49 protein-coding genes and 1 pseudogene (1 of these 50 running past the window's edge) are annotated in these 57,671 nt (G+C 45.9%); 25 read left to right on the forward strand and 25 right to left on the reverse strand.

Features of this window, described 5'->3' with window-relative positions:
- Positions 1-288 precede the first annotated feature (288 nt).
- From H9625_RS06005 to H9625_RS18030, 3 genes and pseudogenes are all read left to right on the forward strand, one after another.
- Positions 289-3,303, forward strand: coding sequence for a SusC/RagA family TonB-linked outer membrane protein (locus H9625_RS06005; RefSeq protein ID WP_191763439.1), 3,015 nt, complete (start codon positions 289-291; stop codon positions 3,301-3,303).
- 20 nt (positions 3,304-3,323) lie between these two features.
- Positions 3,324-4,988 carry a RagB/SusD family nutrient uptake outer membrane protein gene (locus tag H9625_RS06010; protein WP_191763441.1) on the forward strand — a complete coding sequence of 555 codons (1,665 nt, stop codon included), beginning with the start codon at positions 3,324-3,326 and terminating at the stop codon, positions 4,986-4,988.
- Between the two features lie 188 nt (positions 4,989-5,176).
- A pseudogene (locus tag H9625_RS18030) lies at positions 5,177-6,093 on the forward strand (PD-(D/E)XK nuclease family transposase).
- Positions 6,094-6,568: 475 nt separating this feature from the next.
- On the opposite strand, the gene H9625_RS06020 reads toward H9625_RS18030, so the two are convergent.
- On the reverse strand, positions 6,569-7,471 hold the full coding sequence (locus tag H9625_RS06020) for a cation diffusion facilitator family transporter (RefSeq protein WP_191763443.1): 903 nt from the start codon (positions 7,469-7,471) through the stop codon (positions 6,569-6,571).
- A 219-nt stretch (positions 7,472-7,690) separates the two neighbouring features.
- On the opposite strand from H9625_RS06020, the gene H9625_RS06025 reads away from it, so the two are divergent.
- The 5 genes from H9625_RS06025 (at position 7,691) to H9625_RS06045 (ending at position 15,152) form a co-directional block, all read left to right on the forward strand.
- Positions 7,691-7,867 (forward strand): hypothetical protein, encoded by a 177-nt coding sequence (locus H9625_RS06025; protein WP_022041188.1) that lies wholly within the window; start codon positions 7,691-7,693, stop codon positions 7,865-7,867.
- A 58-nt stretch (positions 7,868-7,925) separates the two neighbouring features.
- Positions 7,926-12,383: a DUF5113 domain-containing protein gene (locus H9625_RS06030; RefSeq protein ID WP_225226297.1), complete on the forward strand. Its 4,458-nt coding sequence runs from the start codon at positions 7,926-7,928 to the stop codon at positions 12,381-12,383.
- Positions 12,384-12,442: 59 nt separating this feature from the next.
- A complete protein-coding gene (locus tag H9625_RS06035) occupies positions 12,443-13,165 on the forward strand; it encodes a DUF5932 domain-containing protein (RefSeq protein WP_022041190.1) in 723 nt (240 codons plus the stop codon).
- The gene (locus H9625_RS06040; RefSeq protein ID WP_191763445.1) at positions 13,155-13,877 is read left to right on the forward strand and encodes an AbgT family transporter; all 723 of its coding nucleotides are present in this window, start codon (positions 13,155-13,157) and stop codon (positions 13,875-13,877) included. Before H9625_RS06035 ends, H9625_RS06040 begins: the two co-directional genes overlap by 11 nt.
- Before the next feature lie 180 nt (positions 13,878-14,057).
- A complete protein-coding gene (locus H9625_RS06045) occupies positions 14,058-15,152 on the forward strand; it encodes a TlpA disulfide reductase family protein (RefSeq protein WP_087211158.1) in 1,095 nt (364 codons plus the stop codon).
- Positions 15,153-15,233: 81 nt separating this feature from the next.
- Here H9625_RS06045 and hisB read toward each other — a convergent pair whose 3' ends face one another.
- From hisB to H9625_RS06095, 10 genes are all read right to left on the reverse strand, one after another.
- Positions 15,234-16,358: a bifunctional histidinol-phosphatase/imidazoleglycerol-phosphate dehydratase HisB gene (gene hisB, locus H9625_RS06050; protein ID WP_087211155.1), complete on the reverse strand. Its 1,125-nt coding sequence runs from the start codon at positions 16,356-16,358 to the stop codon at positions 15,234-15,236.
- Positions 16,355-17,407 (reverse strand): histidinol-phosphate transaminase, encoded by a 1,053-nt coding sequence (gene hisC, locus H9625_RS06055; RefSeq protein ID WP_022041194.1) that lies wholly within the window; start codon positions 17,405-17,407, stop codon positions 16,355-16,357. Before hisC ends, hisB begins: the two co-directional genes overlap by 4 nt.
- 35 nt (positions 17,408-17,442) lie before the next feature.
- Positions 17,443-18,717, reverse strand: a complete 1,275-nt coding sequence (hisD, locus tag H9625_RS06060; protein WP_087211152.1) for a histidinol dehydrogenase — start codon at positions 18,715-18,717, stop codon at positions 17,443-17,445.
- A gap of 451 nt (positions 18,718-19,168) precedes the next feature.
- Positions 19,169-20,020, reverse strand: a complete 852-nt coding sequence (gene hisG / locus H9625_RS06065; RefSeq protein WP_087211149.1) for an ATP phosphoribosyltransferase — start codon at positions 20,018-20,020, stop codon at positions 19,169-19,171.
- A 274-nt stretch (positions 20,021-20,294) separates the two neighbouring features.
- Positions 20,295-21,758 (reverse strand): tetratricopeptide repeat protein, encoded by a 1,464-nt coding sequence (locus tag H9625_RS06070; protein WP_022041198.1) that lies wholly within the window; start codon positions 21,756-21,758, stop codon positions 20,295-20,297.
- 133 nt (positions 21,759-21,891) lie between these two features.
- The gene (locus H9625_RS06075; RefSeq protein ID WP_191763447.1) at positions 21,892-23,634 is read right to left on the reverse strand and encodes a glutamine--tRNA ligase/YqeY domain fusion protein; all 1,743 of its coding nucleotides are present in this window, start codon (positions 23,632-23,634) and stop codon (positions 21,892-21,894) included.
- Between the two features lie 125 nt (positions 23,635-23,759).
- On the reverse strand, positions 23,760-24,383 hold the full coding sequence (locus H9625_RS06080; RefSeq protein WP_225226300.1) for an HU family DNA-binding protein: 624 nt from the start codon (positions 24,381-24,383) through the stop codon (positions 23,760-23,762).
- A 218-nt stretch (positions 24,384-24,601) separates the two neighbouring features.
- Positions 24,602-25,996 (reverse strand): DNA cytosine methyltransferase, encoded by a 1,395-nt coding sequence (locus H9625_RS06085; RefSeq protein ID WP_191763449.1) that lies wholly within the window; start codon positions 25,994-25,996, stop codon positions 24,602-24,604.
- Between the two features lie 14 nt (positions 25,997-26,010).
- Positions 26,011-27,021 carry a DNA cytosine methyltransferase gene (locus H9625_RS06090; protein WP_191763473.1) on the reverse strand — a complete coding sequence of 337 codons (1,011 nt, stop codon included), beginning with the start codon at positions 27,019-27,021 and terminating at the stop codon, positions 26,011-26,013.
- A gap of 5 nt (positions 27,022-27,026) precedes the next feature.
- Positions 27,027-27,980, reverse strand: a complete 954-nt coding sequence (locus H9625_RS06095; protein ID WP_022041203.1) for a HaeIII family restriction endonuclease — start codon at positions 27,978-27,980, stop codon at positions 27,027-27,029.
- Positions 27,981-28,100: 120 nt separating this feature from the next.
- Between H9625_RS06095 and H9625_RS06100 the strand changes: the two genes are divergently transcribed.
- The 7 genes from H9625_RS06100 to serS all read left to right on the forward strand — a co-directional run bounded on the left by H9625_RS06100 (position 28,101) and on the right by serS (position 34,813).
- Entirely contained in the window at positions 28,101-28,598 is a 498-nt protein-coding gene (locus H9625_RS06100; protein WP_087398021.1) for a very short patch repair endonuclease, read from the forward strand.
- A 500-nt stretch (positions 28,599-29,098) separates the two neighbouring features.
- A complete protein-coding gene (locus tag H9625_RS06105; protein ID WP_022041205.1) occupies positions 29,099-29,983 on the forward strand; it encodes a YitT family protein in 885 nt (294 codons plus the stop codon).
- Positions 29,984-30,007: 24 nt separating this feature from the next.
- Positions 30,008-30,598: a Crp/Fnr family transcriptional regulator gene (locus tag H9625_RS06110; RefSeq protein WP_087249343.1), complete on the forward strand. Its 591-nt coding sequence runs from the start codon at positions 30,008-30,010 to the stop codon at positions 30,596-30,598.
- Positions 30,599-30,645: 47 nt separating this feature from the next.
- Positions 30,646-31,578, forward strand: a complete 933-nt coding sequence (miaA, locus tag H9625_RS06115) for a tRNA (adenosine(37)-N6)-dimethylallyltransferase MiaA (RefSeq protein ID WP_191763451.1) — start codon at positions 30,646-30,648, stop codon at positions 31,576-31,578.
- A gap of 65 nt (positions 31,579-31,643) precedes the next feature.
- Positions 31,644-32,576, forward strand: a complete 933-nt coding sequence (locus H9625_RS06120; protein WP_022041208.1) for a diacylglycerol/lipid kinase family protein — start codon at positions 31,644-31,646, stop codon at positions 32,574-32,576.
- A 76-nt stretch (positions 32,577-32,652) separates the two neighbouring features.
- Positions 32,653-33,459: a 3-deoxy-8-phosphooctulonate synthase gene (gene kdsA / locus H9625_RS06125; RefSeq protein WP_087211879.1), complete on the forward strand. Its 807-nt coding sequence runs from the start codon at positions 32,653-32,655 to the stop codon at positions 33,457-33,459.
- Between the two features lie 79 nt (positions 33,460-33,538).
- Positions 33,539-34,813 carry a serine--tRNA ligase gene (gene serS, locus H9625_RS06130; protein WP_191763453.1) on the forward strand — a complete coding sequence of 425 codons (1,275 nt, stop codon included), beginning with the start codon at positions 33,539-33,541 and terminating at the stop codon, positions 34,811-34,813.
- A 121-nt stretch (positions 34,814-34,934) separates the two neighbouring features.
- Here serS and H9625_RS06135 read toward each other — a convergent pair whose 3' ends face one another.
- The 9 genes from H9625_RS06135 to H9625_RS06175 form a co-directional block, all read right to left on the reverse strand.
- Positions 34,935-35,921: a Gfo/Idh/MocA family protein gene (locus H9625_RS06135; protein WP_022041211.1), complete on the reverse strand. Its 987-nt coding sequence runs from the start codon at positions 35,919-35,921 to the stop codon at positions 34,935-34,937.
- Between the two features lie 121 nt (positions 35,922-36,042).
- Positions 36,043-36,864 (reverse strand): transporter substrate-binding domain-containing protein, encoded by an 822-nt coding sequence (locus H9625_RS06140; RefSeq protein ID WP_022041212.1) that lies wholly within the window; start codon positions 36,862-36,864, stop codon positions 36,043-36,045.
- Positions 36,865-36,878: 14 nt separating this feature from the next.
- Entirely contained in the window at positions 36,879-39,002 is a 2,124-nt protein-coding gene (locus H9625_RS06145; RefSeq protein WP_087211888.1) for a putative porin, read from the reverse strand.
- A gap of 278 nt (positions 39,003-39,280) precedes the next feature.
- Positions 39,281-39,826 carry a 2-oxoacid:acceptor oxidoreductase family protein gene (locus H9625_RS06150; protein ID WP_022041214.1) on the reverse strand — a complete coding sequence of 182 codons (546 nt, stop codon included), beginning with the start codon at positions 39,824-39,826 and terminating at the stop codon, positions 39,281-39,283.
- Positions 39,827-39,958: 132 nt separating this feature from the next.
- Complete coding sequence (locus H9625_RS06155) at positions 39,959-40,726, reverse strand: thiamine pyrophosphate-dependent enzyme (RefSeq protein WP_022041215.1); 768 nt, start codon at positions 40,724-40,726, stop codon at positions 39,959-39,961.
- Positions 40,723-40,917, reverse strand: a complete 195-nt coding sequence (locus H9625_RS06160; RefSeq protein WP_022041216.1) for a hypothetical protein — start codon at positions 40,915-40,917, stop codon at positions 40,723-40,725. Before H9625_RS06160 ends, H9625_RS06155 begins: the two co-directional genes overlap by 4 nt.
- 6 nt (positions 40,918-40,923) lie before the next feature.
- A complete protein-coding gene (locus tag H9625_RS06165) occupies positions 40,924-42,009 on the reverse strand; it encodes a 3-methyl-2-oxobutanoate dehydrogenase subunit VorB (protein WP_022041217.1) in 1,086 nt (361 codons plus the stop codon).
- Positions 42,010-42,136: 127 nt separating this feature from the next.
- Positions 42,137-42,364, reverse strand: a complete 228-nt coding sequence (locus H9625_RS06170; RefSeq protein WP_022041218.1) for a 4Fe-4S binding protein — start codon at positions 42,362-42,364, stop codon at positions 42,137-42,139.
- Positions 42,365-42,382: 18 nt separating this feature from the next.
- Positions 42,383-42,661, reverse strand: coding sequence for a tetratricopeptide repeat protein (locus H9625_RS06175; protein WP_087211873.1), 279 nt, complete (start codon positions 42,659-42,661; stop codon positions 42,383-42,385).
- Positions 42,662-42,989: 328 nt separating this feature from the next.
- Here H9625_RS06175 and H9625_RS06180 point away from each other — a divergent pair, with 328 nt between their 5' ends.
- The 4 genes from H9625_RS06180 (at position 42,990) to H9625_RS06195 (ending at position 46,035) form a co-directional block, all read left to right on the forward strand.
- On the forward strand, positions 42,990-43,649 hold the full coding sequence (locus tag H9625_RS06180) for a LysE family translocator (RefSeq protein WP_087211866.1): 660 nt from the start codon (positions 42,990-42,992) through the stop codon (positions 43,647-43,649).
- Between the two features lie 16 nt (positions 43,650-43,665).
- A complete protein-coding gene (locus H9625_RS06185) occupies positions 43,666-44,214 on the forward strand; it encodes a DUF4924 family protein (RefSeq protein ID WP_022041221.1) in 549 nt (182 codons plus the stop codon).
- A 21-nt stretch (positions 44,215-44,235) separates the two neighbouring features.
- Positions 44,236-45,807: a peptide chain release factor 3 gene (locus tag H9625_RS06190; protein WP_022041222.1), complete on the forward strand. Its 1,572-nt coding sequence runs from the start codon at positions 44,236-44,238 to the stop codon at positions 45,805-45,807.
- Between the two features lie 75 nt (positions 45,808-45,882).
- Positions 45,883-46,035 (forward strand): hypothetical protein, encoded by a 153-nt coding sequence (locus H9625_RS06195; protein ID WP_158098054.1) that lies wholly within the window; start codon positions 45,883-45,885, stop codon positions 46,033-46,035.
- Positions 46,036-46,070: 35 nt separating this feature from the next.
- Here the strand turns inward: H9625_RS06195 and H9625_RS06200 are convergent, their stop codons facing one another.
- Complete coding sequence (locus tag H9625_RS06200) at positions 46,071-46,961, reverse strand: hypothetical protein (protein ID WP_087249338.1); 891 nt, start codon at positions 46,959-46,961, stop codon at positions 46,071-46,073.
- A gap of 205 nt (positions 46,962-47,166) precedes the next feature.
- Between H9625_RS06200 and H9625_RS06205 the strand changes: the two genes are divergently transcribed.
- From H9625_RS06205 to H9625_RS06225, 5 genes are all read left to right on the forward strand, one after another.
- Positions 47,167-48,477 (forward strand): DUF5690 family protein, encoded by a 1,311-nt coding sequence (locus H9625_RS06205; RefSeq protein WP_087212815.1) that lies wholly within the window; start codon positions 47,167-47,169, stop codon positions 48,475-48,477.
- Positions 48,478-48,494: 17 nt separating this feature from the next.
- Positions 48,495-49,721 (forward strand): NAD(P)/FAD-dependent oxidoreductase, encoded by a 1,227-nt coding sequence (locus tag H9625_RS06210; protein ID WP_191763455.1) that lies wholly within the window; start codon positions 48,495-48,497, stop codon positions 49,719-49,721.
- Positions 49,722-49,858: 137 nt separating this feature from the next.
- On the forward strand, positions 49,859-50,617 hold the full coding sequence (locus tag H9625_RS06215) for an electron transfer flavoprotein subunit beta/FixA family protein (protein ID WP_191763457.1): 759 nt from the start codon (positions 49,859-49,861) through the stop codon (positions 50,615-50,617).
- 249 nt (positions 50,618-50,866) lie between these two features.
- Positions 50,867-52,072 (forward strand): electron transfer flavoprotein subunit alpha, encoded by a 1,206-nt coding sequence (locus H9625_RS06220; RefSeq protein WP_191763459.1) that lies wholly within the window; start codon positions 50,867-50,869, stop codon positions 52,070-52,072.
- Entirely contained in the window at positions 52,069-53,199 is a 1,131-nt protein-coding gene (locus tag H9625_RS06225; RefSeq protein ID WP_191763461.1) for a porin, read from the forward strand. The genes H9625_RS06220 and H9625_RS06225 overlap by 4 nt, the downstream gene beginning before the upstream one ends.
- A gap of 71 nt (positions 53,200-53,270) precedes the next feature.
- Here H9625_RS06225 and H9625_RS06230 read toward each other — a convergent pair whose 3' ends face one another.
- From H9625_RS06230 to H9625_RS06240, 3 genes are all read right to left on the reverse strand, one after another.
- Positions 53,271-54,494: a clostripain-related cysteine peptidase gene (locus H9625_RS06230; RefSeq protein WP_191763475.1), complete on the reverse strand. Its 1,224-nt coding sequence runs from the start codon at positions 54,492-54,494 to the stop codon at positions 53,271-53,273.
- Between the two features lie 2 nt (positions 54,495-54,496).
- Positions 54,497-54,904, reverse strand: a complete 408-nt coding sequence (locus H9625_RS06235) for a hypothetical protein (RefSeq protein WP_022041230.1) — start codon at positions 54,902-54,904, stop codon at positions 54,497-54,499.
- Between the two features lie 224 nt (positions 54,905-55,128).
- A complete protein-coding gene (locus H9625_RS06240) occupies positions 55,129-55,989 on the reverse strand; it encodes a sigma-70 family RNA polymerase sigma factor (protein ID WP_022041231.1) in 861 nt (286 codons plus the stop codon).
- A gap of 208 nt (positions 55,990-56,197) precedes the next feature.
- Between H9625_RS06240 and H9625_RS06245 the strand changes: the two genes are divergently transcribed.
- Entirely contained in the window at positions 56,198-56,380 is a 183-nt protein-coding gene (locus H9625_RS06245; protein WP_191763463.1) for a hypothetical protein, read from the forward strand.
- 89 nt (positions 56,381-56,469) lie between these two features.
- Here H9625_RS06245 and H9625_RS06250 read toward each other — a convergent pair whose 3' ends face one another.
- Positions 56,470-57,671: the 3' portion of a sodium-translocating pyrophosphatase gene (locus H9625_RS06250; RefSeq protein ID WP_022041232.1), read on the reverse strand. It continues 1,003 nt past the right edge of the window; 1,202 of the gene's 2,205 nt are visible here — the last part of the coding sequence; the start codon falls outside the window, past its right edge; it ends in the stop codon at positions 56,470-56,472.

A 57,671-nucleotide genomic window follows, 5' to 3' on the forward strand; every position in this document is an offset into this window, starting at 1 on the left:
GTTTTCAATTGGAGAACGTACGGTTTTGATATGGAAACCATAAAAGGATGATGCCTGGATTGATAATATAATCCAATCCAATCAGGAATACCAATTATTTTAATGGCTTTTGGAATTTGATTATGATGCCCATAACATTATTCTTGGATTAATTCAACACCTTTCCATCCTCCCGGTTTAACAAGTTTGTAACAAGTTTAACGCACAAATGAAATATCGGTGAAATGCCCCTGCAAAACCGCTATTTGACTTTTGCAACGAATTTAAACCCTAATAAACAAACAACTTATGCAAAGCAAACTTATTACAAACAAACATGCGCTGAGGAAACTCTTCTCCTTGGCTGTTTTCTTATTGGTAAGTACGTATGCATTTGCCCAAAGTGCAGTAACCGGAACAGTTACCGATAAATCCGGTATGCCGCTGATTGGGGTAAGTGTAGTAGAAAAAGGTACTACAAATGGCAATGTTACCGACATTGATGGTAAATATTCAGTTAAAGTAGAAAAAGGAAAGACACTGGTATTCTCTTACATCGGATATCAGACACAAGAAGTGAAAGTAGAATCAAGCGTCATCAATGTTACGATGAACGAAGACAGCCAGTTGCTGGACGAAGTGGTAGTCATCGGTTACGGTTCAATGGAACGCAAAGACGTGACCAGCTCTATCACTACCGTAAAGGCGGAAGACCTGAATACTGGCGTAGTCACTACTCCTGCCCAATTGCTGCAAGGCAAAGTGCCGGGCTTAACCGTAGCTAACACCAGTGACCCGAACGGTTCGGCTTCGATCTCTTTGCGTGGTGCTTCTTCACTTCGTACGGGCGAGGCAATGGAACCCTATTATGTTATAGGCGGTGTGCCCGGTGTAAGCCTTTCATTGGTAGCTCCAGAAGACATTGAAAGCATTGATGTCTTGCGTGACGCTTCGGCTACCGCCATCTATGGTTCGAAAGCTGCCAACGGCGTAATCATCGTCACCACCAAGAAAGGCAATAAGGATGGACGTACCAACGTAAGTTACAGCGGATATGTAGCATGGGACAAGACGATGAAAACCGTAGATATGATGGATGCCAACGAACTGCTGACATATGCCAATGCAAACGACATAGATATTTCGGCTTATTATGATGCAAGTAACCCAGCCAATACCAACTGGCAAGATGAAGTGCTTCGTACCGGATTCAGCCACAACCATAATGTGTCTATCAACGGGGGTAATGAAAAAACCAGTTATAATGCTTCTCTCAACTTTCTCGAACGCCAAGGCGTAGTAAGAGGTACTAACATGGACCGCCTGACCGCACGTTCTTTCCTGCAAACCAAAGCATTCAACAACCGGTTGGACATCTCGCTGAGTCTGAATGCCAGCATCCGTAACAGTTCTACCGGTCCTACCGGCTCACAAGGACAAAGTGTTCTGGATGCCATGTATTATTACAGCCCATTGGTTCCTGTTAAGAATGCCGATGACTCTTGGTACAGTAATACATCCATTTCACAAAACTACAACCCGATGTCGATGGTCAATGAAGACCGTTACGATACTAAAGAAAAATTGCTGCAAGGTGTGGCCAAAGCCACTTTCCATATCATAGACGGTCTGGACTGGAATTTAAATCTCTCTTATCAAAACCAACAGTATATCTACAGCAATTACAACAGCAGCAAGACTCAATTGCCCAGCGTAGCAGCCCGAAACGGACAAGCAGACCGTAGCACGGTAGAAAACATCCGCAAACAGATGGAAACTTATCTGAACTGGAACCATACATTCAACGACGCACACAAGGTGGGCGTAATGTTAGGATACTCATGGGAACAGTCTGACAACAACGATGGTTTCGGACTGAGAGTATATAACTTCTACAGTGATGACCTGGGTTATTACAACATGGGTATGGCAAACAACATTGACATCAACGATGTTATCAGCAACAATCTTGCCACCCTGCGTATGATTTCATTCTACGGACGTGCCAACTACAGTTATAAAAGCAAATACTTGCTGCAAGCTACTGTACGCCGAGACGGTTCTTCGGCTTTCGGTGTTAACAATCGTTGGGGTACGTTTCCTTCGGTATCTGCCGCATGGCGCATCATAGAAGAAGACTTCATGAAAGACCAAGACATATTCGATGACTTGAAATTCCGTATCGGTTATGGTGTGAGCGGTAACTCATTAGGTTTCGATGCCTTCTATGCCCGTCAGGTATACGGACACACCGGATGGTTTACTTATGTAGATGCCAACGGTACTGAATCCGATTACCGCATCTTAGGGGCAACCCGTAACTCGAACCCAGATTTGAAATGGGAAAGCACCGGTATGTTTAATGTAGGTCTGGACTTTGGTTTTTTCAACAACCGCCTGACCGGTACCATCGAGTACTACAGCAAGAAAACCAGTGACTTGATTTACGACTATCCGGTTTCTACCAACCGCTATTCATACGGTGTAATGACTGCCAATGTAGGCGATATCAGCAACAAAGGTATTGAAATAACCTTGAATGCAGTACCGGTACAAACTAAAGACTTTACATGGAGTACTACCCTCAACCTTTCGCACAACAAGAACGTAGTAGAAAAGCTTTCTAACGAAACCTACTCGGTGAACTACATTGACCAAGCGAATCCGGACGTAGGTGGTTATTCCAGCACCAATGTACAACGCATCATGGAGGGTGCACCTATCGGACAATTCTACTTGTGGGAATGGGCAGGATATGATGAAAACGGTGGTTCTATATTTAATGACTATGACGAAAACGGAAATCTGGTAGGTGTAACAGATGCACCTGATGATAGCGATCGTCGTATGGCTGGTTCGGCACAACCTAAAATCACCTACGGATGGAACAATGACTTGACATGGAAAAACTGGACACTGACCGCATTTTTCCAGGGGGTAGCAGGGAACAAGATTTTCAATTCTACCCGTTGCTATTACAGCCAAGTGGGTCTGGTGGCTGCTGGGAAAAATGTACTGGCAGAAGTCGCAACCGAACAAAATCCACATGATTCACGGGCACAAGCTCCTTCTGATCGTTATTTGGAAAACGGTTCGTACCTCCGCTTGTCTACATTGACACTGGGTTACAACTTCGGCAAGATTGGCAACTGGGTGAACAACCTGCGTCTGTATGCTACGTGCAACAACGTCTTTACTATCACCGGTTATAGCGGTGTCGACCCAGAAGTAAACCTTGGCGGATTGACTCCCGGCATGGACTGGAGAAATACCAACTATCCGCGTACCCGCACGTTCCTTGTAGGAATAAACGTAAATTTCTAAATTAACAAAAAAAGACTTTTATGAAAACAAGACATATATTTTTTTCGGGTGCCTTATTGGCACTGACAAGCGTTGGGTGTACCGACCTTGACGTAGACATCAAATCCCAATATACAGAACTGCCTGACTCGGAGATTGCCATAGAAGCCACTATGAACAATGCTTTCTATGCATTTCGTGCAGCTATCGGACGCCGTTATGATGAAGGCGTATCCTGTAATTCGGATGAATACACCGCGGTCAGTTTCGATAGTGACTACTTGAACGGTCGTGACATGGCAAACTTCTCGTTACATATGATTGACCCGACTAATTCGGCAAACCAATTGAATGTGTACAACGATTTGCAGACGGGTATCACCAATTGCAACCGGGTCATTTTTGATTTGGGAGGCGAGGATGTCCCTGAAGTAGCTCCTGTACGTGCAGCCCGTGCTTTTTACACATTTATGATGATGGAGCACTGGGGAGACACGCCTATTCTCGACCATCTGCTGGCAGATGATGAACGCATAGACCGTTCTCCGCGTGCTGATGTAGCCCGTTGGATTGAATCGGAACTGCTTGCCGTACGTGACAATTGTTATGAAAACGTCGATGCTTCTACCTACGGTAAACCTACTCGCTGGATGGTAGATGCATTACTTGCCAAATTATATATCAACTGGAATGTTTATACACAGGACGTAACCAGTTCAAGCTGGGATCCAAACGCCACTAATGAAAAGTTAAACGATTGTATTGCTGCCTGCGACCGTATCATCGCTTCCGGATACTTTGATTTAAGCGATGACTACAAAACCAAGTTTATGTATAATAACGGCTATCAGATAAAAGATTTCATTTATGTGATGCCGTTCGATGCCTCTACAGCACAAGGAATGACATACGCCCGTTTCCGCACATGGCGCCGTGGACAAAGTGAAAACGGATTCTATAGCATTCCTCTAACTAATTCATTAGGAGGTAATATGACGTTGACACCGGAATTTGTAGAACTATTCAACCTTCCAGGTGACCGCCGTAACGATGTCATAGCCGGTAATGTAGGTGAGAACATTGATATGGAAACTTTTGATGTTTACCAATACAACAATGCTACCGGCGAACCGACTGATGTTCGCAATACATATGGAGGAGTGGATGTGACTTTCACCAAATCCATTACCTTAAAGTCTGACCCAACAGCTGATCCTCCTATCGTCCCGGATGGAGATCTCAATGTGGGTAACGACATGACCGGATGGACACAAGGATATCGCTCCATCAAGTTCTTCCCGAATGCTACAGATTATAACACCTATAGCCGTAACCAAAGCAACGACGTACCTGTATTCCGTTATGCGGATGTGCTGCTGATGAAATGCGAAGCCATCGTACGTGGCGGGACAGCGACCAACGGTGATACACCGATGAGCTTGTTTAATCAAATCCGTGCGTATGTCAATGCTCCTCAAATCGTTGGTGACCCCAGCCTGCAAGACATCCTGGACGAACGTGGTCGCGAATTTCTGGATGAACACTGGCGCCGTAATGACCTAATCCGCTTTGGTGATTTCGAACGCGACTGGGGGTTCAAAAACGACTTTAATCCGAACGCCAATGATCCAAGATACCGCTTATGGCCGTTGAGTCTTGATGTGCTTAATGCCAACACCAACTGGACACAAAACCCAGGATACTAAATGGACATTCATTTTTAATATTTCTAATAAGTCAAAACCTTGCATTGCAACCTGTCGTCGGGAGGACGATAGGGCAATACAAGGTTTTTTTATTCTTCATGCGGTCTCTCCCAAGCAGAAAATCCAAACTGTTTTTGTCCTAAATAAAATTAATTCCTATCTTTGCATCAAGCCATAAACATTTGAATATGAAAGATAATTTTATACGTTTCGACTGGGCGATGAAAAGGTTATTGCGCGACAAAAGCAATTATGTCGTGCTTGAAGGATTCTTGTCAACTTTATTGGAAGAAGATTTGCGCATCTCCCGCTTTTTGGAAAGTGAATCAAACCAAACAGATGAAACAGACAAATTCAACCGCGCAGATATCTTGGTAGAAGACAGCAAAGGGAGGCTGCTTGTCATTAAAATCCAAAACTATCGCGAACTATATTATTATCACCAAATGCTTTATGGGGCTTCTGACATCCTATCGCGATACACTGATGAGGAAACAGACTATAACAAGATATGCAAAATCTATTCCATCAATATTGTTTATTTCAGCATGATTAAAAGCAAGGACTATGCATATCATGGGGAAATAATCTTCCGTGGTTTACACGATTCAGACAACTTTCTAAAATTATCCGCCCGGCAGCAAGAAATTTTTACAGGCAAAGATGCAAAGATATCTTTCCTGAATATTATGTGTTGCGCGTAAATGATTTCGATAAAGTAGCAAAGACTCCTCTTGATGAATGGATTAAATTTCTCAAAACCGGAGAAATAGATAAAGAAGCTACTGCAAAAGGACTCCCGGAAGCAAGAGAACGGCTTCGTATCGACACGCTACCCGATGCAGAAAAGCGTGCCTATTACCGAGATATGGAAGCCCTGCGCTACCAACGCAGTGTTATTAAGACAGGCTGGGACGAAGGACATACAGAAGGATTCAAAGAAGGAAAAGCTAAAGGAAAAGCTAAAGGAAGAGCTGAAGGAAGAGCTGAAGGAGAGAAAATGAAAGCAAAAGAAGTTGCTAAAAGGATGAAAGAAATGGGACTTTCCGTAAAAAACATAATCCAATGTACGGGGCTTACACATGAAGAAATAGAAGAATTATAATCCTACATCATTTTACCACAGAGGATACGGAAACTTTCACTGCAAAATGAGATTTACCTGTAATACTCTGTGGTGAATTTTCATTATATAAATGCCAATTAGGAGTTAAAAGGGAGTTATAGGAAGTTATTGCCCACTTGGCGGGCTGGGAGTCAGATGCCACTACCTTTTTGCGCCGGTTTCAGAAGCAAGGCTATTGGCCTTTAACTCCTGAACGAAGTGATAACTCCTGTGAAGTATAACTACGTTTAACTCCTGATTCGCATTATATAAACTAATCATAATACTTCGTTAAATTTATTTGAATTCCGCAAACATCCCATGTAGGGGCGTATTGCATACGCCCGAATGCGCCAACTAATCCACGTGGATGTTTTCAGGGCGTATGCGATACGCCCCTACAATACGGATCAGTACTATTCATTATAAATAGTGGGTAATCCCTAAGAGAATTATCATCAGTCATAATGTATGTTTACCGGCAGCAGCACGAATCGTTGCAATGGCTTCCGGGAGATTCGCATTCTACGGTGCTGTGCTGAATGCCATGTTCGCACAGTTCTTCTTTTACAGCATGTTTTACGGTTTCCATTTGGGTCAGGTCTTTTAACACGATGTGGATGGTGGCTGCATTTTCGGTAGTGCTCATCGCCCATACGTGGAAATGGTGGAAGCTTTCCACGCCAGGTACTTCGGCGATGTGTTTCCTCACTTCTTGCAGGTTAATGCTTTCGGGTACGGCGTCTAAGGAAAGGAAAAGACTTTCTTTCAATAATTTCCAGGTAGAAACCAGTATCAAGAGGGCGATGGCTAAACTGATGAAGGTATCAATGAGTACAAATCCGGTCAACATGATGATGATGCCGGATATGACCACGCCTACTGAAACCAAGGTGTCCATTGCCATGTGAAGGAAAGCTCCCCGCACATTTAGGTCGTGCTTCTGGTTTTTCATCAGGAGCCAAGCTGTTACGCCGTTTACAATGATGCCGATGCCTGCCGTCCATGATACAGCTGCGCCTGATACGTGTTCGGGAGTTTTCAGCTTGTAAATGCTTTCGATAATAATGGCGCCTACGGCAATCAGCAGGATGATGGCGTTGAGCAGTGATACTAGCACTGTACTTTTTTTGTACCCATAAGTAAAATGTTCGGTGCTGCGGTGTTTTGACATGCGGAAAGCAAAAAGTGACAGCAGCAGGCTGAACACATCGCTCAGGTTGTGTCCGGCATCGGACAGCAGTCCCAGTGAATTGAAGATGAAGCCTGCACCGGCTTCGATGACGACAAAGAGCAGATTGATGACGATGCATACGATGAATATCGAGTTGAGCGATGTCAGCGTATGGTTGTGTTCGTGTACGTGTTGATGTGACATGATTCTTGTTATTTTATGTTGCTGCAAAGGTAAACGTAATCTTTAGGTTAGCCAATACTTGAAAGTCCGGATTTTGTATTCAATTTGTGTTTTTGCAACTTGGTTGCAATAGAATGGAACCGGAAATACTAAATAATGTAAAAAAGAAGGAGCGAACTGCTATACATTGGGTTATTTATATTTACTTTGAAAATGTTTAAGGTCAAAATAGAAAAAGCTATGAACGAATTAATTGCAAAAATCAAAGAATTGAATGAAGTTTTGATTGCAGATGCCGAATTGCAGGCTTCAAAAGGAAATAAGGCTGCAGGTACGCGTGCTCGCAAAGCTTCGTTGGAATTGGAAAAGGCATTGAAAGAATTTAGAAAAGTATCTTTAGAGGAATCTAAAAAATAACAATTCTTTCGACTGGAGCTAAGAGGTTGTACCATTTGGTTTTTATGTACCTGATGGTATGACCTCTTTTTTCATTGTCATGCAGGGAGGGATTATGCGGACATTACACGGTGCGGTTTGGTTATGGATGGTGTTTTTAGGGGTATGCCTGTCATGTGGCAGGCACACGGGACGAACGGATGCTTATTTGCGGGCGGATTCGCTGAACCGGACGGCTTATGCCATGCGTTACCGCGACCTGGATGCATCGGCGCAGGCTGCACGGGAAGCGTTTCGGCTGGCGGCTGGCAACTCTGACCTGCGTGCCGAGGCATTGAATAGTGAGGCTTTCTGTGCTTTTATGCGGATGGATTTCGAACATGCTTCCCGGCTGTACCGTCAGGCGCTTGGAGAAGGTGATAATGAAATCGAGTTCCTGATAGCTGATGTGGGAATGATGAAGATTTGCCAGCGCACGGCTATGAATAAAGAGTTTTATGATTACCGGAGCAGTGCACTTCGCAGGATGAAACGCATCCGTGAAGACGAGAAGCAGATTACCGACGCACATACCAGGCTTCGTCTGAACTATGCCATATCCGAGTTTTATATCGTTTCAGGTATTTACTTTTATTACCTTCAGCAGCAAGAGGCATCTTTGCAGGCTATAGATGCTATAGATGTGGATGCTATCCGGAAAGATACGGCGCAATGGTTGTATTATGTTTATATGCGGGGGTCAGGCGGTATGTATGAAGCTCCTACACGCGAGAAGTTGCTTGCGGGAGAGTTGGGGTATTTGGTCAATTGTTTGATGACTAGCCGAGCGAGAGGTTATGTTTATTTTGAGGCAAACGCGTTGCAGGCATTGGCCGAATTGTTGAATTTCCGGCGGAACCGTGAGATATTGTCCCGCAACAGCCGGGATATGTTACGTCTGGTAAACGACCGCGACCTGCCTCTTGACAGCCTTCCGCTTGCGTATGCGCGTCAGGCTTTGGATTTGTTCAAGCAATACGGTGACTGGTATCAGATTTCGGGGACTTACCGCACTTTGGCTACCTATTATAATTATATGGGTTGTCCTGAGAAAGCTTTGCCCAATCTGGATACAGCTTTGCAATATGTTAACTTGCATCATGAAAGGTTTTATCATTGTACCGATACCTTTGACCGCCTCCGCACGTATATTCCAGGCAGTGGACGTCCCATTGAATTGAAATGGATAGCTGATGAGGGCATTAAGACCGTTCCGGAGTGGATTCTGCGTCTGCGCGAACAGCTGAGCCGTACGTATTCGGCAATGGGGATGAAGCAGCAATCAGACTATAACCGGAATATTTACCTGGACTTGCTGGACTATACCCGGCAGGATAAGTTACTGGAAAGCCGTTATGCTGCTTTAGAGCGTGAAGAGAAACAGCTCAATGCATTGCTCTTTCTGGTATTGCTTGGACTGGGAATGCTGATAGGTCTGTTTGTCATGTTGAACCGGCGTTGGAAAAAACGGAACCGGCTGTATCTGTCTGTCTTGAAACAGGTGTTTGAATTGTGCCGGAAAATCATATCGGCTGTACCGGCTTCGGCAGAAGACATGAAAGAGGTAGTCGATGCGGTTCAACAGACTGTACGGGAAGATTTCCTCCATATATTCGGTGCCGTGGACATACAGATTTGCCTGAAGGATGAAGATACGGGGGTATTGTCCGATACATTGCCGTTTCTGTTGCCAGAGGGAACAACAGGTTTTCGTTTCGATTTGATTTCTTCCGAAGACGAAAAAGTTATCGGATGTGTCTGGATGGCTTTGAAGCATCCTTTGCATAAGGAAGGAAAAGCCTTGTTGCAATTGGTTTCGCCTTACCTGGCATGGACATTGGTCAATGGGGCTAATCTGGTTTCGCTTGATGACGAGCGCCGCAAGGTGGAGAAAGAGCAATATATCCACCAGCAACATCTGACAGAAAACAAGAAGGAAAATGTGGTGAAGAAAGCTTGTCTGGCTATCGTGACCGGCATTTTACCTTATATCGACCGTGTGGCCAATGAAGTGCGTAAGTTGAGGCTGGCTCCCTATGCCCGTCAGGAGGCAGTAAAGAGGGGGAAATATGTTTATATTGATGAATTGATAACTCGTATCAACGAGTACAATGATATTCTTGCCCTTTGGATTAAGATGCGCCAAGGGATAGTCAGCTTGAACATCGAGAATTTCTCCTTGAATGAATTGTTCGAAATGATAGGGAAGGGCAGGCGGTCGTTTGAAATGAAACGGCAGACCCTGGATATTTGTTCTACCAGTGCCGTGGTAAAGGCTGATCGTGCCCTGACTCTGTTCATGATTAATACGCTGGCCGAAAATGCGCGTAAATATACGCCTGAAGGAGGGCATGTGGAACTGAGGGCGGATGAAACTGATGCGTATGTGGAAATATCGGTTTCGGACAACGGACCTGGATTGACGGCAGAAGATGTGAACTGTATTTTGGGTGAGAAGGTTTACGATTCGGGTCATATCGGACTGGCTACGGCGGGTGATGTGCAATCATTGCGCAGCCAGAAAGGGCACGGATTCGGATTGATGAATTGTAAAGGCATTATTGAAAAATACCGGAAGACCAATGCCTTGTTTAGCGTGTGCTGTTTTGCCATCGAAAGCACACCGGGCAAGGGAAGCCGCTTTTATTTTCGTTTGCCCAAAGGGGTGAAACGGGCATTGTGTCTCATAGGGATCGTATTGGTGGCATGTGCCGGAACCAGTTGCGGCAGGCATGTTTCTGATGAGGTCCAGGCTCCTGGCCGGGTGGCTTCGTACGATAGTCTGCTGGCAATAGCAAATGATTATGCCAATCAGGTTTACGAGTGTAATGTGGAAGGTTGTTATGCCGATGCATTGGTTTATGCGGACAGTGTGCTCCGTTACCTCAATATGCATTATTTGTGCTATTCGGGATGCGATGCTCCGTTGTTGCAGCTGTATCGCAATGATAACGTGCTGGCAGAGCAAAGCTGGCTGGAGAAGGATTTTGATACCGATTATTACATTTTGCTGGATGTGCGCAACGAGTCAGTTGTAGCCGCTTTGGCTGTGAAAGATTTTCCTACTTATTATTATAATAACCTGGCTTATACTTCGCTATACAAGCAAATCAGCAAAGACCGTTCGCTGGAGCAGTATTGTGTGCAGATGCGTCAGTCTGCCAATAATAAAATCATTGCTTTGGTATTGTTGGTATTGCTTGTTGTCGCTTGTCTGGTGGGGTATTATTTGCTGTACTGGCGGAAGAGGGTGCATTACCGTTACAATATGGAGCAAGTGTTTGTCATAAACCAGGGGATTGTTTCATCGGTCCGGCTTAATGGAGACGGTGAAATTATGTCTGAGGTATTGTTTTCCAGGCTGATTGATGAGTTGAATGAACTTTTCCCTGTTTCAGCTTTGGGACTGGCGCTTTTCGATGAAGAAACGGCTGCATTGCGTTGGTATTTCTCTTTTCATACCGATGCTGATGAGGTACGCACATTGATGCAGCGGTGTTTCGACAAGCAGGCTGTGGTGTATGGTGAAGCATCGGGATGGATGACTTTGCCGCTTCGGGTAGAAGTGGGTGGTGAAATCCATCATATGGGAGTGTTTGCGCTGCAGGTCATGCAGCAAAGGCTGAACGAGGAAGATGTGTTGTTGGTAGAGCTGGTGGTAGATTATCTGGCGGCCGTATTGTATAATGCAGTGGTGCGGGTGCGCGAAAAATATACCGACATTGAGTTGGCTCAGGATGATGCCCGCAGGGTGTTTCACGAGGAAAATATGCTTCACGTACAGAATATGGTGCTCGACAACTGCTTGTCTACTATCAAGCACGAGACTATTTATTATCCCAACCGCATCAAGCAGATAATCGACCGGTTGAATGAAAAGGATGTGCTTCCGGAAACGGAAGAACAAGAGCAGTTGCAGACTGTGGATGAGCTGGTAAATTATTATAAGGATATTTTTACCTTGCTCAGTTCGTGTGCTGCCCGCCAATTGGATGAGGTGACTTTTCGTCGTGCTGAAGTCCGTGTAGAATACTTGAATGAAAGACTGGACCGCTATTTCCGGAAGGTTACCCGTAAATTGCCTTTCCAGCTTATGCTGGAAACTCAGATGCCTGAAGGACTGGCGGTCTCGGGCGACAGTGTCCTGTTGGAGTTTCTGTTCGAGAATCTGGTAAATGAAGTATTGCGTTATCCGGAATCTGGTACGATTACGGTATCAGCACAATTGGATAATGGATTTGTCCGGTTTTGTTTTACCGACAGGCGTCGCACGTTTACGCAAGAAGAATTGAATGGTTTGTTTTATCCCTCACTTTCGAGGATGTATGCCGGAAGTGGTAATAAACTGGTCGGAACCGAATTTCTGGTGTGCAAGCAGATTATACGTGACCACGATGAGTTTGCGGGCAGGCGGGGCTGTCGTATCAATGCATGTCCCGAAGAGGGAGGAGGATATACGGTATGGTTTACCATTCCGCAAAAAACAAATAAGGTATAACACAGAAAATCTATTGATATTAACCCATTAGCACATTATCAAATTATCACATTATAATTATGGAAAAGTTTAAAGTCATTATTGTTGAGGATGTGAAATTAGAATTGAAAGGTACGGAAGAAATCTTCCGTCATGAGATACCGAATGCTGAAGTGATTGGAACTGCAATGACTGAGGCTGAGTTTTGGGATTTACTTGATCAACAGACGCCGGATTTGGTTTTGCTTGACTTGGGTCTGGGAGGTTCCACCACTATCGGTGTATCTATCTGTGCCCGTCTGCATAAGGAGCGTCCAGGACTGAAGGTTCTGATATTCACTGGAGAGGTGCTGAACGAAAGGTTATGGGTAGATGCCTTGAACGCTGGTGCCGACGGCATCATATTGAAGACCGGTGAATTACTGACCGCTACTGATGTAGACGCAGTTATGGCAGGTAAGAAATTGGTTTTCAATTATCCTATTTTGGAGAAGATTGTGGAACGTTTCAAACAATCGGTGCTTGTCGAACAACGCAGGCAGGAAGCTTTGATTGATTATGATATTGACGAGTATGACGAACGTTTGCTCCGTCACTTGGCATTGGGGTATACTAAAGAAATGATAACGAATCTGAAAGGGATGCCTTTCGGGGTAAAATCCATTGAGAAACGTCAGAATGACTTGATAAGCCGTCTCTTCCGTCCTGACGAGCGTACCGGCGTCAATGCCTGCCGACTGGTGACCCGTGCTTTCGAATTACGTATTTTGGATATTGATAACCTGGAGCCTGATGACGAATAGGTATTTTTTGCATCCGGCTACTGTGTTCTTCTTGCTTACGTTGCTGGCAGCGTTTTTATCGTGGGTAGGAAGCATTTACGGCTGGGAAGGCATACAGAGCCTGCTCAGCGCCGAAGGTTTCCGCTGGCAATTACGTAATAGTGTGCCTGGGTTTCTGCATGCTCCTTTGCTGGGACATTTGCTGGTGCTGGCATTCGGTGCAGGGTTGTGGATGCATTCAGGATTGGGGGCACTTGGATTACGCTTGTTGCAGAAACGTGGAAAGTGTACCCGTAAAGAAAAGCGGGCATTGGGATGGAGTATCGTAGCGGGAGTCATATGTTTGTTTATCGGTATTGTATTGGCATGGGGACCGTGGGGTGTTGTGCGAAGTATAACAGGTGGGTTAAGAAACTCTCCATTGGCCGAGGGATTTACCAGTTTATTGTCGGTAATGGTAGGGATGATAGCTATGGTGTATGGCTTTGCAATCGATATGTACCGTACCGACCGTGATTTGGTACGAGGTCTGTCGTATGGCTTTGTTTATTTTTCGGGCTATTTTATTACATTGTTTTTCGTAGTGCAGTTTTTTGCCTCTTTACACTATACAGGGCTTGATGCCTTGTTAGGGATAAGTCCTGTAGCATTTCGCATCTGTTATACCGTATGTGCATTGGGCATGTTGTTTTTTTCGGGGAATAAGCCTGCAAGAGACAGGGACAACAGATGATGTGGTTTCTGGCTTTTTACAACAAAAGCGGGCAAAAAGAAAGAATCTGATAAGATTGAAAAGAGAAGTGTGATGATATTTGAGAAATTAAAAAATGTAAAAAAAAGAGGCGTGTCTCGTTTTGTCAAAGAAAAAGCGTATATTTGCTCAGCGAAAAAAAATTTATAATAATCATAAGATATGAAAACATTTTTGTGGATGGCAACCGCCGGTATGTTGGCGTTTGCTTCTTGTCAGAACAAGCCGGGTTACACAATTAACGGTACTATTGCCGATGTAGCTGATGGTGAGATGGTGTATTTGCAGAATTTTGTGGATGGACAGATGATTAACCTCGATTCTGCAGTAGTTAAAGGTGGGGCTTTCCAGTTCAAGGGAGATGCTGATACGATTGCTGCAAGCCGTATCGTATCCTATGCTCCGAAAGGTATGAGTTCCCCGGTATTCCTCGAAGCAGGAACTATTACGATGGAATTGAATAATGAACTGTCGAAGGTATCAGGTACTGTATGTAACGATGCTTACCAGAAGTTCATTGAAGAGTTTTATGCAATCAATAAAGAAATGCGTGCGTTGTATGAGCAGACTCAAAATGATTCATTGAGTGAAGAACAACGTAAGGAAGCCGAAGAACAGCTTAATGTGAAAGATAGCTTAAGCCGTGAAATTATTTATAATACAATTTCTTCGAATATCACCAATGTGGCAGGTGTACAGCTGTTGACTCGTTTTTCAAGCTCGTTCCCGTCAGAACGTATCCAGCCGTTGGTAGATCAGATTCCTGCTTCTATTGCTGCCAATAACGAAGGTGTCGCTCAGCTGAAAGAGCACTTGGCTACTTTGGCTAAGACTGCTGTAGGTCAGAAGTTTGTAGATTTCACCATGAATACTCCGGAAGGAGAAAGTGTAAAATTGTCTGACTTCATTGGCAAGAATAAATATACACTGATTGATTTTTGGGCAAGCTGGTGTGGTCCTTGTCGTGCTGAAATGCCGAATGTCGTAGCTGCTTATAAAAAGTACAGTGCCAAAGGTTTTGGTATCGTAGGTGTATCTCTTGACCGTGATGCAGAAGCATGGAAGAAAGCGATTAAAGATTTGAATATTACATGGCCGCAGATGTCTGACCTGAAAGCTTGGGAATGCGAGGGTGCCAAATTGTATGGTGTACGTGCTATCCCTGCTACAGTATTGGTAGATCAGGAAGGAAATATCATTGCGCGTGACTTGCGTGGTGAAGACATTGCTGCCAAGCTGGCTGAATTATTGAAATAATATAATTTATCTGATATAAAATAAACACCCGAGGGTGCATCTGTTTTAGATGTACCCTCGGCGTGTTTTATGGGGGATTATTTACAATGTTCCTTTGCTTGATGGTATTTCGAAGTGATAGATATCCCGGCGGATAGCCATTTTCAGGCTTCGGGCAAAAGCTTTGAAGATACCTTCTATCTTATGGTGTTCATTTTCACCTTCAGCACAGATGTTCAGGTTCATCCGGGCGGCATCGCTTAACGACTTGAAAAAATGCAAGAACATTTCGGTAGGCATATCGCCTATCTTTTCCCGGTGGAACGAGGCATTCCATACTAGCCAGGAGCGTCCTCCGAAATCGAGTGCTACCCGGCACAGACAATCGTCCATCGGTAGGCAATAGCCGTATCGTTCGATACCACGTTTGTTCCCCAAGGCTTGGTTTAAGCATTCGCCCAATGCTATTGCCGTATCTTCGATGGTGTGATGCTCATCTACCTCCAAATCTCCTTTTACATCAATGTCCAAGTCGATTCCTCCGTGTTTGGCTATCTGTTCCAGCATGTGATTGAAGAAGCCTAATCCGGTTTGTATGTGGCATGTACCATTCCCGTCCAGATTCATGCAGATGTGGATATCTGTTTCCTTGGTAGTGCGACGCACTTCTGCAGTACGTTCTCCGGCAAAAAGAAATTCTGCAATTTTGTTCCAATCGGTAGTGGCAAGGACACAGGTCTTTTTCAGGTCAGCCTCTTTTATCATTGACATATCCGGTTGTAATAAGATAGCCCGGCATCCTAGGTTTTTTGCCAGTTCTACATCCGTAACACGGTCGCCTATTACAAAACTGCCGGCAAGGTCGTATGTGTCATTGTCCAGAAAATCGGTCAGCATACCCGTACGGGGCTTTCGGGTAGGGGCATTCTCTTCAGGGAAAGAGCGGTCGATACAGATGCGGTCGAAGGTAATGCCTTCATTGGCAAAAGTTTTCAGTATGAGGTTATGTACGGGCCAGAAGGTTTCTTCGGGAAAGGAACTTGTCCCCAATCCGTCTTGATTAGTTACCATGACAAACTCAAAATCCAGTCTTGTCCGGATGAAATGCAGGTTGCGGAACACATAAGGATAAAATTCCAGCTTTTCGAAAGCGTCGAGCTGGTAATCGACAGGTGGTTCGATAACGAGTGTTCCGTCACGGTCTATAAAAAGGACTTTCTTTTTCATTTCGTATCAGATGTGCTATAGTTTCGTAATGCTTCCAGTAACTTGTCGTTTTCCGGGCGTGTGCCGATGGTAATGCGCAGGCAATCTTCGCAAAGTGTAACATTCGAACGGTTCCGTACGATGATGCCTTGTCCTACCAGATAGTCGTAAATGGCTTTGGCATGGGTTACACGTGTCAGGAAGAAGTTGGCATCAGTCGGGAATATACGTTTGCAGCACGGCAGTTGTGCAAATGCTTTCATTAATCGTGTGCGTTCTTCCAATACCGAATTTACCCACCGTTGTACCTCATAATGACGTTGCATCATGCTGATGGCCTCCTGCTGGGTAAGTCGGTTGATGTTGTAAGGGTATTTTATTTTCGTAAAGATGCCGATGATTTCCGGTGAGGCGAATGCCATTCCCAACCGGATGGCAGCGCACCCCCATGCTTTCGAGAAAGTCTGCAGGATAATCAGATTGGGATATTCGTCAAGGATACCTGTGAATGACGGCTGGTCGGAAAAGTCGGCGTATGCCTCGTCTACGATGACAATGCCTTGGAATTCATTGAGCAAGGTAATGATTTCCTTGGAGTCGAGGTTGTTTCCGGTCGGATTATTGGGCGAGCAGAGGAATATCAGCTTGGTATTGTTGTCTGAAGCGTTGAGCAAGTCTGCTGCTTTGAACTGGAACTTCTCATCCAGCAGTACTTTCCGGTATTCTACATCATTGATGTCTGCACATACCTGGTACATGCCATACGTAGGGTGTATGGCAACTACATTGTCTATGCCCGGTCTGCAGAAGGCACGGAATGCCAAATCAATAGCTTCATCGCTTCCATTGCCCAGGAAGATTTGTTCGGGAGCTACTTTTTTCACAGGGGAAATCAGTCCTTTCAGTTCCCGTTGCAACGGGTCAGGGTAACGGTTGTTGGGTATGTTATAAGGATTTTCGTTGGCATCGAGAAATACCGAAGCGCTTTTTCCGCTGTATTCATCACGGGCAGAAGAGTAAGGTTTCAGTGCCCATATATTGGGGCGTGTCAGTTCTTGTAACGGTTTCATTCGTTCACGGTTTTACGGTTTGTTTTCAGGTTTATTCAGTCGAGCCGTACGGTAACGGCATTTTTATGTGCATCCAGCTGTTCATTGGCCGCCAGTATTTGGATGGCAGGTCCTAAGCGCCGTATTCCTTCTTTCGTGATTTCCTGGAAGGTGATTTTACGGATAAAGCTATCCAGGCTGACTCCGCTATATGCCTTGGCATAGCCGTTGGTAGGTAAGGTATGGTTGGTACCTGACGCATAGTCGCCGGCACTTTCCGGAGCATACGGCCCCATGAATACCGAGCCGGCATTGACTATCTGTTCTGCCACATCTCTGTAATTTTGGGTCTCGATAATCAGGTGTTCGGGAGCGTATTCGTTTACCATGTCAATGGCTTCTGCTAGGTCTTTTACCAGAATCAGTTTGCTGGAACGGAGCGAAAGTTCGGTCAATGCTTTGCGGGGAAGCGTGGCGAGCTGGCGCTCTACTTCTGCTTTTGTCTTTTCCAGCAACTGTTCCGATGTGGTGATGAGGATGGCTTGGCTATCGGCACCGTGTTCGGCCTGAGACAGCAGGTCGGAAGCAACATATACCGGGCTGGCAGTTCCGTCGGCAAGTACGGCTACTTCCGATGGACCTGCAGGCATATCAATGGCTACTTCACGCAGGGACACCTGTTGTTTGGCTACGGTTACGTATTGATTTCCCGGACCGAATATCTTGTATACTTTGGGAATGCTTTCTGTACCGTAAGCCATGGCTGCTATGGCTTGTACGCCTCCCGCTTTGAATACTTTTTTTACACCTGCCATGCGTGCTGCGTAAAGGATGGCTGGGTGTATTTTCCCTTTTTGTCCGGGAGGGGAGCAGAGTACGATTTCCTTGCAGCCGGCTATTTGGGCGGGGATGGCAAGCATCAGTACGGTAGAGAAGAGGGGGGCTGTACCGCCAGGTACATATAGTCCTACTTTTTCAATGGCTACAGCTTTTTGCCAGCAGGTCACGCCCGGTGTGGTTTCTATTTTTTTGCTTTCGAAACGTTGGGCTGCATGAAAGGTACGGATGTTGGCTGAAGCTTGCCGGATGGCTTCTTTCAGTTCGGGTGCAATCATGTTTTCTGCTTCTTTAAATTCGGTTTCGTCTACGGCGAGCGATTCAAGTTTTACTTTGTCGAATTGTTCTTCGTATGCGATGATGGCGCGGTCTCCTTCGGTGCGTACTTTATTGATGATGGTGTTTACTGCATCGCGTATGTCTTCGGTATGGAGTGCCGAACGTTTCAGTATCTCTTTCCATTCGGAACGTTCCGGATAACGTATGATGTTCATAAGCGTTTTGAAGTTAAGTGTTTGTTAATAATAATGATGCGCAAAATAAAGATATATGAATGTCCGCATCTTGCCGATTAACTTGTAGGGGCAGGGTTTGCCTGCCCGAATACATCCACGCAGGCGCATACGGGCGGGCGACCCCCACCCCTACATTGGCTCATTGCGGATATTCAATTAAAGATATATTACTTTGCCGTTTCAGTTATCTTCGTGGACTGCAGCAGTTAACTGAAATGGCTTATGAATCATGCCAGTCAGGAGTTAAAAGGGAGTTAGATGGAGTTATTGCCCACTTGGTGGGCTGGAAGCTAGATGCCAATACCTCTTGCACTGTTTTCAGAAGCAGGACTATTGGCCTTTAACTCCTGAACGAAGTGATAACTCCTATGGAATATAACTACGTTTAACTCCTGATTCGCATGAATATATCTTCGTTTTGAAGGGCGTTTTATAATATCATTTTTTCTATCGGGATAACCAGTATGCCTTGTGCGCCTAGCGCTTTCAGCTTACCGATAATTTCCCAAAAGCATTTTTGGTCGAGTACTGTATGTACACTGCTCCATCCTTCTGTAGCCAGCGGCATGATGGTGGGGCTTTTCACTCCAGGTAATACTTCGATGATTTCCTGCAGTTTGTCGGTAGGGGCATTCATCAGTACATATTTTTTGTCTTCAGCTGCTTTTACGGCTTCGATGCGGAAGAGAAGTTCGTCAAGAATGGTTTTCTTTTCGGGCGAGAGTCCGGGATAACCGATTAGTACGGCTTCGCTTTTCATTACTACTTCCACTTCTTTCAGGTTGTTGCTGATAAGTGTGGAGCCGGAACTGACAATATCGAAGATGGCATCTGCCAGTCCGATACCTGGGGCTATCTCTACAGAGCCGGTTATAACGTGGATGTCTGCCTGGATACCGTTGCGTTCGAGGAAGTTGCGTAGTATCCCCGGGTACGAAGTGGCAATTTTCTTGCCGTTAAACCACGATAGCCCTTGATAATTTTCTTCTTTGTGTATGGCTAGTGAGAGACGGCATTTACTGAATCCGAGACGATAGATGATGTCTGCTTTTTCGTTGCGTTCTACAAATTCGTTTTCGCCTACAATGCCTATGTCTGCCACTCCGCTGGCTATGGTTTGCGGAATGTCATCATCGCGCAGGAATAAAACTTCGACTGGGAAATTGCTGGCTTGGGTGAGCAATGTCCGTTTCGATGTAGAGATTTTAATGTCTGCTTCGGAAAGCAGAGCCATGGTGTCGTCGAATAAACGACCTTTGGATTGTACGGCAATTCTTAGCATGTTATTTCTGTTTTTTTAGTTGTTTCAAAAAGCAAAAAGGCTTACCGTATTTACGGCAAGCCTTTTTTATCTTATAATAATCAAATTACACGACCTTCAGCCTACCGTATATTTACGTCAGGTAATGATGGTGGCGATGTGTTGTGTAATTTCTCATATTTGTTCTCTTGTTTTTTTCTTTCGTTTGCAAATGTAAAGTGTTTGCGTGTAATATCCAAATATTTATCAGGAAAAAAGTTCTTTTACTTTCAACTTTTCCTTTTTGTGGGCGTATTTATAATTCGCCCAAGTAAGGAGAAGGATCTAATTCCTTGTTTTGAATCAGTTCGTAAATGTGCCATGCCATTTCAGAAAAATTAGTGTCTAGCTCTTGCATGGTCTTGAGCCTCTCTGTGAGCTGTTGTTTGGAGGTAAAGACAGCTCCCCGTATCATATAGTGGAGTGCTTTTTCTATTTTTCCAAGACGGTAATAGCAATATGAGATAAGATAGCTTATTTTAAACGAGTCCTGATAATCGTGTTTTTCTATCTTTTTGAATGCTTCCAGGGCTTCTTTAAAGTGAAATGCCTGAAAGTAGATAACACCGATATCAAACCATGTATCCTGGATGTTGTAGCTGTAGGCTTCGGCTTTTTTAAAAGATTTCTTGGCAGAGCTTGTGTCGTTGTAGAGTAGGGATAATTCTCCTTTCAGCAGGTAGAACTGATGGTATTTGTCGTTGTATTGCAATCCCAATTCAATGGTTTCGTAACATGCTGTTATTTCTTTGGTGCGCAAGCATGCTAACGCGTGTTTGTAGCAGATTTCTGCCATGTCTACAATTTCGCTTGCTGTAATGCGGTGGTCAAGAATAAGTTGGGTATATTGTTTCATCTTGTCATAGTCCAGCAAGTCGAAATAAATGGATGCCAGTATGTACCATATCGGTTCTTTTTCCCGGACGTGCTTTTCGATGTATTCAAGGCAGGGAATTGCTTCGTGCAGTTGTTCCAGCATCAAATGGCAATCGACTTTCAGTTTCCAGGTGGTAAGGTTTGTCTCGTCTGCTACCATGGCAAAATCAATGGCTTCGAACATCTTGTCATATTCCTTGGTCTGGGCATAGCAGCGGGCAAGGTTTTGCCAGCTGTTCACGTCATAGGGTTCTTCGTCCAGAATGGCGTTGAAGCATTGGAGGGCCTGGTCGTAGTGTTGGATTTCAAACTGGTACAGTCCCATAAGTTCCAGGGCTTCCAGATTATCCGGATTTTCATTCAAGGCTTTTTGTATCCATGGGTAAGCATATTTTTTTTGCTGATAATCGGTGTACAGCTGTGCGATATCGAGTATAGTGTCGATGTGCGGATAATCTTCATAGAGTTTGTTCAGTGTTGCCTGTGTCTGGCTCATGTCGTTTTTTTGCAGGTATAGTTCGGCATAGAGCAGCTGGGTATCGTAATCGTTTTGATAGGGGAGGTTATGAATCAGCAGATCCGCTTCGTCTGTATTCCGGCCGCTAAGCAGGGAGTGGCATTTGAAGACAAGCACGTCCTGATTTTCGGGATAGAGGGACAAGGCATAGTCGATGGCTTTGTCCGAGGCGTATGGATTTCCTTTGCTGGCATAATATTCGGCAATGAGTGTCAAGTCATCGGCATCGAAATAGGTGCGTGTGCCTTCGCGTACCATGTTTTCGTATTTGGCAAGGGTTTCCTTGAAGTCCGGTTGGTTAAAAATAGAGGATGGATCTTCTTTCATGGATTAGTCTTTTGTTTATGAATTAGCAGGGTAAACAAGTGCTCTTGGTACACAAATGCCCGACAAGTGCATCGGGGATGCAAGATACTTGTCTTTTTATGGCATTTGTGGATAAAGAGCACTTATATATTGGTCATTTCCGGCTGATTTTGCTCCAGGTATCCTTGAGCGATACAGTGCGGTTGAACACCAGATGGTCTGGAGTTGAATCTTTGTCGGGTGTGAAATAGCCGATACGCTGGAACTGGAGGTAATCGAGCGGCTTGCTGTCGGCGAGGAATTTCTCTACGTAGCATTCTTGCAGTATATTCAGCGAGTCGGGATTGATCATCTCTTTCATGGCTTCCAGTGCCGAGCAGTTCTTTTCTTCGCGGATAGCCGCCATAGCGTCGCGTGGGTTCTCCACTTTCCATAAGCGGTCGTACAGGCGCACTTCCGCTTTCAGGCAATGGTTGCAGCTCACCCAGTGCAGGGTGCCTTTCACCTTGCGGTTGGCTTCGGGCATGCCGCTCTTGGTATGCGGGTCGTATTCGGCATATACCTCGATGACATTTCCGTCTTCGTCTTTCTTGCATCCGGTACATTTCACGATGTACGCGTTCTTCAGGCGCACTTCCTGTCCCGGCGTCATGCGGAAGTATTTCTTCGGCGCGTTCTCCATAAAGTCTTCGCGCTCTATCCAGAGTTCACGGCTGAACTCGATGGTATGGACGGGCGAATTCGGGTCTTCGGGATTGTTGACGGCCTCCATTTCCTCTACCTGCCCTTCGGGATAGTTGGTCAGGATGAGCTTCACCGGATTCAGCACCGCCGACACACGGGTGGCACGGGCGTTGAGGTCTTCGCGTACCGCGCTTTCCAGCAGGGCGAAATCGTTCAGCGCGTCATAGGTGGTATATCCGATTTTGTCCACAAACTTATGGATGGATTCGGGCGAATATCCTCTCCGGCGGAATCCGCACAAGGTCGGCATACGGGGGTCGTCCCATCCGTTTACCAGCCCTTCTTTCACCAGAATCAAGAGGTTGCGCTTGCTCAGCAGGATGTAACTCAGGTTCAGCTTGTTGAACTCGTACTGGCGCGGGCGGTTGTCGTCCAGGTCCTTGCCTTCTTTCACCCAGTCTACAAACAAGTCGTACAAGGGGCGGTGGGGCACAAACTCCAGCGTGCAGAGCGAGTGGGTCACCCCTTCGAAATAATCGCTTTGCCCGTGGGCGAAGTCATACATCGGGTATGCCTTCCATGTATCACCTGTGCGGTGGTGCGGGGTCTTCACCACGCGGTAGATAATCGGGTCGCGGAAGTGCATGTTCGGGCTTGCCATGTCAATCTTGGCACGGAGCACCATCTTGCCTTCCTCTATCTCGCCGGCGTTCATCTTCTGGAACAGGTCGAGGCTTTCTTCCACGGGGCGGTTGCGGTACGGGCTTTCCGTTCCCGGCTGGGTCGGCGTACCTTTTTGAGCCGCTATCTCTTCCGAGGTCTGTTCGTCCACATACGCCTTTCCTTCCTTGATGAGGCGGATGGCGAAGTCCCACAATTGCTGGAAGTAATCGGAAGCATAATATTCATTGCCCCACTGGAAGCCCAGCCATTGGATGTCTTCCTTGATAGACTCTACGTATTCCACGTCTTCCTTCGTGGGGTTGGTGTCGTCGAAGCGCAGGTTGCACACGCCTCCGTATTTCTTGGCGATGCCGAAGTCCATGCAGATGGCTTTGGCGTGGCCGATGTGTAAGTATCCGTTCGGTTCGGGCGGGAACCGGGTCTGTACTCTTCCCCCGTTCTTGCCTTCTTTCAAGTCTTTCTCCACAATTTGTTCGATGAAGTTCAGGCTTTTCTTTTCTGAACTTTCCGTTGCATTCATTTCAGTCATAGCGCTTTCTTGTTTTTACACTTATCGGTTGCAAAAATAGTGATTCTTTTTCTAAATAGAAAAATGTAAAGAATAAAATGCGTGATGCTTCTATGGTGCACGGGACGGTAGGGGCAGCTCAGGTCTTACGGAAGCTTCACATAGACCCGGTGCGGCGCGCGTCCTTCGATGCCGATAAGGTGTGCTTCCGTCCACTTGTTCAGGTCGCGCCAGGCGGTGGTCTTGGGCAGTCCTGCCAGTTCGCCGTATGCTTTCAGGGTGATATAGGCGTGGCTTTCCAGATACGACTGGAGGAGCTGCAGCCTTTCTTCTTCCGAATGCACCTTGGGATTCCGTAAGATTTTCTTTCCGGAAGGCGCGCGGAGCACGTTTCCCTGGCATTGCTTGGTGAATTTCTTCGAAGCCGTGAGCCTTACTTTGGCGAACCGGATAGACTGGGCATGCACGTCCGAGGGGTCGTACACCTCCGTATTGGCTTTGAGCGAGACCGAAGCCGTGCCGATGTTCCCTATCTGCACCCGGTATCCGTCCGACAAGTATTGTGCGGTCCAATATTCTATTTCGTCCATCACGGCAAGGATGGTCCCCTTGGTCAGTCCCGAATGGTTGGCGATTTGTTCGGTCAGCTTCTCGAACGTAATCGTCCCTTTCGACACGATTTTAGGGTAAAGGCGTGGTGTGGTGTCTTCCACATTGGCAGAAGGCACAGGCAAGAAATCATAAAGAGCATCCATGATAATATGATACATTAAGGTTTATAATCTGTTTCCGGCAATATGTATTTTACGTTCCACGGCGCGGAATGTACATTCCATGGGCTGGAATATACATTCTAAAGCGTGGAATATACGTTCCAGCCCATGGAATATAGAACTGAAACGTCTGTAAAGATAATACAATCCAAGTGCGAAAGCAAATGTTTGGGGGAGAAAATGAGAATATCAGAGGGAAACGCAGGCTTTGGAATTTACTTCAATTCTTTCCTTAGCGTTTCCATGTCGGTTATATAAGGGAATGTAGCGTTCCTGTATCCGTTAGGGAATTGAACAGCTTGCAGGTCTAAGCCTTTGATATGAACTTCTTCTGTATTTTCTAATTCGAATGTAAGGTATTCATTTCCAGAAGGAGAGAAGCCTTTGGATAATAAATCAGCAGCTGTTACGTAAGAAGGGGCTTCAGGAGTGAGCTTGTATAAGAAACGGCTTTTTTTATGATGCAATAACAGATAGGCGGGAACAGGCATGCCTACTGGCATTTGCAGGGCACCACGCCTGAATCCAGAACGGACATAATAGAGTTTATTTTGCAAAGTCAGATGCAATTGTTTTTCATCCTTATAGTAGCCTACTAATACGAATTCTTTTTCTGCTGAATGGATAGAAGTGAAGGCGTTTTTTATATTCAGGGCTATGAATTTAGCCAAGCGGGGAGGTACGGCATTGCCAACCATTTTATAACCTTCTTTTATGTCGTTGTAAAAGAAACGGAAACTATCGGGAAAGCTTTGTATTCTGGCGCATTCCCTTACGCTGAACCGGCGGTATAAATGCTCATATCCGACTGCAAATATACGTTTGTGTGGGGATATATATTTCATGGTCGGAGCTTGCGGATGTAAAGGACAGTTCTTGGCTTGTGCCTGAATAGTAAATGAAACTTCATTCCATGCACGTACCCGATTGCGTGACATGAACTTTGCATCAAACGGTCCTGTGAAAACATCATGGTTAAGCCAACGTCCGTATGTTTGGTTTACGGTGTCGCCATCTGCATAAAAACGAGGGACTTCATTGATGTCTCCTATCGCTTTCTGTAAAGTTATATGAGCATTCTGTAAAGGATGTGGAAAGTGAAAATTGCAATTCAAGTCTTTTAGGAATCCTACGACAAATACCCGGTAACGGTCTTGAGGAATGCGGAAATCTGCCGCATTCAATAAGGCATAGCTTACAATATAACCGACTTTTTCAAGAATAGAAAGAAAAGATAAAAACGTTTGCAGATGTTTGTCGCTGATGATACCTTTAACATTTTCGATAACAAAAAATTTAGGTTGCTTCTCTTTTATTAACCGGACATAATCAAGGAATAGCTTTCCGCGCTCGTCGTTTAAGCCAAGTTGTTTACCTCCTTCACTCCATGATTGGCAAGGGGGACCTCCGATAAATCCGTCACAATCAGGAATGTCGGAGGCATGTAATTCCCGAATATCTGATTTGCATAAAATGGTATTCGGATGGTTGTACTGGTAAGTTTCATGTATAGAAGCCTCGATGTCATTTGCCCAAATAACTTCTATTCCGGCTTGTTCGAAACCGAGGTCTAATCCGCCACAACCTGAAAAGAATGAAGCTACTTTCATACAATTATGTCATTTTATTCAGGTTGAATGGCACCTTTTTCTATCAATGTTTTTTTGATTTGTAAAGCTACATGATAAGCCAGGTTGACCGGAACTGCATTGCCAATCATCTTATAGCCGTAGTTTACGTCATCGTAAATGAATTTGAAACTATCTGGGAAGCTTTGTATGCGTGCTACTTCACGGACGCTCATTCGCCTGTAAAGATGCTCGTATCCTTCTGCGAACTTTTGCAGGTTTTTCTCTACTTTAATCATTTTAGGAGCTTGAGGATGCAGTTGGCATTGCCGTCCGCTTGCCTGTACCGTAAAACCGGGTTCGTCCCATGAGCGAACTCGGTTGCGCGACATGAATATAGGAGAATATGCTCCTGTAAAATATTCATTATTGGGCACAATGCATGCATCTCCGTTCGTTTTGTTTTTGTCTCGTGCAGGAATAGCTGTGTCTTGTAAATCCCAAATACATTCACGTAAAGTCGGTTTGTGTTTAAGCGGGGTCGGGTACTTGAAATCGTGAATGTTCAAGTCTTTCCGGAATCCGATGTAAAAAACTCGGTCTCGGTCTTCGGCAACATCGTAATCATTGGCATTCAGCATTTTCAGATTTACGTCATAACCGGCTTCATCAAATAGTTTCATAAAGCCGCTTACTGCACTAGAATGGCGTTTGGCTAACATCCCTGATACATTTTCTGCTACAAAAAACAGGGGTTGTTTATCTTTAAGTATGCGGATATATTCATAAAACAATTGTCCGCGAGCATCTTCAATGCCTTTTAAAGAACCGGCTTCGCTCCACGATTGGCAGGGAGGACCGCCGATGATACCGGTAATGCCATCAGGAAATTCAGAAGAAGGGATATTCTGTATATCTCCTTCTATCAGTTTGACGTTAGGAAAATTTATCCGATAAGTTGGGCATATTTTGGCATCAAGCTCGTTGGCGATTATCGTTTTGAATCCTGCATAATGGAAACCTAAATCCAAACCTCCGGCTCCGGAGAATAAACTGATTAATGTCATCATAATTAATTCCAAAAACAATTTAAAGTAATAATGGTTATTGGCATACCGATTAATTGAATGTCAAATTTCAGTGATGGCTCAACATTGGTTTTTGCGTTATGTATTCGGAAAGAAAATTGCCAGCCTTCATCCATATAGAGTTCAACTGTATTTTGACTGCCTGGTACAAAATCTAAACTAACAATTCGGGTAGGTAAGGACGCTATGGGAATAATTTTTGCGGATTTTTGCGTTTGGCTTGCCATCCCTAATGTACCATGTAGGTTATAAGATTGAATTTTTGTATTCCGTTCTTTATCAATACTGATAATTTTGTAAAAATCATATTCCCCTAAAAGATATTCGACTAACTTTCCGGGAATGTTTTTATGTTTCGCATATTGACGCTTGATTTCATTGATGAATGCTTTCAACAATGGAATATAAATATCTTTTTCTTTGTTGGGCAATTCTTTGAATTTTAAATGTGACCTTTGACTGGCTTTCAGATAATTGAATGTGGACTGTGTGTCTTTCCAATAATCTGATGAACAGGGTATGCCATACCATTTGCTGCCAAAATCTAATCGATCACTTAACCTGCTATGCTTTACGGCAAAATGGTTATGTTTTAAGCTTAATCCGATTTCCCAATGGATGTGATTGCGTATAATTAAGATGTCACGTACATCACCGTTTTCTCCTTTTTTATCGGCTTGTATCAATAATTCCAATACATCTTCCCCTTTTTCAATAATCCGTGGCTCTAATGTGAATAATTTGGCAACAGCTGCATATGCACTTGTTTTATAGATATTTTGTACATTCGTAGCTAATTTATTCCATGCTCGTTGGGCTGCATAATAACTACTGTTTGTAACGATTCTTGCCGGACGTATTTTACTTGTCTCTTCTTGGAGGATAAGTAGGCAAATAAATTCGTAAGCTCTGCCTTGGTTGTTGCTTTTGTTGCTCATGGTTATGTTATATAAGGGTAGCAAAAGTATAAAAAATATTCGAATAATTTCATATTTTGTGTCTTTGTTTTTGTGATGTTGTTGGAATTGATGTAACTTTCGGGGCAGAAATAATATATAATGGACAAGCTAACCAAAGAACAACGGCACCGGTGTATGGCGGCTATCCGTGGCAAGGATACCAAGCCGGAAATGATAGTCAGGAAATATCTGTTTTCGAGAGGATTCAGGTACAGGCTGAACCATCCCCGTTTGCCCGGGCATCCCGATATCGTGTTGCGGAAGTATCGGACGGTTATCTTTGTCAATGGTTGTTTCTGGCACGGGCATGAAGGATGCAGGTATTCGCATTTGCCTCGGACGAATGCAGCGTATTGGCAAGCGAAGATAGAGCGGAACAAAGAACGTGATAAAAAGGAGCAACGTGAACTGGCAAAGATGGGCTGGCATTGCATAACGGTGTGGGAATGCGACCTGAAGCCGGCGAAAAGGAATGAAACGTTAGAGTCTTTGGCATATACGTTGAACCATATTTATTTGAAAGACCGTTCCATCGTTTGTTATGAATTTCCTGAAGAAGTTTCTCCTATGGCTGCCGAGCCGGAACCGGAATATTAATGCCCAAGAAATCAGAAACAGAAAGTTATAGAAAGATTTCCATAAAAAGGTGTCTTATATTCCAACAGCACATGGAACATAATACTGAAACATCTGTAAAGATAATACAATCCGAGTGCGAAAGCAAATGTTTGGGGGAGAAAATGAGAATTTAATGCTAAGTCAGGATGAAATGACAAAGAAAGCCTTATCTTTGTATGACGTTGTGTTTTTTCATAGGATAAATGTATAAGTGATGAAAACGGTATTGATTTTAGTATTCTTTTGGGCATCCGCTATGTTGGGTTATGGACAGGAGCAAGTATTTGATAGTGTCTTGAAGAAGGGCAATGCGTCATTGGTATTTGACAGACCTTCCGCTGATGTGGGCTTTTGTACAGGCATGGCGGCACTGGCAGGCTTTCTTGGGTTTTCTTTACTTATTCTGTGGGTTTTGTACGATTATTCCGGAGTTTTTTATACTTTTGTATTCCGAAAATTAAAGCTAATTAGAAACGGACATGAATTTGACTGGAACTTTGAAAGCCAATCCCGTATGGCGGGAGGCGAAAGATTATTTGCTGATAGCCTTGGGCATGATGATGTACGGGATAGGGTGGACGGTGTTTTTGTTGCCCAACAACTTGCCTTCGGGAGCTGTGCCGGGTATTGCTTCTATTATTTACTGGGCAACAGGTTTCCCCGTACAATATACGTATTTGGCTATCAACGGATTTTTGCTGTTGCTGGCATTGAAGATTCTCGGGTTGAAGTTTTGCATAAAGACCATTTGGGCGGTAATTGTATTGACGGTCTTCCTGGCTGTTATCCAGAAGCTGGTTCAGGGAGGACTGATACATGATGAGCCGTTTATGGCTTGCGTGCTGGGAGCTTCGTTTTGTGGCGGTGGAATCGGCCTGGCATTTTCTGCAAACGGAAGTACAGGCGGCACAGACATCATTGCGGCCATTGTGAACAAATATCGCGACATCTCGCTGGGGAGGGTGATTCTGATGTGTGATGTCATTATCATTTCTTCCAGTTATCTGGTGTTGCATGATTGGGAGCGGGTGGTTTATGGTTACGTAGTCTTGTTTATCACCAGTTTTGTCATTGACCAGGTGGTGAACAGTGCACGCCAGTCGGTCCAGTTTTTCATCATATCCAATAAATACGAAGAAATCGGACACCGCATCAATAAAGACCTGCATCGGGGGGTAACATTTATCGATGGTGTAGGCTGCTATACGAACAATGGTGTAAAACTGATGTTTGTCTTGGCAAAAAAACGGGAGTCGAATACCATTTTCCGCCTGATAAAGGATATTGACCCTCATGCATTCGTTTCGCAGAGTGCGGTGATTGGTGTCTTTGGAGAAGGATTCGACCGGATCAAAGTAAAATGAAAAACTTTTTTAATCGAAATATCTATGACGACAACAAGTATTGAAATAGCGCGGCAGATGGCGGGCGATCACAATGTGGCGCTTGCTAAGGAAAGTGTTCACGCATTGGCTGATATTTTGGTCGGCAGGAAATACAAGAAAGGTGAAATGGTGCTGAATGAAGGCGAAGTATGTACTTGTGTGCGTTACATCGAGAAAGGTATGCTGCGCCAGTTCTATTTCAAGTATGGGAAGGATATGACCGAACATATTGCATACGAGAAAGGGGAGGTGGTTTGTCTGGAAAGCTATTTCCGTCAGGAGCCTACCCGTCTGATGATAGAAGCTTTGGAACCGACGGTGCTGTGGGAGATAGACAAGGCAGGCATCGACCGTTTATCAATAGAATATGCGGATATCGGGGTGCTGTATCGGAAGATTTTAGAGAATTCGTTGATAGAATCGCAGGTGAAGGCCGACACGTTGCGTTTCGAGTCTGCTCATGAACGTTATAACAAACTGTTCCAGCTGCATCCGGAAATCCTGAAGCGGGCACCATTGGTCTACATCGCTTCGCTGCTCCAGATGACTCCGGAAACCTTGAGCCGTGTACGTTCGGCAAGCCTGAACAGTTGAGATGTGCGTGATAAGTGATTTATGGGTCTGTAAAGAACTGGATATTTATGACATATGACTTGATTACCATATTAGGTCCTACCGCATCGGGAAAAACACCGCTTGCAGCGGCTTTGGCCCATCGTCTTCATACGGAAATCATCAGCGGTGACAGCCGTCAGGTGTATCGCAGGATGGATTTGGGGACCGGAAAAGACCTTGCTGACTATGTCGTAGACGGACACCGGATACCTTATCACTTGATAGATATTGCAGAACCTGGAACGAAATATAACGTTTTCGAGTTTCAGCACGATTTCCTGCAGGCATACGAGGATATCCGTTCGCGGGGAAAGCTTCCCGTCTTGTGTGGTGGAACAGGCATGTATCTGGAGTCTGTATTAAAAGGATACAAGTTGCTTCCTGTACCTGAAAATCCGGCATTGCGTGAAAGACTTGCCGGTAAATCATTGGAAGAGTTGACGGTTCTCCTTTCAACGTATAAGACTTTGCATAATTCTACCGATGTAGATACGGTGAAACGTGCCATTCGTGCCATCGAAATAGAAGAGTATTACCGCACGCAGCCTGTCGATGCCCGGGATTTTCCGGAAATCCATAGTCTGATTATCGGGGTGGATATCGACCGTGATTTGCGTCGTAAAAAGATTACATACCGGTTGCGACAGCGTTTGGATGAAGGCATGGTGGACGAAGTACGCCGGTTGCTGGAAGAAGGCATTGCTCCGGAAAACCTGCTCTATTATGGACTGGAGTACAAATACCTTACCCTGTATGTAACGGGAGCCTTGACTTACGATGAGATGTTCCGTCAGTTGGAGATAGCTATCCATCAGTTTGCTAAACGGCAGATGACGTGGTTCCGGGGGATGGAGCGGCGCGGGTTTACCATTCATTGGATAGATGCTACGCGTCCGCTGGAAGAGAAAGTGGAGGAAATAATGAGATTGCTTGATACGAATCAAACCGAATATCCGTGAGATACCGGTAAGGTAGAAAATTTGGCAAATTGTGGACATTTATACAAATCAATAAATAAAGGATTATGGCAGTAGAACCTACCCGCTGGGGCGTAATATACAATCCGAAAGCCGGAAGCCGGAAAGCACAGAAGCGGTGGAAAGCAATTCGCGATTACATGGAGAGCCGGAACGTACAATTCGACTATGTGCAGTCGGAGGGATTTGGGTCGGTGGAGCGTTTGGCGCGCACCTTGGCTAATAACGGTTATCGCACCATTGTTGTGGTAGGTGGCGACGGAGCATTGAATGATGCGGTAAATGGCATTATGCTGTCTGATGCCGAGGACAGACATGACATTGCCTTGGGCATTATTCCCAATGGCATAGGGAATGACTTTGCCAAGTATTGGGGATTGGATTCGGATGATTATCGGGGGGCGGTTGATGTACTTATCAACCGTCGGTTGCGGAAGGTAGATGTAGGTGTGTTTGGTTATTACGACGGGCAGACGCATGTGAAGCGTTATTTCCTGAATGCAGTATATATCGGGTTGGGGGCGCGTATCGTTATCATCACCAATGAGACACGCCGGTTCTGGGGGATTCCTTTGTTCTCGTATCTCTCTTCATTGTTTTTGGTGGCATTTGAGCGTAAGCTGTACCGGATGCATCTGAAAGTAAACGATGAACATATTCGTGGACGTCTGATGGCTGTGGCGATAGGAAGTGCACGGGGATATGGATTGACACCTAGTGCTGTGCCTTATAATGGATGGCTGGACGTATCACTGATATATCGCCCGGAATTGCGTCAGTTGGTGTCGGGCTTGTGGATGTTGCAGCAGGGAAGGCTTTTGAATCACAAGACTGTGAAGCCTTACCGTACACGACAGGTGAAAATCCTTCGGGCGCAAAATGCCGAAATCAGTCTGGACGGGCGTGTTTGGTTTGACCGTCATTTCCCTATCGAAATAACCATTGCTCCCGAAGCATTGACACTGATAATTCCGGAATAAGTGGCTGTACATAATAGTTGGTGTATATTGAAAAGAACTTAATTTTGCACACATATTTAACAATAGATAATATACAATGATACAGACAATAGATGACCTGGTCCGTTCGGATAATTTTTTTCTGTTGGCGGGACCGTGTGTAATTGAAGGCGAGGATATGGCGTTGCGCATAGCTGAGCGTGTGGTAAAAATAACCGACCGTTTGCATATACCTTATGTGTTCAAGGGTTCTTATCGTAAGGCGAACCGTTCGCGTCTGGATTCGTTTACTGGCATCGGCGATGAAAAAGCATTAAAGGTCTTGGCAAAAGTAAGAAGTACCTTTGGTGTGCCGGTAGTGACCGATATTCATGCGGCTGAAGAAGCCGGCATGGCTGCCGAATACGTGGATGTATTGCAAATACCTGCGTTTTTGTGTCGTCAGACCGATTTGCTGGTAGCGGCTGCCCGGACGGGCAAGATAGTTAATATTAAAAAAGGACAGTTTCTTTCTCCCGCGGCGATGCGTTTTGCAGCCGATAAGGTAGTGGAAGCTGGAAATCCGCAAGTGATGCTGACTGAAAGGGGAGTCACATTTGGTTATCATGACTTGATTGTCGATTATCGGGGGATTCCCGAAATGCAGGCTTTCGGGCATCCGGTCATACTGGATGTGACCCATTCGCTCCAGCAGCCCAATCAGGCTTCGGGTGTGACGGGAGGTATGCCCCAGCTGATAGAAACCATAGCCAAAGCCGGAGTGGCGGTAGGTGTGGATGGTTTGTTTATGGAGACGCACGAAGACCCTTCGGTGGCTAAAAGTGATGGGGCAAACATGCTGAAGCTCGATTTGCTGGAGGGTTTACTCGAAAAACTGGTGCGCATCCGTCAAAGTATCTTGTAAGAATCATTGTTTATGTTTCAATAAAAGAATATCTTTGCATCACGAAAACAAGATATACGATTATTAAAAGACTAAAGATATGCTTACAATTAAACAAATTACAGAGGATACCGACAAGGTAATCCGTGGATTGGAGAAAAAGCATTTCGCAAATGCAAAAGAAACCATTGCCCAAGTGCTCGAACTGAACAGCAAGCGTCGTAATGCACAAGCTCAATTGGATAAGAATCTGGCAGAAGTAAATGCTACATCGAAAACCATCGGACAGTTGATGAAAGAAGGGAAGAAAGAAGAAGCCGAAACAGCCAAGGCACGTGTGTCAGAAATCAAGGAAACAAGCAAGGCTTTGCAGGCAGAAATGGATCAGGCTGCTGAAGACATGCAGAATTTGCTGTATACCATTCCAAATGTGCCTTACGAGGAAGTGCCCGAAGGTGCTGGTGCCGAAGATAATCTGGTAGTGAAAATGGGAGGCATGGAAACCGAACTTCCGAAAGACGCACTGCCTCATTGGGAGTTGGCAAAAAAATACAACCTGATTGATTTTGATTTGGGTGTGAAGATAACAGGAGCCGGCTTCCCGGTCTATCGGGGACAGGGGGCACGCTTACAACGTGCGCTCATCAATTTCTTTCTCGATGAAGCTCGTGCCGCTGGTTATGAAGAAATAATGCCTCCTACGGTGGTAAATGCTGCTTCGGGTTACGGAACGGGACAGTTGCCTGATAAAGAAGGGCAGATGTATCATTGCAACTTGGATGATTTGTACCTGATTCCGACAGCAGAAGTTCCCGTCACAAACATTTACCGCGACGTGATACTTGATGAAAAGCAGTTACCCATCAAGAATTGTGCTTATACCGAATGTTTCCGTCGTGAAGCAGGTTCATATGGCAAAGATGTGCGTGGCCTAAACCGTTTGCACGAGTTTTCAAAAGTAGAACTGGTGCGCATTGATACCCCCGAACATTCCCGCCAGTCGCATCAGGAGATGCTCGATCACGTAGAAGGTTTGCTGAAGAAACTGGAATTACCTTATCGTATTCTGCGTTTGTGCGGAGGTGACATCAGCTTTACTGCTGCTATCTGTTACGATTTCGAAGTTTACTCGGAAGCTCAGAAACGTTGGCTGGAAGTAAGCTCGGTATCCAATTTTGATACGTATCAGGCAAACCGTTTGAAGTGTCGTTATCGTACTGCCAATAAGAAGACAGAGCTTTGTCACACGCTGAATGGTTCGGCACTTGCCTTGCCGCGTATTGTGGCAGCCCTGCTCGAAAACAACCAGACGCCGGAAGGTATCCGTATTCCGAAAGCATTGGTTTCGTATTGCGGATTCGATATGATTAAATAAAAAGTATATTTGATTTTCCTTTGAACACAGAAACCCTAAGACACGGAGTTTAATCTATCAGATTGTTTTCGTGTCTTTGTGTTTCTGTGTTTTTTTCAGAGCTTTTCAATTATTCGTTTTCTTACAGTTTGTTCAGGATGCGGTCCATTACCCAGTTGGTGGGAGTGGCGCTTATGCCGTCGCATGTACAGATGGCTTTTCCTTGCAGATGCTCCACTACAGCTTTAATTAGCGGAAGTTGTACATAGGACGGATTTTGTGGAAGGATTTCCTCACGTCCATGTTCTGTATGTAAGCCGATAGGCTCGTAGGTAAAGACAGAGAAGCAAATCATTCCTTTGTCACCAATAATTTCAATGCGGTCTTCTTTTGCCGATTCGTGAGCAACAAAACACCACGAGCCGGAACCAGGCAATCCGGATTCGAACTTAAAGCAAGCACTGATGGTGTCTTCTGCCTGGTATAGTCCGCCACGGTTGCTCTTATATCCTTCTGCTTCCAGGATACATCCGAACATTTCCTGCAGTAAATCCAGCTGGTGGGGAGCCAGATCATAGAAATAACCTCCTCCGGCAATGTCGGGCTGTACACGCCATGGCAGGTTGGTGCTGTTATAATCCAAGTCGCGTGGAGGCTGTGCAAAACGTATTTGTACATTGATGACATTTCCTATCTTGCCTTCTTCTACCAGTTGACGAACCTTTTGGAAATAGGGTAAATAGCGGCGATAATAGGCTACAAAGCAAGGTACACCTGTTTCTTGTGAGATGCGGTTGATACGTGCACAGTCTTCGTAGGTGGCTGCCATAGGTTTTTCAATGTATACAGGTTTTCCTGCCTTCATGGCCATAATGGCAAAGGTGGCATGCGAAGAGGGAGGCGTGGCGATGTAAATGGCGTTTACATCCTCGTCACCTATCAGTTCTTGCGCATCAGTATACCAGCGAGGAATGTTGTGTCGGTGTGCATACGATTTTACTTTTTCTTCATCGCGGCTCATGACGGCAACAACACGTGAACCGTCTATCATATTGAAAGCGGGACCACTCTTTTTTTCGGTCACTTCGCCACAACCGATGAATCCCCAGTTTACCTTGTCTAATTGCATAGTTTTCAAGTTTTGTTTTTCAGTTAACTTATTAATTGGTCTATATTTGTATATCACATGGAGAGAATTAAAACAGGCTCTAAAGTATCTGTGTATCTTCTTCTTCTGTGATGAGATGTCATTAAAAGTATTTGTTGTACAGTTTCTTGTAAGAGGCGGTTTTGCTGTACCGTTCAAGCCAATGGTTGAGGGTATCCAGCAAGGCAGGCGAATGCTTGTTTACGCCCCAGGCATAAAATTGCGTGAAACTGATAGCTGTATTGATGTCAAGGTTTGGGAAGCGTTCCTGCAAAGAGCGGGCGATGCTTTCATCGCATACGGCATAGTCGATGTCTTTTCCTGCCACCATGGCAAGAAGCTGTTCAGGTCCGTATTGTTCCACTTCCTGGATGTAGATGGTATCGGCTATTTCACTGATAAGGTTGTGGAGCCGGAGCAATGCCGGAGAACCTTTGATGACATGCAATTGTTTGTGTGCCAGGTCGAGCTGGCTGCGGATATAAGTGCTGTCTTGTTCGTTTTCGGGTTTTCGCTGTACCAGCACTTGTTTGCTTAACGTCAACGGACGGGTAAAGAGCAATGTGTCTTTCGATTGGGATGTGATAACGGTTCCTGTCGCCAGAAGATCGTATTTCCCTTTAGTGACACCTGCAAGTCGTTTCTCAAAGCTCATTTCTGGAGTTATTTCCAGTTTCAGGTGTTTGTCAGAGGCAAAAGCATTCAGCAGTTCATAATCGAATCCTTGCAGCGTGTCTCTGTTTATGTGGTAGCTGATAGCGTTGTATTCGGTCACGGCACGCAACACGCCCGATTGGACAATTTCGGCATAGTCGCGAGGGGAATAGGCAGGACTATTTTCTTTCTGTGTGCCGAACACAATAAATCCTGCAACAATAACTATTGCCACGATGCTGTATCGGATGAAGGGTTTGCCTTTCTGCATAATGTACGGTTTTTTTAGTCAAAGAAGTTCCACGATATGCCGATTTTGAACAGACGCGGATTCAGTGGGTAGTGGGGAGCCAGGAAATAACTGTGGGTCCCTTGTCCTTGAATCAGGTTGTACATCATCAAGAAGATACGCGTGCGTTTCAGGTGCAGGTTGATGTAACCGTTCACTAAAGGATAGTTCCCTAATTTGTAGCGCGTGTCTTTGTTTTGCAGATAGAATTGACCGATTGCCGGCGCATAGTCGGGGGCATAATATTCGGTGAAATAGCGCACGTCGGCACCCATTTCTACTTTCAAAACCTTCTTTGCCAGCCCGAAGCTGAGGTAGAGGTTATGGTACAAGACCAGTTTCGGCAATGGAAGGATGTCTTGGTTGCTTGAAGTTTGGTAAGTCACTTCGTTATCCAGGTGAAAAATACCCAGTTTGAAATCTTGCCGGAGCGATGCGCTGAATACCTGGATGCTCCCCGAGTGTTGGGCTACTCCTAGATTGTTCAGGTAATGAGTTGTGGTTCCACTTTCGTTGCTGCTGCCAGTTCCGTCTCCGCTACTGCCTTGTCCGTCACTTACCGAAAGGTTATCGAGATAAGTATAGTTGGTGATGTTTTCTACACCAGCTTTCAGTTGCGTACGCCAACGGTCAATGCTGAGTTGTCCTTCAATGCGGGTACGCATCATTTTCGAAAGGTCGTTATTGTCCCACCAATAATGTTTCGAGTGGAAATGACGATAGTAGAATGTCGGGTTTTGGTTCTTGATATAGGCATTTGCCTGTAAACGGACGGTATCATTGAACAGGCGGAAGTTCATGTTTCCGCGTCCTTCCACCGAAAATGCTCCGGCATCTTCGCCTATCAGTGCAAATTCACCCGTTACGTTATAATGGAACATTTTGCCTTGTTCTTTGATGAGTTGTCCTCCCACAGAAATGACATTTTCCGTATAATCTGTAGGAATACGTTGTCCGGGAGTTCCGGCGATGGTGTCGGTCATCGTAAAGCGGCGGAATTCGTGGGTGACGAAAGCGGTAAGGCCGGCTTTTGCCCATTTGTTGAATCCCTCGCGCAGTGATATGCCGAGCGTGTTCTTTACTGCCAGATAGTCTGTCTTGTCACGTTCTATGTCGGGCAAGAAATTATTTAGAAAGTATTCCGTGTTCTCTGTTTCATCTTGTGAGATATATTGGCGTCTTGCCACGTCTACTTTCACCGTGTGCATGAAACTGGTGACAGGTACGAATACCTGTGTGTTGGTTGTATCGTTTTCGTCCGGATTGTCACGGTAGAATCCTAAGTTATACCGATGAGTCAGGAAAGCATGGTATCCTGTGTTGTGGTTCCATATGGCACTCAGGTTGGTCGGGATTTCGCTATTGGCGTATGTACGTCCTCCTTCAGCCATATCCAGCGGCGCACTGACGTAACGATCATCGGTGATACCGCCGTTTTCGGCTACCTTCAAGTTGTCGTTGATGAAGCTGAAATGCATATTGTATTTGTCACCCAGATAGTAGGCAAATAGGTTTCCGTTGAATAAAGCTGTTGACTGGTGGGCGTATTTCCCTCGTCCGTACACATAGTCGATGTTGAACCCGAATCCCAGCCGTTTGTTGGCATTCACGGCAAAATAGGCTTTGAAACGTTCTTCTCCGTCGCGGCTGCTACCTTGTTTATAATAAGTCAAGTTGACAAAGGGCGACTTGGTGTTTGTGTATGTTACGTCTTGCGGTTGTAACACAGTGTAATCGTAAGGGTCGAAAAAGAAGAACTGGCTGGCATCTTTACGGTCGAAAAATACATGAGCAATACGGGGAGCTCCCAAGTTCCCCAAATAGGTATAATGTCCGTAAGGCCCTCCTGTATCGTTCGTGTTTTGGAAGCCATGCTGCAAAGTATCGACAGGCACTTCGGTACGGTTTCCGAAACGGGCATCAATTTTCCACGATGTCAGCCCGATGGGAATGGTGCTGGCATCGTTAACGGCGGTTGTGTCTATCGGATTCCCGTTTCGGTCGTACATATCTCGGTCTGTACCTGATGCCGAACTTCCGAATTGGTTGGATAACGTGTTCTGTGCGGACAGTTTGCCGCATATCAGTGCTATGATTGCTATAAAAAGTATCTTCCTCATAATGGGGACAAAGATATAAAAGAAAAACGAAACAAGGGATAACTTAGGGGCAGATTTGCAGATATTCGTCATTGTTAAACAGGGCAAATGCATCTAAGAAGCTATTTTGAATTTCTCCAAAAAGTTTTATTGAATATCCGCATTCCACCCGATTGCCATGTAGGGGCATATCGCATACGCCCAAAACATTCACGTGGATTAGTTGATGCATTCGGACGTATGCGATATGCCCCTACATAGGATGGCTGCGGATATTCAAAACAATTCCTTAATCTGGGTTACTTCATTTCCTTGATGATGTCCATGCCGATGTGGATAGCTTCTTCATTCATTGGAATCAGGCTGTGATGACGTTCGGGAAGTGTCTTGTACAAGGCTTTTACCACACTTGCGATGGATACAATGGGACGGATTTTCAGCAGTCCGCCTAATACAATCATGTTGAAAGTCTTTGCCATCTTCCGTTCGTTGGCTTCGTCCATGGCGTTGATGCGATAAACGTGGATATCTTTGCGGGTAGGCGGATTGATTATGCCATAGCCGTCGTAAATCAGTACGCCGCCAGGTTTCACTTTACTTTCGAACTTTGCCAGAGAAGGTTGGTTCAAGATGATGGCGGTATCGTATTTGCTCAGAATCGGAGAAGATATGCGTTCGTCGCTCACGATGACCGTGACGTTGGCGGTTCCTCCGCGTTGTTCGGGGCCATAGGCAGGCATCCAGGTCACTTCTTTGCCTTCCATCAGACCGGAGTAGGCAAGGATTTTTCCCATCGACAATACGCCTTGGCCTCCGAATCCAGCTATAATGATTTCTTCTGTCATATTGTTTTGAGTTTTTAAGTTTTTTAGTTTTTAAGTCTTTAAGTTCTTGAGTTTTTTAGTTCTATAGTTCTTAAGTTTGCAAATAAAATGCTGTCAGTATTGCAGAGCTTAAAAACTCAAGAACTTAAAAACTCAAATCGTCGTATCTTTCAAGTCGCCCAGCGGGTAGAAAGGAAACATGTGTTCTTCCATCCATTTGTTGGCTGCTTCGGGAGTCATTTTCCAGCCCGAGCTGCAGGTCGACACGATTTCTACCAGGCTGGAACCTTTGCCCTGCATCGAGTTTTCGAAAGCTTTGCGGATAGCTTTCTTCGCCTTGCGGATAGCTGCAACGGTGTGCACAGACTGGCGGGTGACATAGCAAGTGCCTTGCAGGGTGGCTGCTATTTCGGTCATCTTCAGCGGATAACCGTGGATTTCCGGATTACGTCCGTAGGGGCAAGTGGCGGTTTTCATGCCGACGAGAGTGGTAGGCGCCATTTGTCCACCTGTCATACCGTAAATGGCATTGTTGATAAAAATGATGGCGATGTTATCACCACGGTTCAGGGCGTGAATACTTTCGGCAGTTCCGATACATGCCAGGTCGCCATCGCCTTGATATGTGAATACCAGGCGGTCGGGCCACAAGCGCTTGATGGCTCCTGCCAATGCGGGTGCACGTCCGTGTGCGGCTTCCTGGCAGTCGATGTCCAGGTAATTATACATAAAGACGGCACATCCTACAGGGCTGATGCCGATGGCTTTTTCAGTCATGCCCATTTCGTCGATGACTTCAGCTATCAGCTTGTGTACGACTCCATGGCTGCATCCCGGGCAGTAGTGCATCGGGTTGTCGTTCAATAAACGAGGTTTCTGGTAAACCAGGTTTTCGGGTTTTACGATATCTTCTTTTGTCATAGTTTTCCTCCTTGTCGATTACGTTGAGAGAATCGGAGCGCGTACTCTATCATTTTTATAATGATGGATGTCGCACATACGTAGAAAAATACGGTCTGGTTGACATCTGTAAAGAACAGGATGATAGTAGCCACTGCACCTATCATAAAAACAATGTTCAGTACGGTTCTGATCTGGTTTATCTTGTTCATAATCGGTTACTTGTTGTTGATGAGTTTTTCTTTCAATGATTCGATGACTTCATCCGGGTCGGGAACGATTCCTCCCAGGCGCCCGAAGTGCTCGACCGGAATGCGGCATTCCACAGACAGCTTGACGTCTTCAATCATCTGTCCGCTGTTCAGTTCGACGACGAGGATGCCTTTCATTTGCCGTGCTCTTTCCTTCAGGGCTTCTCCAGGGAACGGCCACAAGGTGATGGGGCGGAACAAGCCAACTTTGATGCCTTCCTCGCGGGCGTGCTCCATTGATTTCTGGGCGATACGGGCACATGAGCCGAAAGCTACAATCAGGTATTCGGCATCTTCGCAATCTATTTCTTCGTAACGGGTTTCATGTGCCGTTATTTCTGCGTATTTGGCTTGCAGGTGCAGGTTGCGCTGTTCCATTACCGCAGGGTCAAGTTCCAACGAAGTGATGATATTGGGCTTGCGTCCTTTACGTCCTGTGGTAGCCCATGGACATTGGGCAATGATTTCTTCTTCGGTGCGGCGCGGACGAGGTTCGGGAAGTACGACTTTCTCCATCATTTGTCCGATGACACCGTCGGCAAGAATCATGGCCGGGTTCCGGTATTTAAAAGCCAGTTCGAATGCCAACCCTACGAAATCGGCCATTTCCTGTACCGATGCCGGAGCCAGTGCGATGACATGATAGTCACCGTGTCCGCCTCCTTTGGTGGTCTGGAAATAATCTGCCTGGCTGGGCTGGATGGTACCCAGTCCGGGTCCTCCTCGCATTACGTTTACTATCAGGCACGGAAGTTCGGCACCTGCAATGTAAGAGATTCCTTCCTGTTTCAGGCTGACGCCCGGGCTGGAGGAGGAAGTCATTACCATCTTGCCGCTTCCGGCACCTCCATATACCATATTAATAGCTGCCACTTCGCTTTCTGCCTGCAAGACGACCATACCGGTTGTCTCCCATGGCTTTAGTTCGGCGAGAGTTTCCAATACTTCCGATTGGGGAGTGATAGGATAGCCGAAGTAACCGTCCACGCCGAACCGGATGGCCGCACGGGCGATGGCTTCGTTTCCTTTCATTAAAACTACTTCTTCTGCCATATCTTTTTAAATTTTTATAGTTGACTAGGTCTTAGGTACTAGTTGACTAGGTCTGGAATTGTTTTACTACGGTATTTAAAACCTAGTCAACTCGTACCTGGTCACCTGGTTACCTGTTTTTAAAAACTTACGCTTCTTTTGCCCTGTATACTGTCAGACAAGCGTCCGGACATACGATGGCGCACGAAGAACAACCGTTGCAGGTGTCTTCCAGGGTCTGTTGTACGTAATTATATCCTTTTTGATTTACTTTTTTGGTAAGCGACAATACATGCAACGGACAGGCAACCACGCATAGGTTGCACCCTTTGCAGCGTTCTGTATTCACGATTACCACACCTTTCATCTTAGCCATAGTAAAATTACCTTATTCTTATTGATTAAACATGTCTTTGTTATAAAATTCCAGGATATCCATCACCATGCGCCGGGCTTCGGATGCCGGACTGTCGGGATTGAGGGCAATGGCTTCCTGATAATTGTTCAGGGCTCCTTGCCAGTCGCCTTGCTTGCGGAACGCATTCCCCAGCAGGTAGTAGGCATAGTCTGCATTGTCCGGATGCTGGGCCAGGAGCTCGTTCAGTTCTTGGATGGCTGCGTCAATCTCTCCATCGTCAATCTTGCTTTTAATCTCTTTCAGTCTTTCTGTCATGGTTATGATTTGTCTTTCCGGCAAAGATAGTCTTTATTTTTTATTATTTCCTACGTGGACTGGAAATATTTTCGAAAGAGTAGTGGGGAAAGAGTTTTTATGCGTGGGTGAAAATAAGTGCATGTGCCGTTGGAAGTATATGCGTGGCCCGATGAAAACGTATGTGTGGAAGATTGCATATATTATCCTTATGGATGCGCATATTCGTTGTATGGGAGGTCGCTGGACGGGGGTAGGAAAGATTGGATTTTGGCTTTGGCTTTCATGTTGTAAAAGAATTACAGCCGAAATCGTAGGTAATCTCGCAAAAAAGTAGCATCTTTGCACTATGAATTGGATAGAACAGGTTACGATACTGGATTTGTTGATAAAAGGGTTTATAGTGGGAGTGGTGGTTTCCGCTCCGCTGGGGCCTGTGGGCGTTCTTTGTATTCAGCGTACATTGAATAAAGGACGCTGGTTTGGCTTTGTGACAGGACTGGGGGCGGCACTGAGCGATATTTGCTATGCGTTGCTTACGGGATACGGCATGAGCTTTATGGACGAGCTTATTCTGAAGCATCAGATTTTTCTGCAAGTGGTGGGCAGTATCATGTTGCTGGCTTTCGGCATTTATACGTTCCGGAGTAATCCGGTGAAGGCGCTTCGGCCTTCGTCGGGTAAAAGAGGAACTTACCTGCACAATTTTGTGACTGCCTTTTTTGTCACCTTTTCCAATCCATTGATTATCTTCCTGTTCATCGGACTCTTTGCCCGGTTCTCATTCGTGATGCCGGGTAGCCCTATCGGCTTCCAGCTGGTGGGCTATCTTGCCATTATTATGGGAGCGGTAAGCTGGTGGTTCAGCATCACTTATTTTGTGAACAAGGTGCGCACGCGGTTTAATGTGAGGGGCATCTGGATGCTGAACCGTATCATTGGTGTGGCGGTGATTGTAGCGGCGATGGTGGGATTCGTGCTGGCTGCTACCGGAAAATCTTTCTCTTGACAGATACGATAAGAATATGTATATTTCCCGACAACTTAAACAACAGAATATTGCAGAATACTTGCTCTATATGTGGCAGGTGGAAGACTTGATTCGTGCCAACGGTTGCGATATCGGACAGATACGGCGGAATGTCGTCGACACGTATCCTTCTCTGACCGACCCACAAAGGCAAGAGTTGACGCAATGGTATGAAGACTTGATTAATATGATGCACGATGAAGGCGTGATGCAGAAGGGGCATTTGCAAATCAATAAGAACATCATCGTATGGCTGACCGACCTGCATCTGCGTTTGCTCCGCTCGCCTAAATTCCCTTACTATAGCGCAGCTTATTACAAGGCTCTGCCTTTTATCGTAGAGCTTCGGGCAAAGGGGGCGGACAGGGACGTGCCTGAACTGGAGACATGCTTCGATGCCATGTATGGCGTATGGATGCTGAAACTGCAAAAGAAAGAGGTGAGTGAAGATACGCAGAAGGCGGTGAAAGCAATCAGTGATTTGCTGGCTATGCTTGCCGGTTATTATATAAAGGAGAAAAAAGGGGAATTGGATTTAGACTGATATCGTAGAAAAATAAGAAATATGGCAAATCAGGAAATAGAAAGAAGAAGAACATTTGCGATTATTGCACATCCGGATGCCGGTAAGACTTCGTTGACGGAAAAACTGTTGCTTTTCGGAGGGCAGATCCAGGTGGCAGGTGCTGTAAAATCGAACAAGATTAAGAAAACCGCTACCTCCGACTGGATGGATATTGAGAAGCAGCGTGGTATTTCGGTCACTACATCGGTGATGGAGTTTGATTATCGGGATTACAAAGTAAATATCCTTGATACACCTGGTCACCAGGACTTTGCGGAGGATACATACCGTACGCTTACGGCGGTGGATAGCGTAATCATCGTGGTGGACGGGGCGAAAGGTGTGGAAACGCAGACACGCAAGCTGATGGAAGTGTGCCGTATGCGCAACACGCCGGTGATTATTTTCGTCAACAAGATGGACCGTGAGGCTAAAGACCCGTTCGACCTGCTGGACGAGCTGGAAGAAGAACTCGTTATCAATGTGCGTCCCTTGACCTGGCCTATCGAAAGCGGACCGCGTTTCAAGGGTGTATATAACATTTATGAGAAGAAGCTGAACCTGTTCCAGCCTTCCAAGCAAGTGGTGACGGAGAAGGTGGAAGTGGATATCCATACCGAAGAGCTTGATAACCACATTGGCGCTCCTTTGGCTGAAAAGCTCCGCAACGATTTGGAACTGATAGAAGGCGTATATCCCGAATTTGATGTCAATGAATACTTGAAAGGTGAACTGGCACCTGTATTTTTCGGTTCTGCATTAAATAATTTTGGCGTACAGGAATTGTTGGACTGCTTCGTGGAAATTGCTCCCAGTCCCCGGCCGGTACAGGCAGAGGAACGTGTGGTAATGCCCGACGAGCCTAAATTTACCGGATTCATTTTTAAGATTACGGCAAACATTGACCCTAACCATCGTTCGTGCGTGGCTTTCTGTAAGGTATGTTCGGGTAAGTTTACACGAAATACGCCGTATTTGCATGTGCGGCAAGGCAAGACAATGCGTTTTTCTTCACCCACTCAGTTTATGGCTCAGCGCAAGACCACAGTAGATGAAGCGTGGGCAGGCGATATTATCGGTTTGCCGGATAACGGTACGTTCAAGATTGGCGACACGCTGACCGAAGGCGAACAGTTGCATTTTAAGGGATTGCCCAGTTTTTCGCCTGAAATGTTTAAGTACATCGAAAATGCAGACCCGATGAAGACCAAGCAATTAAATAAGGGTATTGACCAATTGATGGACGAAGGCGTGGCGCAATTGTTCATCAATCAGTTTAACGGACGTAAGCTGATAGGTACGGTAGGGCAGTTGCAGTTCGAGGTAATCCAGTATCGTCTGGAGAACGAATACAACGCAAAGTGCCGTTGGGAGCCGGTCAGCCTGTACAAGGCTTGCTGGATAGAAAGCGATGATATGGACGAACTGGAAGCATTCAAGAAACGGAAGTTCCAGTATATGGCAAAAGACCGCGAAGGGCGTGATGTCTTCCTTGCCGACAGCGGATATGTGCTACAAATGGCTCAGAATGATTTCAAGCACATCAAGTTTCATTTCACCAGCGAGTTCTGATTTGTTTTTTCACCACAGATTACACGGATTTAGAAGCTGTTTTGAATTTATCGTGCGCTGATTTGGGATGAGTTTTTGAGGCATTTCCGCTTCTGTGATGAGGAAGATAGCGGGCTATCTGACGAAGAACAGGAGCGAAAAGGACCAAAAAATCGCCCAAAGCACACACGAAAACGGATACATCAAGCCAAAAAAAACTTTTTGGAGAAATTCAAAACAGCTTCTTAAATCATTCTTACTCCATGTAATCGGTGGTGAATTTGTTATAATAGCTTTAGCAGTTCTTTTTCCCTCATCAAATCGTTTACGTTTTTTTCGGGAGATACCAGCATCATGCTTCTTATCACGTCTCCTTGTTGGCAAGTATAATCATAATACGCTTGCTGTTCTTCATTCAGTTTGTCTTTTGGAATGACTTCCGTACGCATTTCGGCAAATTCTTCTAAGGGGATTTCATTCCCTTGGCGCACGAAGACTACCCGTCGGGCGATGGGGTTGCGGCTATAATCGTGCGTCAGGTAGATGCCTTTCATCCAACCGGGGTATTCGATAAGCGGCAATTGCAAGAAGACTACTTTCAGTGCCAATTGCAAGTGCTTTTGTTCGTTGAACATCAGATACCCTATCTGGAAGGGAGAGAACACGCCCACGCCTGCATAATAATCGCCATTCATGTTTTGCGAATAAACTTTGGGCAACGCATCGCCGTCGGTGATAGAAGCTATCATATACGGTTCCACTTTCAGCCCGTCGGAGAAAGAAGACGAGCTGTACGCCAAATACAATCCGGTATAGATGCCTGCATTGGGCAGGTAGCGCAAGGCTTCTTTCTCGATGTCATCCAGAAACGGGCGGGCATTGTTCTTGTTGCTCGCCTGCCGGGGCTCGATATGGTTTACCTTATCATATAAGGTGTCCAGGCATCCCAGCAGTTTGCGTTTCGATACGTTGTTTACTTGTTGCAGGGCTTTGTCTAATGCCGCTTCCTGCTCTTCTCCGCCCGAAACAAGATTGACATACATCGGAAGTACGGAAGAGTAGAGCGACGACAATACGCTCGAAGCGATGTCGGTCTCTTCGGATATGTCTTTCATCCTTACCCCCGATTCGCGGAGCTTTTTCATTCGTTCGTAAAGGGAGAGTAATCTGTCCATAGTCGTTTTGTCGATTTTTTGCAAATGTACGGTTTAGATGTTACAGCAATATTTCAATTGTTTCATTTCGGTGACATTATCTTGATATAAAGATGAATTTATAAATGCCCTGTAAAAGAGGTTTATAATACATCATAAATTAATTCTTTCAGAATCAAGGGCGGGATAGCTTTGCACTCGAAATCAGACTAAAACGTTGAAAGATATGAAACAATTGATTAAAAACAGGAATTTATCGGAAGTGCTGCTCATCTTGTGGGCAGGAGGTGCGGCATTGCTTTCTTATTCGTTGGTGTATGCCTTGCGCAAGCCTTATACGGCGGCTTCGTTTGAAGGATTGGAGTTCTTTGGAAGCGATTACAAAGTGGCGGTGACCACCATTCAGATTTTGGGTTATGTGATTGCCAAGTTTTTCGGCATTAAGATTATTTCGGAACTGAAGAAGGAGAACCGCTTCCGTTTCTTTGTAGGTTCGGCAGTGCTTGCCGAGGCGGCATTGGTAGGGTTCGGATTGCTGGATACTCCTTGGAATGTCATCGCGATGTTTGTCAATGGCCTTTCGTTGGGCTGCATGTGGGGCGTGATATTCAGTTTTATCGAAGGACGGAAAGTAACCGACATTCTGGCAAGCCTGTTGGGTGTAAGCATGGTGTTCAGTTCGGGCGTGGCGAAAAGCTTTGGGTTGTTTGCCATGAACGAAATGCACATCAGCCAGTTCTGGATGCCTGCGGTCATCGGCGGTTTTGCCTTGCCTTTGCTGGTGCTGATGGGATACATGCTGAAGCGGCTTCCGCAGCCCACGGCAGAAGACATCGCCCTGCGCAACGAGCGTGTGACGCTGGACAGCAAGGGACGCAAGGCGCTCTTCTTGAAATACGCGCCGATATTGACCTTGTTGTTTGTCGGCAACTTCATGCTCCTCGTTTTGCGTGACATCAAAGAAGACTTCCTGGTGTACATCTTGGACATGAGCAACCAGTCGTCGTGGATGTTTGCCCGGATAGATACAATTGTGACGCTGATTATTTTAGGCATTTTCGCCCTGTTCATCTTCTTCCGCAGCAATATCCGCGCGCTGCTTTGGCTGATGACCCTGGTGATTGCCGGATGCCTCACCATGACGTATGTGTCTTATCATTACGATACGCTCGACCTCTCGCCCGTGATGTGGCTTTTCATTGAAAGCTTGTCGCTGTATATCGCTTACCTGACTTTCCAGACGGTTTTCTTCGACCGGTTTATCGCTTGTTTCCGAATCAAGGGGAATGTAGGTTTCTTCATAGCGATGATTGACTTTATCGGCTATCTGGGCACGGTGACGTTGTTGTCTACCAAAGAGTTGCTCAATATTGAGGTAGAATGGTTCGCCCTGTTCAATCATATCGCTTGCGGCGTGGGCGCCTTGTGTACGGTTCTGTTTACCGTTGCGGGAATCCTCATTTACCGTAAGTACAACGCTACGCTCGAAGCGAAGAAGGCTGATGAAATGTGTGTGAACGCGCAATATAGTATGTAAATATATAAACAAGGAATATGGAAAAGACTTACGATGTAGTCATCATTGGTGGCGGATTATTGGGATGCGCTACTGCTTATCAGTTGGCAAAACGGAAAGCCGGAAGAATCTTGCTGCTTGACGGAAACGAAATCGCTTCGCAAGCATCGGCACGTGCGGCTTGTCTGTTGACTCGTGCCCGGACCAAACCGGCTTTGATGGAACTGGTGCAGGAAACCTATGATTGCATCGCTGAAATAGAAGACCTGTTGGGTGAATCGCTGGAGCTTCAACAGTGTGGAAGCATTACGATTGCTTCGTCTGAAACATCGTTGAAAGGACTGGAAGCCTTGGAAGAAGCTGCAACCCGTTTTGGCATACCTAATGAACGTATTACGAAAGACAAAGTGAAGGCATTGCTCCCGTGGATAGATGCGGAAGCGGTGGATGTGGCGCTTTATATGCCCACCGATGCCTTTATCGATTCAGCGCTGCTTTGTTCGGGTTATGCCAAGGCGGCTGCCCGTTTGGGCGTGACGCTTCGTCCGAATTGTAAGGTGAAAGAGATTATGGTTGAAGGCGGCCGCGTCTGCGGTGTCCGGCTGGCTGACGGTGAATGCATTGAAGCCCCGGTTGTGGTCAATGCGGCAGGTTCGTGGGCCAATCTGTTGATGCGTCCCCTCCATGTAGGGCTTCCGTTTACGCCGGTTCGCAGCCATTTCTGGATAACGAAGATTGACAAGGAGCGTTTTCCGGCAGGGCATCCGTTTACCGTGATTCCCGATGCCCGTGCCTTCACCCGCTCGGATGTGGGTGCCTTGATTATCGGTTTGCGCGAAAGCCGTTGCCAGTCGTTCGACCCGGCTACTCTGACCGGACAATTGGAAGATTTTGATTTCCGCAAAGAAGCCGAATGGACGGTGCTCGACGAATGTGCGCCGCTGCTGAAGCCTTACTTGCACGATATTGACGATTTGCCCATTGCGCATTACATGGCAGGCCCGTCTTGCTATGTGCCCGATGCCATGTTCATCATCGGTCCGGTGCAGGCATACGCAGGACTGTTCACCGTTACCGGATGCTGCGGAGGCGGAGTTGCGGCAGGCGGAGGCATGGGGCGGCTGGCTGCGGAACTGATTACGGGTGAGACTCCTTTTGTCAATCCGGCGTTGTTCGCTCCCGAACGCTTCGGCGAGGTAGACCCGTTCTCGCCCGAGTTTCAGCAGCGTTGCGCTGATGCCCGTTCGAACAAGAAAGGCGGATAAGTTTGGGATTTGTTGCCCACGCCGTGGGGAAGGTTTCCAGCTTTAGGATTTCATGTTGTACATTGCGGGAAGCTTTCGCACGCCTAAACTGGACACAACGGAAAAATAGTAAATGGTAAACAGTAAAATAGTCAATAATGAAACGGTATATTGTATTTTTGAAACAGGTTCCTCAGTCGACTAAAGTGGAACTTAACCCGGTGACAAAGACATTGAAGCGTTCTTCGGCATTGAGTCGGACGAATCCGGATGACTTGTATGCCTTGCAAATGGCGCTCGACTTAAAACGAGATACCGCAGCCGAAGTGGTTGCGGTCAGCATGGGGCCGGCCTCGGCAGAAACCGTATTGCGCGAAGCGTTGCAGCGGGGCGCCGACCGGGCGATATTGCTTTCTTCTCCAGCTTTTGCCGGAAGCGATACGTGGTGTACGAGCCTGGTTCTGGCTGCGGCTGTGCACAAGATAGGAGCGTACGACTTGTTGTTCTTCGGCAAAATGGCCATCGACGGCGATACGGCGCAAGTGGGGCCGGAAGTGGCAGGGCAGCTGGATATTCCTCAAGTTACCTGCCTGTCGGCCGTCGGGCAGCTGACCGAACATACGATAAGCGTCAGCCGGAAAGCGGGGGCGTATTTGCAGCGGATGGAAATCGAGTTGCCTTGCGCCGTGATGGTAAGCCGTGAAAACGGCGAACTGGATTGCATGACTTTATCGGGCTGGCGCCGGGCGCAACGGCAGGAAATCCTTCGTTGGGACGAGAAGGACCTGGGCATAGATGCGTCTTCCGTAGGGCTGTATGCTTCTCCTACGCGGGTGGTATCGACTGCGGTGCCTGTCCGGAAAAAAGAAATCAACTGGTGTGCGGATGCAGCCGCATTTGCTGAAGCAATTAAATAAGTGTGCAAAATGATATGATCAGAAACACAGATTTTCGCGGATTAGCGCAGATTATTTTTATTTACGATTTGACAATTTACTATCTACTGTTTGAGCATTAAATCGTACTTTGTAAATCGAAAAATAGTAAATCAAAAGAATCCGTGAAAATCTGCGTTAATCTGCGTTTCTGAGATGGCTACATTATATAAATTAATTCTCAACATTTACTTATTAAACGAATCTTATCACTTATAACGAATGAATCTTATGAATGAACATACTGCCTCTTTTGCGCTTCAAGTGCGCGAGGACCAATGTATCGGTTGTGGAATGTGTGTGGACGCTTGTGCTTACGGCGCCATCCGCATGGCGGAATATCCGGAAATCGACCCGTATAAATGCCGTTTGTGCGGAAGTTGCGTGCAAGCCTGCCCTTCGGAGGCTTTGGCGTTGAATGAACCGGAGACGCAGACGCAAATTTCCGGCGGAACGTCTAAAGGTATTTGGGTGCTTGCCGAAACAGAAGCGGACGGAACCCTTTCTGCGGTTACAAAAGAATTGTTAGGGAAGGCTGCCGTTCTGGCAGAAAAGCTGCATCAGGATGTAGAGGCTCTTTTAATCGGGAGTGAATCGGATGCGGCGGTGTCTTCGTTGGCGGCGTATGGAGCACAGCGGATACATCTTGCCGGGCATTCGTCGTTGGCTTCGTTCATCGAAGAAAATTATGCCCGTGCTGCCGTTCAGGTTATCCGCGAATGCCGTCCGGACATCTTGCTGGTAGGCGCAACGCCTCGTGGACGTGGATTGTCTGCCCGTATCGCGGCTCTGCTCCAAACAGGTTTGACTGCCGATTGTACGGAGTTGGACATTGATGCCGAAACAGGCCTGCTTCAGCAGATACGTCCGGCTTTTGGCGGAAACTTAATGGCTACGATTGCTACTCCGGCGCACCGTCCGCAAATGGCTTCGGTACGTCCGGGAGTGATGAAAGCGCGTGAAGCGGACCCTGCCTTGAAAGGGGAATGCATCCGGCATGATTTATCGGACTTTAAGTGCGACGGTCATATCCGCTTATTGGACGAGGTATTGGAAACAGCCGGCGGGGATTCGTTGGGGAACAGCCGGATTGTGATCGGAGTAGGGCGTGGCGTGAAGAAAAAAGAAACGGTAGAGCGTATCTGCCAATGGGCAAAACGATTGGGAGCAGCTGTTGCCGGGTCGCGTGCTGCGGTAGAAGCCGGTTTGATTGACGCGCATTTGCAAGTAGGGCAGACCGGCCAGACCATTGCTCCGGACCTGTATATCGCTATCGGCATCAGCGGGCAAATCCAGCACACGGCAGGCATTGCCGGTGCGAAACGGATTATCGCCATTAATCCGGACAAGACTGCGCCGATATTTAATGTGGCGGATTACGGTTGGGCGGTTCCGGTAGAAGAAGCGCTTCCTCAACTAATGGCTGTGCAGGTATGAAGAAAATCGTAGCTGGATTGTTGAGTTTCATTCTCCTGTTGGGAGGAGTGACAACGCAGGCGCAAGAGCAGCTGAAAGTAAAGTTCCGTTCGCGTGCCCTGCTCGATGCCGCCGTGTCGGGTTATGGCAAAGAAGACGTGCAAGGCTATTATCGGCTGGAAGATTTCCGGGTCGGGTTCAAAGCGACTTACGGGCAGTGGGAGGCAAAAGCCGATATCGGATTGGGAGGAGGTAAAGTAGCGATAAAGGATTTGTTGCTGAATTACCACTTTAAGAACAGTGTGCTTTCGCTGGGCAATGCGTACGAGCCTTTTTCGATGGATATGTTGATAAGCACAGCCGACTTGCGCTTCCATCAGTCGGCTGCATCGGTCTTGGCTTTTACCGATAGCCGGAAGTTGGGTGCAACGTATCATTTTTATACCGATTCGTGGTATCTCGCTACGGGTGTCTATACGCATAATGATATCAATAAGATAGGGAGCAGTCAGAAGAATGCCTTTGTATCGACTTCCCGTGCCGTATGGCGCAAGCAAGGGGAAGACCATCGGTTGATTCACGTAGGCGGTGCCTTTTCTTTCCGCACGAAACAGGTCAATACCGAAGAGCCGCCTGTGGGTACGGTAGATAGTGAGGGCATTACATCGATGTTTCCTGCTTCGTTGCTTGAAGCTGAAGTGCCGAATATGGGAACAGAGGTGAAAGGGGTAGTTGAGGCATTATACACCGCTCCACGCTGGATGGTTCAAGCCGAATATTATTTCGACCGTTTGAACCGCACGGATGGCGGGAAGGCATACCGTCCGCACGGGGGATACATTCAAGGCGGTTTCTTGTTGAAAGGACGCGGCTTCGAATACGATGCGATGTATGGCATACCGAGCCGTCCGGCTACTCCACAAGCTATCGAACTGGTTGCCCGCTTGAATTATACGGACATGAACGATAACCGTGCAGGAATTTATGGAGGTGAGGAGACCGACTTGTCTTTAGGTGTAAACTGGTACATCAACCAATATTTAGGAGTGAAGCTGAACGGCAGCTATGTATGGGTAGGGGAGCATTGCAACGCTTTTTATAAGAAAGACTTCTTTCTTGCCCAGCTTCGGTTGCAGTATATTTTCTGAAAAGGAAAAGGCGCGGAAAGAATCAGAATCCTGATTGTTTCTGCGCCTTTGCAACTTATGTGTCATAAACCTTATTCACTCCATACTGCTTGATACCACGAAATGGCGGAACGGTAATAGTCGTTCCATCGGGTATCGGGGACGGCGTCAGGAATGTACATGCCTATGCCGCAATACTTGCTTTCATCAGTTAATATCGAACCATACGGATAGGAATGACTATTCGTAATGCAGCTTTTGGCAAGTACAGTTTGATCAAGTGTTTGTTGGAATAAGACCGGAAGTTCTCCTTCATTCAATTGTTTAATGAAATCGGCAACATCGAATGAGAAATATCTAAAATCAGTAGATCCATTCACTCCATATTGTTGGATAGAATGAAGCGAAAGGTTTTCAAGGGCGGAAGCATGTTGGTCTATCTGCTCTCTTACGGCATTGGCAAAAGCATCCATTTGTGTGCAATCCACTACGGCGTATGTCCCCCATAGCCCTCTGCTTTTATTGAAATTGATGACATTTTCGCAAAGTTTGTCGAAGTCGATTTTGTCTTGATACAAGTTATTCAATATCTCGTGGTAAGGGAAACCTACTACTGGTGTTTCCAATACCGAAGCGATGCAATAGCGTGTGGCGTGACGCAGTTCGTAGCACACTTCGGCGGTTTGCATCATGCAGGCATCGAATAGCACGAAGTCGAGATTGTCTGGGAAAGTCTGTTCCAGTACGTCGGCAAGTTCGGGGATGTTGATAGAGTTATAGACATTCCCGTCTTGTCCGAATGATTTGGTAGCAATGTCTGTGCCTGCAGCAGGCATCCAGCTGGTAGCATGTGAACCGAAGATAAGTCCATAGCTGAGCGAGGGAACAATGTCTGCCATCATTTGCAAGTTGGCACGCATCACTTCCGGATCGGTTGAAGTTCCCGTTACGGCAGTATAGCGGTTGGCCTGTGCGATGACGTTGCCTTGAGTGATGTCATTGCCTTCCAAAGCTGGTTGTCCGTTGATTTGCCCGTGTCCATCAGAGAAATAGGCAAGGATTTGCGCTTCGTTAATGTATTGGTTGCTGGAAGTCGGTTTGTAGTAAATGAGCAGCGTGCATGAGTCTCCACTTTCAGCAAGGCTTTCGTACATCCATTGTACATTGTTCATAATATCTTCGTCCAGATTGTTGTTGGCAATCAAATAGGCAAGTATGGCACGCTTGGCCTGTACCGGCTGTTCATGTTCGGGTATTTCGTCCGAACAGCCCGTCAGGATGAAAAGTGAAACAATGTATAGGAATAATTTTCTCATAATCAATAAATCTCTGCTTTTTCAAATTTGAATTCAGGGTCTACGTCAAGAAGCACCAGCGTATTTCCCTTCTGGTATTTTTCTTTCAGCTTGTTGATTTCCTTTTGCAGGTTTTTCTTTTTTTTGTTGTAGTAAACGAAGCACGTACGGTTTTTCCCGTTTTCCTGTTGTTCCAGGTATTCTTTTAGCTGGATGCTGTATTGTGCACGTCCTACCAGCAATCCGTCACCGCCTACCATGGCACTGTCTACATATTGGATATCTGTGAAATAAACCAGTGAGTCACTGAATGAAGCCGATACTCCAGCGATGTAGACGCCGTATTTGTTCTTGTTTTTCGGCGATTTGGCAAGAACGGGTATCACGATGGATGCAATGAGCAAAAAGCAAAGCAGTTTAATCTGTTTCATAAATTTATAAGTTTTACAAAGCAAAAGTAAGCAATTGTAGGCATATATGAAACCGTCTGGAGTGAAATTAACATATTTAAGTTCGTTTTCGGAAGGAAGTCATTGGCTGAGCGTGGCATTCCTTTACCTTATTATATAATATAGCTTGCAGGGCATAATAGTGAAAAAGCTGTAAGTGTCCGTAGACCTTACAGCTTTTTGTAAATTCGGAAACCGATGTTCGTTTATCCTAAATAAGATTTGAGCAGTTTGCTACGCGAGTTTTGTCTTAATCTTCTGATGGCTTTTTCCTTAATCTGGCGTACACGTTCGCGTGTCAGTCCAAATTTGTCACCAATTTCTTCCAACGTCATTTCTTGCGTTCCTATACCGAAAAACATCTGGATAATTTCCTTCTCTCTTTCGGTCAACGTAGAAAGCGCTCTGTCGATTTCCCTCGAAAGTGATTCATTCACCAAGGAGCGGTCCGCCATAGGGGAGTCGTCGTTTACCAGCACGTCCAGTAGGCTGTTGTCTTCTCCTTCCACGAAAGGAGCGTCTACAGAGATGTGGCGTCCTGAAACTTTCAGCGTGTCCGAAATCTTGTCTACCGGGATTTCCAGTTCGTCTGCCAGCTCTTCCGGTGACGGACGGCGTTCGTTTTCTTGTTCGAATTTAGAGAAAGCCTTGCTGATTTTGTTCAGCGAACCTACCTGGTTCAATGGCAAGCGCACGATACGGGATTGCTCGGCCAGTGCTTGGAGAATAGATTGACGAATCCACCATACGGCGTAACTGATGAATTTGAAACCACGGGTCTCGTCAAACTTCTCGGCAGCCTTAATCAAGCCCAGATTTCCTTCGTTTATCAAGTCTGGAAGGCTCAATCCTTGGTTTTGATACTGTTTGGCCACTGATACTACAAATCGCAGGTTTGCACGTGTAAGTTTCTCTAACGCTGCACGATCGCCTTTGCGAATACGCTGAGCGAGTTCCACTTCTTCCTCTACCGTAATCAGGTCTTCGCGTCCGATTTCCTGAAGGTATTTGTCCAAAGAGGCGCTCTCTCGGTTAGTGATACTTTTGGTAATCTTAAGTTGTCTCATTATTTATACCGAATTTGGGAACAAAGATAAGAATTTTTCCTGATATAATAGCTCTTGATTTAATATAAATTGGGTGAATTAACAAAAATATGCTTCTGTCTGCTTGGATTTTTTTGTTTTAGGCAAAAATTTTTTAGGAATTTCTTAGAAGCTGTTTTGAATTTATCGTGCGATGATTTGGGATGGGTTTTTGTAGAGACGTAAAATCTTGCGTCTTTACTATGAGGAAGATAGCGGGCTACCTGACGAAGAACAGGAGCGGAAAGGACCAAAAAATCGCCCAAAGCACACACGAAAACGGATACATCAAGCCAAGAAAAACTTTTTGGAGAAATTCAAAACAGCTTCTTATGTTGCCAATTATAGTCAGAAACAGTTTCAAAGAGCCTGAATGAAAAATTAATTGAATATCCGAAACATTCCATGTAGGGGCGTACCGCATACACCCCTACATATTAATATTCGTGTTTATTGCCGTTGTCAGAACAGGCTCCATGCCACAGTAAGCCCTGCCATTACGATAGCAACCATACTCATCAGTTTTACAAGAATGTTCAGGCTGGGACCGGATGTGTCTTTGAACGGGTCACCTACGGTATCGCCTACTACAGTGGCACGGTGCACTTCGCTTCCTTTTCCGCCAAAGTTTCCTTCTTCCACATATTTCTTGGCATTGTCCCAGGCACCTCCGGCATTTGCCATAAAGATGGCTAGCACGAAGCCTGATGAAAGTCCGCCAATCAGCAGACCGATGACACCCGGTACACCGAAGAGCAACCCCGTAACTATAGGAGCGATGATGGCAAGCAGAGAGGGGAATACCATTTCGCGTTGGGCGCCTTGTGTGGAAATCTGTACACACCGGGCGTAGTCAGGCTCGGCATTTCCACTCAGGATGCCTTTTATTTCACGGAACTGGCGGCGCACTTCTTCTACCATGCGCGAGGCTGCACGCCCTACAGCATTCATCGTAAGACCGCAGAAAAGGAAAGACATCATACTGCCAATGAACATCCCTGAAAGCACTTTAGGATTCATTAGTGTAACATCGTAATAAATCATGAAGTCGTCCAGTCCTGCCTCGTGGATGGCTATCTGGATGCCGTTGGGAAGTTCAAGGATGGCGGTTCCGATACGTTCCAGTCCGATACGTACTTCTTCGATGTATGAAGCCAGCAGGGAGAGTCCTGTAAGGGCTGCCGAGCCGATGGCAAATCCTTTTCCGGTAGCTGCGGTAGTATTGCCCAGCGAGTCGAGCGCATCGGTACGCCGGCGCACCTCTTCGCCCAGCTTGCTCATTTCGGCGTTTCCTCCGGCATTGTCGGCAATGGGGCCGTAAGCATCTGTGGCAAGGGTAATTCCTAAGGTGGAAAGCATGCCTACCGATGCGATTCCGATGCCGTAAAGTCCCATCCCAATGTTGGTGAAGTCGAATCCTGAAGCTAGCCAGTAGGAAAGGATGATGCCTGCTACTACGGCTATGACTGGGATGGTAGTGGAAATCATTCCCAGTCCGATGCCGGAGATAATAACGGTGGCAGGTCCTGTCTTACCACTTTCGGAGAGCTTGCGTGTGGGTTTGTATGATTGTGAAGTGTAATATTCGGTAGACTGCCCGATGATGATTCCTACCAGCAGGCCTACGATGACAGCCAGTGATATGTTTACCCAGTTGTCCAATC

Source organism: Phocaeicola intestinalis (genome assembly GCF_014837065.1).
Classification (GTDB): Bacteria; Bacteroidota; Bacteroidia; order Bacteroidales; family Bacteroidaceae; genus Phocaeicola; species Phocaeicola intestinalis.

Coding starts and splice junctions, on each gene's coding strand:
- H9625_RS06150 (WP_022041214.1), bottom strand. CDS start 39,826: ATGACAGAAGAAATCATTATAGCTGGATTCGGAGGCCAAGGCGTATTG.
- H9625_RS06140 (WP_022041212.1), bottom strand. CDS start 36,864: ATGCAGAAAGGCAAACCCTTCATCCGATACAGCATCGTGGCAATAGTT.
- H9625_RS06085 (WP_191763449.1), bottom strand. CDS start 25,996: ATGAAAGTAGCTTCATTCTTTTCAGGTTGTGGCGGATTAGACCTCGGT.
- H9625_RS06005 (WP_191763439.1), top strand. CDS start 289: ATGCAAAGCAAACTTATTACAAACAAACATGCGCTGAGGAAACTCTTC.
- H9625_RS06110 (WP_087249343.1), top strand. CDS start 30,008: ATGACGACAACAAGTATTGAAATAGCGCGGCAGATGGCGGGCGATCAC.
- H9625_RS06165 (WP_022041217.1), bottom strand. CDS start 42,009: ATGGCAGAAGAAGTAGTTTTAATGAAAGGAAACGAAGCCATCGCCCGT.
- H9625_RS06175 (WP_087211873.1), bottom strand. CDS start 42,661: ATGACAGAAAGACTGAAAGAGATTAAAAGCAAGATTGACGATGGAGAG.
- H9625_RS06040 (WP_191763445.1), top strand. CDS start 13,155: ATGACGAATAGGTATTTTTTGCATCCGGCTACTGTGTTCTTCTTGCTT.
- hisG (WP_087211149.1), bottom strand. CDS start 20,020: ATGCTAAGAATTGCCGTACAATCCAAAGGTCGTTTATTCGACGACACC.
- miaA (WP_191763451.1), top strand. CDS start 30,646: ATGACATATGACTTGATTACCATATTAGGTCCTACCGCATCGGGAAAA.
- H9625_RS06080 (WP_225226300.1), bottom strand. CDS start 24,383: ATGTATCATATTATCATGGATGCTCTTTATGATTTCTTGCCTGTGCCT.
- H9625_RS06025 (WP_022041188.1), top strand. CDS start 7,691: ATGAACGAATTAATTGCAAAAATCAAAGAATTGAATGAAGTTTTGATT.
- H9625_RS06035 (WP_022041190.1), top strand. CDS start 12,443: ATGGAAAAGTTTAAAGTCATTATTGTTGAGGATGTGAAATTAGAATTG.
- H9625_RS06020 (WP_191763443.1), bottom strand. CDS start 7,471: ATGTCACATCAACACGTACACGAACACAACCATACGCTGACATCGCTC.
- H9625_RS06220 (WP_191763459.1), top strand. CDS start 50,867: ATGAATGAACATACTGCCTCTTTTGCGCTTCAAGTGCGCGAGGACCAA.
- H9625_RS06030 (WP_225226297.1), top strand. CDS start 7,926: ATGACCTCTTTTTTCATTGTCATGCAGGGAGGGATTATGCGGACATTA.
- H9625_RS06235 (WP_022041230.1), bottom strand. CDS start 54,904: ATGAAACAGATTAAACTGCTTTGCTTTTTGCTCATTGCATCCATCGTG.
- H9625_RS06075 (WP_191763447.1), bottom strand. CDS start 23,634: ATGACTGAAATGAATGCAACGGAAAGTTCAGAAAAGAAAAGCCTGAAC.
- H9625_RS06170 (WP_022041218.1), bottom strand. CDS start 42,364: ATGGCTAAGATGAAAGGTGTGGTAATCGTGAATACAGAACGCTGCAAA.
- H9625_RS06160 (WP_022041216.1), bottom strand. CDS start 40,917: ATGAACAAGATAAACCAGATCAGAACCGTACTGAACATTGTTTTTATG.
- hisC (WP_022041194.1), bottom strand. CDS start 17,407: ATGAAACCGTTACAAGAACTGACACGCCCCAATATATGGGCACTGAAA.
- H9625_RS06145 (WP_087211888.1), bottom strand. CDS start 39,002: ATGAGGAAGATACTTTTTATAGCAATCATAGCACTGATATGCGGCAAA.
- H9625_RS06155 (WP_022041215.1), bottom strand. CDS start 40,726: ATGACAAAAGAAGATATCGTAAAACCCGAAAACCTGGTTTACCAGAAA.
- serS (WP_191763453.1), top strand. CDS start 33,539: ATGCTTACAATTAAACAAATTACAGAGGATACCGACAAGGTAATCCGT.
- H9625_RS06200 (WP_087249338.1), bottom strand. CDS start 46,961: ATGGACAGATTACTCTCCCTTTACGAACGAATGAAAAAGCTCCGCGAA.
- H9625_RS06105 (WP_022041205.1), top strand. CDS start 29,099: ATGAATTTGACTGGAACTTTGAAAGCCAATCCCGTATGGCGGGAGGCG.
- H9625_RS06180 (WP_087211866.1), top strand. CDS start 42,990: ATGAATTGGATAGAACAGGTTACGATACTGGATTTGTTGATAAAAGGG.
- H9625_RS06120 (WP_022041208.1), top strand. CDS start 31,644: ATGGCAGTAGAACCTACCCGCTGGGGCGTAATATACAATCCGAAAGCC.
- H9625_RS06135 (WP_022041211.1), bottom strand. CDS start 35,921: ATGCAATTAGACAAGGTAAACTGGGGATTCATCGGTTGTGGCGAAGTG.
- H9625_RS06230 (WP_191763475.1), bottom strand. CDS start 54,494: ATGAGAAAATTATTCCTATACATTGTTTCACTTTTCATCCTGACGGGC.
- H9625_RS06240 (WP_022041231.1), bottom strand. CDS start 55,989: ATGAGACAACTTAAGATTACCAAAAGTATCACTAACCGAGAGAGCGCC.
- H9625_RS06090 (WP_191763473.1), bottom strand. CDS start 27,021: ATGACATTAATCAGTTTATTCTCCGGAGCCGGAGGTTTGGATTTAGGT.
- H9625_RS06100 (WP_087398021.1), top strand. CDS start 28,101: ATGGACAAGCTAACCAAAGAACAACGGCACCGGTGTATGGCGGCTATC.
- H9625_RS06185 (WP_022041221.1), top strand. CDS start 43,666: ATGTATATTTCCCGACAACTTAAACAACAGAATATTGCAGAATACTTG.
- H9625_RS06095 (WP_022041203.1), bottom strand. CDS start 27,980: ATGAGCAACAAAAGCAACAACCAAGGCAGAGCTTACGAATTTATTTGC.
- H9625_RS06210 (WP_191763455.1), top strand. CDS start 48,495: ATGGAAAAGACTTACGATGTAGTCATCATTGGTGGCGGATTATTGGGA.
- H9625_RS06215 (WP_191763457.1), top strand. CDS start 49,859: ATGAAACGGTATATTGTATTTTTGAAACAGGTTCCTCAGTCGACTAAA.
- H9625_RS06225 (WP_191763461.1), top strand. CDS start 52,069: ATGAAGAAAATCGTAGCTGGATTGTTGAGTTTCATTCTCCTGTTGGGA.
- H9625_RS06070 (WP_022041198.1), bottom strand. CDS start 21,758: ATGAAAGAAGATCCATCCTCTATTTTTAACCAACCGGACTTCAAGGAA.
- kdsA (WP_087211879.1), top strand. CDS start 32,653: ATGATACAGACAATAGATGACCTGGTCCGTTCGGATAATTTTTTTCTG.
- H9625_RS06045 (WP_087211158.1), top strand. CDS start 14,058: ATGAAAACATTTTTGTGGATGGCAACCGCCGGTATGTTGGCGTTTGCT.
- hisD (WP_087211152.1), bottom strand. CDS start 18,717: ATGAACATCATACGTTATCCGGAACGTTCCGAATGGAAAGAGATACTG.
- H9625_RS06010 (WP_191763441.1), top strand. CDS start 3,324: ATGAAAACAAGACATATATTTTTTTCGGGTGCCTTATTGGCACTGACA.
- H9625_RS06205 (WP_087212815.1), top strand. CDS start 47,167: ATGAAACAATTGATTAAAAACAGGAATTTATCGGAAGTGCTGCTCATC.
- hisB (WP_087211155.1), bottom strand. CDS start 16,358: ATGAAAAAGAAAGTCCTTTTTATAGACCGTGACGGAACACTCGTTATC.
- H9625_RS06190 (WP_022041222.1), top strand. CDS start 44,236: ATGGCAAATCAGGAAATAGAAAGAAGAAGAACATTTGCGATTATTGCA.